Genomic DNA, 56,470 nt, shown 5'->3' with positions numbered 1-56,470 from the left:
CGCGTTCTTCGGCGGAAGATAAAATAAAAGGGCTCGATTACGGAGCCGACGATTACGTGGTTAAGCCGTTTAATTTAAAAGAATTGCTGCTTAGAATAGAAAGAATGCTGAGAAGAAAGTCGTGGTATAAAAATCTGGAAAAGACTGGCGAAACTTTTCGATTCGGCGACAGCAACGTCAATTTTATAAATCTCGAATGCACAGCCGGCAAAAAGACCTTCCGGCTTACTCCCAAAGAAGCGATGTTGTTAAAATACTTTGCAGAAAACAGCTCGAGAATAATTTCGAGAAAAGAGCTGCTCGAAAATGTCTGGAATCTCCATTCCGACGTCGAAACCCGCACGGTGGACATTTTCATTTCTCGTTTGAGAAAGTATTTCGAACCCGATCCCGAAAATCCGGTCTATTTTAAGAGCGTTCGCGGAGCCGGCTACATTTTCGAACCCGGCAATTAATCTTAATAATGTCAAAAAAAGAGCTCCGCAATTTACTGAATGAACAAAAATTTGTATCTTGCCGCAAAAATTATTCCAATATTATGAACAATCGTTTAATCGAAATAGACGACGTTATCGTAAACAAAGAGATAATCGAGACGAAATTTACGTGCGATTTGACAAAATGCAAAGGCGCGTGCTGTACGATGGAAAGCAAATACGGAGCGCCTCTTCTGGAAGAAGAAATTGAAATTATCGGCAAAAACCTCGAACTTATTAAAAAATTTCTCCCTCCCGAACATATCGAAGTTATAGACCGGGAAGGATTCTGGTTTCAGGAGTACGGCGAATTTATGACCAAAAGTTTAAACGACAGGGCTTGCGTGTTTGTGGTATACGAAAACGACATTGCCTTTTGCGGCATCGAAAGAGCATACAAAGCCGGGAAAATCGATTTTGTTAAACCGGTTTCGTGCCATCTGTTTCCGATCAGAATTTCGAATTTCGGAGGTCCCGTGCTTCGATACGAAAAGTACGAGGAATGTCTTCCCGCATTAGACAAAGGGAAAGAAACATCGACAACAATATTTGAGTTTTGCCGCGAAGCTCTCGCGCGAGTTTTCGGCAGCGATTGGTTAGCAAAATTTAAAAAAGTAACGGAGTAAGAAGACTATGTTATCGTTGCAACAAAAAATGGCATTGCAGCAGAAATTATCGCCTCAACAAATACAATATCAGAAACTGCTTCAATTGAATACGCTTGCGCTCGAGCAAAGAATCAAAACTGAGCTCGAACTGAATCCGATACTCGAAGAAACCCTTGAAGACGAAATGGAACTCGAGCAGATCGAAGAAGAGCCCGATAAAGAAAGTTCTTCGGACGACGAGGAAGAAGAGGAACAATTCGACAACTCTGAAGACGAGTTCGATCTGGAAGATTTTATGAACGATTCCGAGTACGAGCAGGAATTCGAGCGGCTCAACAAAAACAACGACGAAGAGAAAGTATATCCGGTGGCTATGCAGCGCAAGTCGATGCGCGACAGTTTAATCGACCAGCTTCATATGCTCGATCTGACGGAAGAAGAAATGATACTGGGCGAAAATATTATCGGCGCACTCGACAAAGACGGCTATTTCAAAGAAGACCTCGAAAAATTCGTAAACGATTTGAAACTCTTCGAAGGCATCGAAGTTAGCATGGAAGACGCCGAAAAAGTTTTGAAGAAAATACAAACTCTCGAACCTGTCGGAATAGCCGCGCGCAACCTTCAGGAATGCCTGCTGATACAAATCCGAAATTCGTCTTACGACCCGTATTATTCTTATATCGCGGAAAAAATTCTGAGCGAGCATTTCGACGATTTTATCAATAAGCGCTTCGAAAATATTCAGAAGAATTTGAATCTCTCAACCGAAACGCTTAAATCGGCGCTGGCTCTTATCCAAAAATTAAATCCCAAACCGGGCGAAGGAAATATCGACTCCGAACAAATCAATCAGATTACGCCCGATTTCATTATCGAAAAAGTAGACGACAATTATATAGTAACGCTCAACGACAGAGCCGTGCCTTCTGTTACTATCAGCAAAACATACCTCGAAATGCTCGAAAACAACAAGAGAAAGAGAAAAATACCGAAACGCGAAAAAGAAGCCCACAAGTTTCTTAGAGAGAAATTCGAATCCGCAAAATGGTTCATAGCTTCGTTGCAGCAGCGCAGACAAACCCTCATGAAAATTATGCAGGCAATTTTGGAAAAACAGTACGAGTTTTTCGAAAACGGTCCTAAGTATCTCAAACCGATGATCTATAAAGACATCGCCGATGAAATCGGAATGGACATTTCCACGATAAGCAGAGTGGTAAACGGAAAATACGTTCAAAGCCCTCAGGGAATTCACGAACTGAAATATTTCTTCAGCGAAGGACTCTCTACCGACGACGGCAACGAAATATCGAATAAACATATTAAAGAGTTGATCAAAGAAATTTGCGAAAACGAGCCGAAAGACAAACCGTACAGCGACGACAAAATAGCCGCCATTTTACAGGAAAAAGGAATTCACATCGCACGCAGAACCGTAGCAAAATACAGAGAACAATTAAAAATTCCTGTAGCGCGTCTTCGTAAAAAAATAATATGATTTTTTTCGACATTATCGTAATCGTCGCGCTCTTTGCGCTGTTTGCTCTAACGCACTCGCTGCTCGCATCGAAAAAAGTTAAACTCGCTTTAAAGGAAAAGCTCGGCGGTGCAATTGCATTCTATCGTCTTTTTTATAACGCTGCCTCCGTAATCTTTTTTCTCCTGTTTTATTTAACAGCTCCCAAACCGGACGTAACCGTTTACGACTTACATTATCCCTACGATATTATTACATTTGTGTTTCAGGTTCTTTCTTTTGTGGGAATTATTATATCGGCTAAGCCGATCGACCTGCTCGAATTTGCGGGCGTTCGCCAGATCCTAAGGTATCTGAACGGCGTTTACGACGAAAACGACCTGGACGAAAAGCAACCGTTAATTACCGGCGGCATCTACAAATACGTACGGCATCCGATTTATCTATTTACGATTCTGTTTCTCGGATTCCGGCCCGCAATGGATTTATTTTATCTTGTAACGTTCGTCTGCATTGTTGTTTATTTTTATATCGGTTCTGTTTTCGAAGAAGAAAGGCTGAAAGATAAGTACGGAAAAGATTACGAGGAATACATAAAAAATACGCCTCGAATTTTCCCGTTGAAAATTAAAAAAGGAAATTAAACGGAGTTTATATGAAAGTAAGATCAACTACAATACTCGGAGTAATCAAAGACGGCAAAGCCGCGCTCGGCGGCGACGGTCAGGTTACATTGGGCAATACCATTATGAAACACAATTCGAAAAAGATACGCAAACTTTTAGACGGAAAGGTCTTGTGCGGATTTGCCGGTTCAACAGCCGACGCTTTTACTCTCTTAAATCGGTTTGAAGAAAAGCTCGAAGCATACAGAGGAAATATCGAAAGAGCCGTTGTCGAATTGGCAAAAGACTGGAGAACCGACAAGTACTTAAGACGCCTCGAAGCTATGCTTGCAATCATATCAATCGACAAAGCGTTTATCGTTTCCGGAACCGGCGACGTTATAGAACCGGAAGACAACATAGTGGCAATCGGCAGCGGAGGAATGTACGCTCTCGCGGCGGCTAAAATGTTAAAAAAACACAGCAACTTATCGGCTAAAGAGATTGTTCAAGAAGCGTTAAATACGGCTGCGGAAATATGTATTTATACTAACGATAAAATTACTATTGAAGAAATAGATAAATGAGGTTTTAAATTATGAACAACAACATGCACCAACTTACTCCTTCTCAAATCGTAAAAGAACTCGATAAATTTATTATCGGACAGGACGACGCAAAACGCGCTGTCGCAATTGCGCTGCGCAACAGATGGCGCAGGCAGCAAGTCGAAGAAAAGATTCGAGAAGAAATTATGCCGAACAATATTATTCTGATCGGACCGACCGGCGTGGGCAAAACCGAAATAGCCAGACGACTTGCAAAACTTGCAAACGCGCCTTTCGTTAAAGTGGAAGCTTCCAAATTTACCGAAGTGGGTTATGTAGGCAGGGACGTCGAATCGATGATACGCGATTTGACCGAAATAGCAATCAATATGGTAAGAGCCGAAAAGACCGCAGAAGTGAGAGACAAAGCCGAAAAACTCGCCGAGGAAAGAATCCTCGATCAGTTAATTCCGCCTTTGAGACGCCCGGTCAAAACGGACGACGAAAGTTCGTCCGAAGAAATTCAAAACGAAAAAACACGCGAATGGATGCGCGAAAAATTGCGCAACGGCGAACTCGACGAAAGAATGATTGAATTTGACGTTACGGCTCCAGCTTTCGGAATGCAGGTGCTGGGACCAATGGGCATGGACGACGTAACTTCAAATCTGCAAGATATGCTCAGCAACATGATTCCGAAAAAGAAGAAGAAAAGGAAAACAACCATTAAAGAAGCCCGTAAAATTCTTGCCCAGGAAGAAGCGGAAAAGCTAATCGACATGGAAGCCGTTCAAAGAGAAGCCGTTCAGCGAGTGCAGGAATCCGGCATCGTGTTCATTGACGAAATAGACAAAATTGCCGGCGCAAAAAGTCAGCACGGCCCGGACGTATCCCGCGAAGGTGTTCAAAGAGATTTACTGCCTATCGTGGAAGGCTCTACGGTGAATACAAAATACGGACCCGTAAAAACCGACCATATTCTTTTTATTGCTTCGGGAGCTTTCCATGTGTCCAAACCTTCGGACTTAATACCCGAACTTCAGGGCAGATTCCCGATACGCGTCGAGCTCAAGAGTCTTACCGAAGACGATTTTATAAAAATTCTCACATTGCCCGAAAATGCATTACTCAAACAATATACGGCTTTATTGCAGACCGAAGGAGTAAACATTAAATTCAACGACGAGGCGATACGCGAAATTGCAAGAACCGCGGCTCTCGTAAACGAACAGGTCGAAAATATCGGGGCACGCAGACTCCACACAATTCTTACTACTTTACTTGAAGATATTTTGTTCGACGTGCCGGATAAAATGCCCGACAGCGCAATCGAAATCGACGGCGAAATGGTAAACAAAAAATTAGAAAAAATCGTAACCAACAGGGATTTGAGTAAATATATCTTATAACCGGAACCGGCTGAGCGTTCAGCCGGTATTCTTTTTATGAAATACGGACTTCTCCAAATATCGTTGATTGTTTTCTTTGTTGCATGCCAGCCCGATTTAATAAATCTCGACAAGGCTAAAAGAGCGGTGGCGGAATACTACGATTCCGGGAAGTACGATAACGACTGCAGAAAATTAATCGACGATGCAATTGAATTTATCGATACCGCCGAACCGCACGACAGCAACGCGGTCGTATTCGATATTGACGAAACGGCTTTAGACAATTACCATTATATCAAGTCGATCGGTTTCGGATATATACTCGACGAGTGGAATAAGTGGGTAAACCGCGCGGAAGCGCCGCCAAACAAAGGAGTAAAACGATTTTACGATTATCTCCGTTCGAAAAAAATTCGGATAATTTTTCTTTCGGGACGACACGAGGAAACTTATCAAGCGACGATTAAAAATTTACGCTCCGCAGGATATACCGAATACGATACATTAATCATTCGTAAAAACAGCGAACTTAATTTACCGGCTTCCGAATTCAAAAGCGCCGTCAGAAAAAAACTTACAGAAAAAGGATATCGCATTATTGCAAACGCAGGCGATCAGAAAAGCGATTTCGAAGGCGGTTATTCGGGTTATATAATCAAACTGCCGAATTATCTTTACGAAGTCGATTAATAAAGATCACCTTCCGGTAAAATTAAGTTCGATCTGGACGATTTCGGGAGCGCTCCCAGTTCTTACGGGCGGGCCCCATCCGCCTACGCCGCAGGAAACATAGTAATGAGTATTGCCCTTGATTTTATAACCCCACGGCAATTCGTAAATCTTCTTCAAAATATAATTCAAAGGCCAAAGCTGACCGTTGTGAGTATGCCCCGACAATTGCAAATCGACGCCGTTATTCATAGCCTCTTCCAGATTAAACGGCTGATGATCCATCATTATAACCGGCAGTTCTTTGTTCACGCCAGACATGATTTCTTCGAGACTCTTTCTTTTGTAATCTGAAAACCGGCTGCTTGCTCTGTCGTCTCGTCCTACTACGTAAAAACTGTCGTCGATCAACACATATGCGTCTCTTATCATTTTAATATTATGATTGTTCAGGTATTCTACGGCTTTGTTAACTCCGCCGATATATTCGTGATTTCCCGTTATGCCGAAGACGCCGTATTTTGCTTTTAATTTATTAAGCGCTTCGCCTACGTTGTCTCTTAAAACCGGCTCTATATCTTCGTCTATTATATCGCCTGCAAACAGGATGATATCGGGATTAAGTTTGTTGATTCTGTCGACCACTTTATAAGCGAATTTACTGCCGTTGATGGTTCCCAGATGCAAATCGGAAGCCATTGCAATCTTAAGCGATTTAAGATTGCCGGCTCTTTTGTCGATATTTAGCGCGTACTTTTTAATCTGAATCATACGCGTGGTAATATGTCCTCCGCCGACCATAACGATCACGAAAACAGACACAATCATTGCCACATATTGCCTTGTCTTCAATGGATTCTTAAAAAGCGCGTCTGGCAAAAACGGAACAGCCCAGTTTATTAGTCTTATAAGATCGACGACCAAAAGGGCAAGGAAAGAATAAAACATTATGGCAATCCAGAAAGAACCGACCCATACGAGAAAATCGCTAAGGTAAGAAATCCAGTAGTTTTCGAGTACTCTTCCGGCAAAATAAGAGAGGACAACGAACAACGATAAGACGAGAGCTATTCCTTTGTATTGCTCGGGAACTACCGAAAGCAGTCTTCTTATAATGTAGTAATTTAATAAGCCGTAAACGGCAAAAACGATTCCGAAGAATAAAATCATCTGTGTAAATTTCATGACAATATAAACCGAGTTAATGCGGTATTAGTTCAAACATTAGAATTGTTTTTAAGCGCTTTTTTATAAAGTTCAATATACTTTTCCGCGGAACGACGCCACGAGTAATCTTTGTTCATACCGTTGATTTGAATTTTCCGCCACACGTCCTTCAAATAATAATCGTGAATAGCGCGCTGAACCGAATGAAGCAGCGCATGTCCGTTGTAATCCCGGAAAGAATAACCCGTACCTGTTTCTTTGCCTTGCGCGAGATATTCGTTCCAATCCAACACAGTATCCGCCAGACCGCCGGTTTTTCTTACGACCGGAACCGTTCCGTATTTCATGGAATAGATTTGATTCAATCCGCACGGTTCGAATTTCGAAGGCATAAGGAATATGTCCGCCCCGGCTTCGATCAAATGAGCCAGCTCGTTATTATAGCCGATATAAACGGCAATCCTGTCGCGATATTTTCCCGCCAGGTAATAAAACATATCTTCGTATTTTTTTTCGCCGCTGCCGAGCACAATCCACCTGACGTCCAGATTCATCAGATCGTTAATAACATACGCCATTATATCGAAACCCTTTTGGTCGACCATGCGGGAAATCATTCCGATCAAAGGCTTGTCGTCCGCAGGCAAATTAAAATGTTCGAGAAGATATTCCTTGTTTTTCTTTTTGTCGTCCAGACTATCGATCGAATAATTATGCGGAATATACTTATCCGTTTCGGGATTCCAGACGTTATAATCGACGCCGTTTAATATACCGTAAAAGTCGTTTATTCTGTGGCTGAGATACTCGTGCATTCCCTCGCCGTATTCCGGAGTAAGGAGTTCGCGCGCGTAATTTTCGCTAACCGTATTGATTACATTAGCCGTATAAATTGCGGTCTTCAAAAAATTTACCCCGCCCTGGTATTCGCCGATACCGCCGTGCAAATAATATTCTTCTCTTATTTCGGCTTTGGCAAAGGAGGATTTAGGAAAGCGTCCCTGATACGCAATATTGTGAATTGTAAATACCGTCGCCGTATTATGAAACAATCTGTCCCAGCCGTAATTATCCTTTAACAGCAAAGGGATGAGCGCGGTTTGCCAATCGTTGCAATGGATTATATCCGGAGCCCACTGCAGTCTTTGCAGAATTTCGATAACTCCTTTCATAAAAAGGATAAAGCGTTCGTCCTCGTCCGCATCGTTTGTATAAAGACGGAAACGGTGAAAATATTGCGGGCAATCGACAAAGTAGACTTCCACATTCGATTCCTCGCCCGGATTGTTATTCGGCAGCATTGCGGTATGAACGTGAACCGGAACGACTCTGCCGGCAACGCGCACGGGAATTTCGCCGATATCCCATCTGTATTTCAAGCCGTGTTCGAGTTCCCCGAAAGTATTGTATTTCGGCATGAACACCTTAACTTCGTTCCCAAGGGACGACAATTCTGCAGGCAACGAACCCGACACGTCGGCTAAACCGCCCGTTTTTGCATACGGATAAACTTCGCTCGCAACGAAAGCAACTTTTAAAGGTCTGGATTCCCGCATTAAATACCCGAATCGATAAAAAATATAATTACAAAAATAAAGATTTATTATATCATTTCAGCGAAATAAAATAATTATTGATTTTAAAGAAGAAGCGCGCAGATTACACATCGGGCATAACCTGCGCGCATTTGAAAAAAGAAGGGAATTAACGATCCGCTTTTTGATTCAATCTCATTTGATGGGCAAGTTCTTTGATTTCCGAGAGGTCGCGCTGCATTTCGCTCCATCCGTACCAGAGAGAATAATCGGGATTATTATGGAATGCGCCCTGGAAAGTTCTCATTCTGTGCTCGAGGAACATAACGAACAATTTCTGTTCGATAACCGTGGGCGCGTCGTGGAACGTTAACAGCATCGGATATGCCGCAGGATAATTTTCCGGCTTTTTGATAATGCCGTCCTTATAAAGATCAGCCACTACATTGATTGCTTCTGCCATAAGGCGGTCGGCGTTTTTAATCATATCGTCGCCTTTCTTGAGTTCGGCTTTCGCGTAATTTTCCGAATGACATTTCGAGCAAACGTTAATCATTTTATCCCGCTCTCTTTGCCAATCTTCCTGCGTAAGTCTGGCTACGTCGGCGGCTTTAACCACGTCGAGCAGTTGAGTCGGTTTGCCGTCGGGATCGAGAACTCCGAGCGCCTTTAAAATAGTAACGCGGTCATCCGTCCATTGTTTGTCTTCGGGCATCGGGAGACGCACAGCCAGAAATCCCCACGCCGTTCTCACTTCGTGATTTCCTTCCGGCATATGACACGTCTGGCATGTGGGGGCGGAACTGTTTTCCGGCAGAACGCCGCTTTGTTTCAACAGATAACGTACGCCGTGTTTGGAACCGGAATACATTTCCCATTGAGGATGGTCGAAGCCCTGATGGCAGGTTTGACATGCCTGAGGCTGTTGCGCCTCTTTTTTACTGAACGTATGGCGCGTATGACAAACGTCGCACGAAGCATGTCCGAATACCGAACCGTCGGCTTTCAACTTTTTCATTTCGTCTTCGGATTTTACACCTACTTTATGACAGCCGCCGCATCCTTTTAGACCTTCCATCAGCGCCATCGGCTGCATGTGCGCGGTCGGCATTGCTTTCATTGCGGCCCATGCAATTGCGTGCTTGCCTTTTTTGAATTGACTCACCTGTGTGTCGTGACACATCGAACAGGTTTCCGGCGTCGGCAATTTTACTTTTGCGACGTCGTCCGCCGACATATGCCCGTCGCCGTGGCATACGGAACAGTCGATATCATTTTCGGCGTGTTTGCTGAGCTGCCAGTCGGAAACAATATTCGGAGTTTCCTTATAATGGCACTCGATACATTTGCTTTGCTGACCGTACGAATTAATTCCAGCAATAATCAGCAATCCGGAAAACAGTAAAAAATATTTTTTCATTTACGAACCTCCTGGTTGTGGGCTGTTTATTTATATGCGAATCGGATTATTGTTTACCGATGTATGTATTCCAGGTATTTTCGTTCAATTTTTCGCTGTAAGTTTTATATCCTTTTTCTTCCACTATTTTAATTAAAGGAGCGGGTAAGAACGGAGTTATCAACAAATAAATCTCGCCTTCTTTCAGATTCGTAATTTCTTTAGTCACTTTTGCGGCGGGATGCAGTCCGTTTTCAATGTCGAGCGAGGCGTCGTATTCGATGACAATTTTGCCTTTGTCGACCCACCCGGGCTTTATTGTCTTCCCCTCAGAATCCTGTTCAATCTGAATTTGTTCCATATTAACGGCTTCTCTCAATTTATTAATTAAAACTGCAACGGGCATACCCGCGATTTGAGCCGCTTGTTTCAAAGTGGCGACTTTTGCCACTGTTTTTCTGAGAACGGGATTTTTCAGTTTATTGAATACCGGAGCAATTTCAATCAGTTTATCTTCGAGCTCGGGATAATCCCGCAGCAAATCGCCCACAATCGTATTCGGAGTAATGTCGCATTTTTCAGTTGTCATATTGCAAAATTCTCCTTTCACCTTCAAGTTTTTTGTATTCGTTAATATCCTGAGTTACCTCGAGCGTGCCGAGATATTCGCCTTTGGAATTTCTTACGGCATAGTATGCGATATGAACATACATACCGTGGAAATTAATCCAGAACTTTGCGGAGTTTTGTTTTCCCGATTTGAAATCCTCGAGTATTTGGTTAACGATATGCACGCTGGAGGGCGGATGACAATACTGAACCTGACGTCCCAGCACCGCTTTGGGCCGTTGAAAAATGCGATTGCCCCCGTGCGAGAAAAATTTAACCTTGTCGTCTTTATCGACAAACGTAATATCGACTGGAATCGTATTTAGAATTCCTTCGAGTTCTTCCTGGCTGAGAGATCCGTTTTCGAATTTCACTTTATCGTTTTGCGCGTTTTTTGCGTTATTAATTTCGAATCCGGGCTCCCATTTCCCATCCGGGGAATAGAGGCAGTAACCGATTTCGTCGAACTGCGAGGAGATTTCGTACCATTCGATTTCATTAAGCAAATCGACGCACATCGGGAAAAGAATATTCTCTTCTTTATAAATCATTTCTTCGATGGATTTAATTGTCGGCTCGAACATCAAATCGATAAATCCGGTTACAACTTCGGCGGTCGCTTCTTTCTCGTTTTCAAAAAGGGGAAAGCACGATTTTAAGAAAGACCTGACTTCATCGTGTTTTCCCCACATAACCATCGGAGGACCTGTCACTTCGTGTTTTTCCATATAGGGAAAGAGAAGGTTTTCTTTTTTAAGATAATGTTTTTCGATATCCATCAACAGGTTGAATTCTTCGTGCAACGCCTTCAACAGATCGCCGGCATTTTCACTTTTATCTCTTTTACGCGCTTCGTAAAACAGGCGTCTTATCCTTTCGATAACTTTCTCTATTTCTCTGTTTTCATTAATGAAAATATCTACCGGATGATATTCCGGAATCGGCTTCGAAAACTCAGCCCTGAGATTGCCTTTAAGAGCTTCGGTATGGAGATCGCAAAATTTCAAAATTTCTTCGCGTTCCATGCCTTCGTCGATAAGCTCTTCTTCCGCCTGGACAACCTCTCCGTAGGGCACGGTTCCGAGTTTTTCGATTAACTTCTTTTTTGTTTCTTCGACCGAATTTCCCTTATGTATTTCTCTGATAAGATTTTTAAGTTCTTCTACTCTGCTTCTGCTGTTGTTTATCAACTCGCTCATATTGTTTCCCTTTCGATTACGTTTATTTCTTTCAAAATTCTACCGTCCGTACTTATAACTGCGGCATTAACTGGAATGCGTCTGCTCGAAAATTCGACCGCCTGCTGAGCAATTTTCAATAAACCGCCGCAGCACGGAACTTCCATAATCAAAACCGTTATCGATTTTATTTTAGCTTGTTCAATCATTGCAATCAGTTTTTCGAGATAAACCTGTTTGTTCGAATCGAGTTTTGGACATGCGATTGCAAGGCTTCTCTTTTTCAGAAAGCGGCTGTGAAAATCCCCGAGCGCAAAACCGCAGCAATCGGCTGAAAGCAACAGGTCTGAATTAACGAAATAGGGCGCAAGCGGCGATACGAGATGCATTTGTATCGGCCATTGCTTCAAGACGGAGGTTTCAATTTTCTCTCCTTTAAAATCTTCGGAATGCGCGCTGATATTCGGAATTTCAATTCCCATTTCGTTGAGATATGCCACGGCTTCGCTTAGATAGTCGTATTGACCGTGTTCTTTGAGATGAACAAGATGCGCTTTGATTACCTCCGAACCGCCGCGAACAATATAGTCCATAACCTTGCGTTCGTCGTACGGTTCGGCTTCTCTTTTTTCGATAGTAAGCGCGCCGGTGGGGCAATGCCCGATGCACGCGCCCAGTCCGTCGCAAAAAAGATCGCTTATAAGCCGCGCTTTGCCGTTGATTATCTGCAGAGCTCCTTCCCGGCATTCCGGCACGCAATTGCCGCAACCGTCGCAGAGCTCTTCGTCTATTTTTATTATTTCTCTTATCATAATTAAAAACAGATTATTTATTCCGATTATAAATTAACGAAAATTTATTTTTCTCTGCAAATGAAAAATCGTATTCTTTTAAAAATCTTTTTTTATGAATCTTTTCAATCCCAGAAGGAAGGGAAAAAGCGACCAGGCAATCATATCCGCCAGCGCCACAATCAAACCCAAAGCTGATCCGAAGAATTTATTGAAAACCGCTCCGGTATAACCCATTAAAGCTGAAACATCAAGCTGCATCATAAGAGTCAATCTGCCAATATCTATCGGATTGAGGAGCGATAAAAACGCCGACGGTTTTTCCATCGGATAATCTCTAAAGACAAACAAAAGAGTCATAAGAACGCCGTCGAATAATATTGCAAAAGCTAACCATAAAAAGATAGAGACGCCCAGCCCGAGCAGCCGATTTTCTATGAACGTCGAAATCAAAAAAGCCAATGAAGTAAAAATGAGTATATTGAAGATTCCGAGCGAAATCATTACCTGCAAATTGTCCATCGCCTCTTTAAGCGACGAATAGTAAAAGACAAGCGGCAATGCGACGCCTGCCGTCAAGCTGACAACCTGAGCGAGCGCGACTCCCAAATATAATCCCAAAAACAAAGTATGTCTTTTGATGGGTTGAGAAAGCATAAAAATTATATACTCTCTGCTAGTGTACATATAGATTGCGCCGTATACAATCGAAATAAAAGGCACAATAAAAAGGAATATATTTCCGACGCTCAACACAAATTTATGTCCGGTTCCGCTAAAATACAGCAATCCGTAAGTGGAAGACATAAAAAACAACGTATAAATTATCAGCCACTTGCTTCTGAGTATATCGTTAAACTGATATTTGACCACTTTGATTGTCAGCATACAGATTGTCCTTCATAATGCTAATAATTTTTTCTTCAAGATCGACGCCGTTGTTCGAAATAATGTCGTTGATATTACCCGAAAGGACGATTTTCCCGTTTACGAGGAGCGCTATTTCCCGCGCCAATTCCTGCAGATCTTTGAGAATATGCGAGGTAAAAATAATTGTCTTTCCCCGTTTGTTTTCCTTTAAAATCTTGTTTTTGAGAACGGAGCTTGCATACGGATCGAGACCGGCTGTCGGTTCGTCAAGGATTAAGATATCCGGGTTGAACGCAAAGGCTATGGCGGCGTTCACTTTTTGTTTTGTTCCGCCTGAAAGATGCTTCAGTTTTTTGTCGAATTCTTTATAAAGGTTATACGTTTCAATTAACTCGTTATCGATAAAAGATTTGACGGACCTAATTTCCGCTATCATATCAAATATCTCTTTTATGCTGAGATTATCGGGAAAATTAGCGGTTTGAGGCATATAACCGATCGAATTCCGGTAATCGGAATCTCCGTTTAGCTTTGTTCCGTTAACGAGAACTCGGCCGCATGAAGGTTTTACCAATCCCAGTATAATCTTAATAAGAGTGGACTTGCCCGACGCGTTAGGACCTACTAGATAAGTCATGCTTCCTTTTTCAACCTTCAGGCAAACGTTATCAAGCGCTTTTAAATTACCGAAATTTTTTGAAACCGAATCAATCAATATCATAATATTTTTTCATCCTCGGCGTTTTATCTTGTAGTTCAGCCGGCGTTAAAGCCGGAAATATTTTTTCGGATAAATCGAGCAGTTTAACAAACAGACTGTGTAATAAAATCAATGTTGTTGGGTTTTTAACTACAATGTATGAAAAAAGATTTACAGGCCTGTAAGGAACGTCCCCGTAACCGTCTTTATTCAAGTCGTACCCTTCGTACTTACTCCAATAATTAGATTCGAAATGATTATAATTGCGAACGCTGTTTGTCGATACATCGAAAGTATTGTTGACAAAATTATTTGATACGAAGCTGTTATCCATCGAATTTGCCATCAATTTTATCGCCCAACCGTTCTTAGAAAATAAATTCTTTGTAGCTTTTACTCTGGCGCACGATTCGTAATAGACGCCGCACGTATTGCCGATAAATTTATTATACTTTATCTCGCTGTCGTATATTTCCTTAAGCAGCAAACCATAGGACGCCGCGCCCCAATTATCGACAAATTCATTTTTTTCCATAGTAACGCTCCGCGTGAACATTACCGCCACTCCGGCTCTGTTGTTCATAAATTTATTTTTTGCGTAAAGGCAACTGTCGGAAAACATGAAGTGGAGACCGTACCTCAAGTTATTTTTGCTAATATTATTTACCACGCGGCTATTGCGCACGAATTCAAAATAAATCCCGTCCCGGTGTCCTTGAATAAAATTATTTTCAATTACTATATCTTTACAATACCAGAGATGAATGCCGTTGGCGGAGTGGGTTTGGCTTTTGTTCGAAGAGACAATAACATTATTAATAATTTTACAATTGCTCGAGCGCGCCAGATATACTGCGAAAAAATTGTCGGTAAATCTATTGTTCTCAATCACGCAATTAGATACGCTGTCGAGACGAAGTGCCGCGTTGTCGTGAATAAAACTTACTCCTGCATTTCTGAATTCCAGATTTCTCACTATTACGCCAGATGCACTTATCTTCATGATTTCGTATTGATCTTCGCCGGAGAGAACGGGATAATCCTTGCCCAGAAGAGTAATTTTTTTGTCGATGGTTATCGAGCCTTCCTTATAAACGCCTTTTGTTACGACTACTGTGTCGTAATTGTTTGCGTATTTCAAGGCGTCGGAAATTTTTTTGAATTTTTCGTTACTCCCCACCGTCAATACTTTTCCGGAGGATTGACCCAAAGACGCCAATACAATCAACAATAAAATTATAATATTAAAGCCATTCATCTTTGACGTATTTTTTTACACTTTCCCATTTGACTAACTTGCCGGAGCTATAACCGGAGTTATTTACAGCTCCGCTGTCAAAAGCTGCAATGCCGAGCCCCATAGGACTTTTTATGCCGGCGTCTATTATGAAAAGTGCTTCGTTTACTTCTATAAGATTTCCCGGTTTGTTATAATCGGCAACCCAGGCGGAATGATATTCCGCGTCATTGGAAATTATATAAGCAGCCAGGCATTCCGACGAGTCGAAAAAATATTTTTTCCCGGCGTGTGTAATAAGCTCCGCCCCGAATTTCGGGTCGGAAATTGTCATTTGACAATAAGCGCAATCGATATTTCCATAATCAATCGGTTCGGGAGATTTGCCGCATCCTCCGATCAATAATAATAGCGATAGAATTAATTTAACCGCTAAATCTTTTTTCATATATCAAAACTCCTATAAAACCCGAGATTGACAATCCTATTATATAACTTCCCATATCAGGAAGAGAGGTTGTTCTCATATTAAGAAGTTGTTTTGTTCCGATTAACGGGGGTTGATAAGTCATACCGGGAACTTTAATTGGCGCATCCGGATTAAGATTATGCCCGTAATCGTATTCCCATTTATAAAAATCGTATAAACCGAACAAAAGGACAGCCGCCATCAAAAAAACGTAGAGATAAATCATAATTCTTCTGCGCATAATAAAAGCAATTAGTCCGAGCGCGATAAAAAACGCCACTATAAAAGGCATAATTTTCAACTCGGGAATAGAATCCGGTTCGATAATTTTCATGCCGATGTAATGATTTAATTTATTGATGTTATCGAGGTCATAATCATTTAATCCCGTAATTTTGTCGAGCCATATTCTCAATCCGATTCCTTCGGGGTACTGAGGAGCGCTCAAATCAATTTTCCATATCGGCACAAAATATGTCGCAATCAACAACAATGTTGATATTAATAATATGTATTGTGATTTTTTTGATATCATCTTACCACCGTTTAAAAAATCCGGGCTGACGCATCAGAGCCAGCCCGGCTAAAAAAATTAATTATAGCTTAACTTAGCGCCGCTGCCCGCGCCCGACACTCTAATATATCCCTGCATTTCCTGGTGAAGCGCCGAACAAAAATCGGTGCAATAAAAAGGATATACTCCTGCCTGCTTTGGATTCCATACTATCGTCTTTGTTTGACCGGGCATAATCAGAAGTTCGGAATTATTCAGTCCTTTTACGGCGAAACCGTGCGGTATATCCCAATCCTGCTCTAAATTGGTAATGTGAAAATAAACTTTATCGCCGACTTTTACTCCTTCGATATTATCCGGCTTAAAATGAGTTCTGGTTGCGGTCATATAAATATGAACTTCATTTCCTTTTCTTTCCACTCTGGCTTCTTTTTCGCTCGCCGTTTTAGCCGGATGCGAATTTTTTTCAAGTTCATAAATTTTTTTGTTTCTTTTAATCAAGATATCAGCGGGGATTGCCTGAGCATAATGCGGCTCGCCTACGGTCGGGAAATCGAGCAGTAACTCCATTTTATCGCCCGAGATGTCGATTAATTGTGCGGACTGGCACAATTCGGGACCGGTTGGCAAGTATCTGTCTTTTGTAATTTTGTTCAAAGCAACGACGTATTTACCCCACGGCTTCTTGCTGTCGCCCCCGGGAATCATAAGATGACCGATCGAATAATAAGTCGGAATTCTATCGACTACTTCCCATGTTCCGAGTTTCCACTTTACAATTTCAGAGGAAATAAACGCGGAAGTATAAGCGTAGCCTTTGCCGTCGAATTCCGTATGAAGCGGTCCCAATCCCGGATTTTCAACTTCGCCGGCTATAACTGATTCGTATTTAAGAATCGGGATGCCGTCTATTTCGCCTTCGAATTCTTTATTTTCTATAGCTTTAAGCATTTTCGAAAACGAATGAACCGGAATAACGGTTGCAAGTTTGCCGCCCGCGACTATATATTCGCCGCTCGGGTCAACATCGACTCCGTGCGGAGATTTGGGCGTCGGCAAGTAATAAATAAGGCCGGGACAATCTTTTGGATTAAGAATATAAACGCTCGATCTTTTCTCCGAAATAGCTTGATGTTTCTCTTCGTCGAAATAGTTGCGATAGTATTCCGTATTTACTTTTTTTGCTTTCCCTTCCGCCAGATATTTCTCGGCAAGTTTCCAGTTTACGGCGGCAATAAAGTCTTTATCGTTTTGCGAGGCGTTGATCTCTAAAAGCGTATTTGCCTGTTCGCTATTATACGAAGTGAAAAAAGCCCATCCGTGAGAAGGTCCTTTCCCCGCATGCGCCAAATCATAATCGAATCCCGGAACGAGTATCTGGAAAGCGATATCCATATTGCCTTTTTCCGGATCAACTTTTATGAAAGAAAGCGTGCCTTTGAAGTTCTCTTTATAGGAATCGATTGATACGTCCCTGTTGGGTATGGGAACGCTAAATCGGGTGGAAGCTATAACATATTCGGTGTTTTCGGTTACAAACGGCGAACCGTGATTCCCGGCTGAATTCGGAATCTCAAGTATTTCGGCGGTTTCGAAAGAAGACAGGTCGATTCTTGCCACACGAGTGGTATTGTTGGCATTGATGAAAATCCATCTGCCGTCGGGAACGCCGTCTGTTTGCGACAGTTCCGGATGGTGCGCATCGTCCCACGGAACGAAACCGTAAGAAGTCATCAACATCGGTTTTGTTTCCTCCGAATAACCGTATCCGGTTTCGGGATTTTGAGCAAATACGCTTATTATTTTGAATAACCTTCCCGATGGTAATCCGTAAACAGAAAGCTGTCCGTTAAAACCGCCCGACATAAACGCATAGAATTCGTCGTATTGTCCGGGCGCAACATAAACTTTTGAAGCGGCTTTAGAGAAATCTCCTTCTTGCTTGTTTCCTGTGCAATTGACAAGCGCAAGGGAAACCGCCAGCAATAATATTATTTTACTTAATGTTTTCATAGCTTCTCCAATTAATTAATTTATTAATTAGCTACCGAGCGAAGGTATTCCAAAATCTTACGCGCATCTTCTTTGGTTACATTTTGAAAAGTCATCTGAGTAGCGTAGAGCCCCAGTAATTTTCTGGCTTCGGGGTGTTTTTGCGTCATTTCAGCGGGATTTAGAATCATGTTCATTATATACTCGGGAGTTCTTCTCTTGGTCACATCTCCCAATGCGGGACCCGTGTATCTTTCGTTCAATTTATGGCATTGAGTGCATTTTGCTTCGAAAATTTCCTTGCCGCTCCTGGCCATTATCTGATCGATAGTTTCGGGCACGTTAATTTTTTCTTTTACAGGGCCTATGCCGTTTTCATATTCGAAAACAGTAAGTCCGAATTTTGCGGCTAATTTTTCTTTTGCCGTATCGCTCGGCTGATTTTTGTCTTCCGATCCGCAGGCATTTAAGACCAGAACGGCTAACAGTAAAACGACAGAAATATTTTTCATTTTTTATCTCCTGTTAATTAATTGATTTTCCAGTTCGACCGATTTGGGAAACAAGATGTTATTTTCCAAATGGATATGAAGATGAAGATCATACTCGAATTCTTTCAGGCATTCGTAAAGAAGCGAAAATGTTGTGCAGGCGTCTGCCGGCAGTTTATAATTATCCGTGATCTTTTTAAATACAGAAAGTCTCTCTGCAGCCAGGTCATGTTCTCTGACCATTTGAGCAACTGGATTATTGATGGTGCCATAACCTCTTGTTTTCGGTTTTTCGCCCAACTTTTTGGTTTCTACAAGATATTTTATCAAAGGAAAAAGAACTCGCTCTTCTTTTGCCATATGACCGTTTAACTCCTCCGACAAAAGTCGGAACTCTTTTTTCAATTCATTCAGATATCCGTATTTCTCGCCGTGTGCGTTAACTACTTTACGAATAAGTTCATTTATAACAGGAAGTTTTTCATACAGATAACCGTGATGCTTATCCACTATATAAACGCAAAGTTTATCCGGCTCCATACCAAGGAAGTCTATCGTCTCTTTTTTCTATTTAACCTTATCTTCAACAAAAGGCATTAATTGATTTATAAAATTTTCAGGTTCAATCCCTTTTTCCTCCAGCGCCTCGGCTAATAATTGATTCCCACCGCAACAGTAATCAATCGAATATTTTTCGAATAATTTCGCCGATTCGATATTTTCTTTTACGAACTCGGCGACGGGCTTATTCAAATCTTCAACCGTCATGCCGCCTCCTTTATATCGGTATATTATGTCCGATTTTGATGTAAAAAATTTTATGTTATTCTTTCGCCTGTAATTGAATAATTCTTGATAGTATTATTAAAATCCGCTATAAAACTCTTCCACTCTGTACAGAACGGGCATGAATTTCTATTACACGATTCTTTCATATCGAAAATACACTCGCTTATATGTTCGTCGTATCCGAGCGCTTTGAAGACCTTTTCGAAACTGACATCCGAAGGGTCGGCGGCAAGATAGAAACCTCCGCCTTTTCCTTTTTTTGAATTTAATATCCCTTCGTACGACAGTATTTGCATAATCTTGGAAATAAATTCCTTGGGCAATCGTAACTGTCTGGAAATTTCCGCGGCGGTAAATACCTCGTCCCGCCCGATTTCCATCAGATAAAAAAGGACTCTTATACCGTACCTTATTTTACTATTAAGCAGCATCATAATCAGAATTTTTATTCTGTTTCAAATTAGGAACTTTTTATTCTTTTGTCAAGGATATTTTATCTTTTTAATTTTTTTATTGACATTGAAAGAAACGGAGTATAAATTTAATATCGGAATTTAAAGTCTGTTTATATAATGAAAGGACTGTCATGAGGGAAAAGAAAAAAATAATACGAAACGCCGAGGAGGCGGTTCAAAAATATAGATTTGCCGTTCAGGTACTTTTCGCACTGCTCTGCATCTGGATTGGCGTTGAATTTACTGTGTTCGTCAAATCCCTGGAAGCGGGAAATCCCGAGATGGTATCTTCGCGTCCCGCGGGAGTGGAAGGGTTTTTGCCGATAAGCGCATTGATGAGCGTTTACTACTTTTTCGCTACAGGCGAAATTCATCCGGCGCACCCGGCAGGATTCTTTATTTTTCTGGCTATCGTCGGCGTATCTTTCGTCGTGGGAAAATCTTTTTGCAGCTGGCTTTGTCCCATCGGCTTTCTCTCCGAAACAATCGGAGACTTCGGCGAAAAAATTTGGTATAAATTATTTAAAAAAAGAATCAAACTGCCGCGGTTTATCGACTACCCGTTGCGTTCCCTTAAATATCTTCTGCTCGGTTTCTTTGTGTATGCCATTTTCTTTTCGATGACAATAACCGCGCTCAAGGCTTTCCTCGACGGACCATATAATATCGTAGCCGATATTAAAATGTATTATTTCTTTGCCAATATCAGCAGATTTTCGTTAACCGTAATTGCAGTATTGTTTATCCTGTCGATTTTCATCAGGAATTTCTGGTGCCGGTATCTTTGTCCCTACGGAGCTCTGCTCGGCATAATTTCTTTTCTGAGCCCTTTAAAAATAAAAAGGGAGGCAAAAAGCTGCATCGATTGCGGTCTTTGCGCCAAAGCCTGCCCTTCATTCATAAAAGTGGATAAAGTAGAAACGGTGCGCTCCGACGAATGCTCAATGTGCCTGAGCTGTGTGGACGCCTGCCCCGTGGCAGATACGCTCTATGTCCAGACAAAAGCAACGAACAAAAAAATTTCAAAAAAAATTGTGGTATTAGCCGTTATAACTACATATATTGCAATAACAGGAATCGGCATTCTCACAGGGCATTGGAAAAATAATATTTCCGGAAAGGAATACATTATTTTACACGAACAAATCGACAATTTGGGTCATCCGACTAGCACCGCGGACATTGAGAAATTAAACAAAGAATCAGAAACCGGAGTTAATAAATGAACAACGGAAAAAAGTCTATTTTCAAAAAACTTCTCGAATTTCTGACTCCGCCGGACAACTGGAAATTTCCGGTTATTCTCATGCTCGGCATATTTACCGGGCTCGGATTTCATATCCTCTATGTTTCCAACGCAGTATCATATCTGTCCGACGATCCGGAGGTTTGCGTAAACTGCCACGTTATGAATCCCGAATACGCAACCTGGCAGAGGGGTAGTCACGGCAAAGTAACCACATGCAACGACTGCCACGTGCCGCAAAACAACATAATCGAAAAGCTCTGGTTCAAAGCTAACGACGGTTTAAGACACGCTACAATTTTCACTCTAAGAATGGAGCCCCAGGTTATTCAGATTAAAGAGGCGGGCAAAAAAGCCGTTCAGGAAAATTGCATAAGATGCCATACAAATCAAATACATCCGATTGCTTTGAGAGCAATCAACAACCGCAGCGTAGCAGACCAGACGGAAAGATACTGTTGGGAATGCCACCGCGAAACTCCGCACGGCAAAGTCCACAGCCTTTCTTCCACTCCATATGCGCGAACTCCGAAATTAAAACCGATTGCCGAGTGGATTTTAGAAGACAAAGAAATTATCAAATAAAAAAACGGGGAAAATATGAGACCAATTCAAGAGATAATCAAAGCGAAACCGTGGGTTGCATGGCTAATATTTTTTGCAACCGTTGTTGTTGTATTTCTTATCGGGCTTTTTGCTTCTTCGATAGTCGAAAGAAGAAGCGAGTCGTTTACTCTTCAGACGGTAAAACCGATTGCCGATTGGGAACCCCGCAACGAAGTGTGGGGCGAAAATTACCCGCGCGAATACGAAACTTATTTGAAAACTCTCGACACAAACTTTGCAAGCAAGTATGCCGGTTCCGTAACGCGCGACTATCTCGAACAAGCTCCCGAACTGGTTATAATGTGGGCGGGATACGGATTTTCGAAAGATTACGAAACGCCGAGAGGACATGCTTATGCTATCAAAGATATCCGAAACACTCTAAGAACAGGAGGCAATAAAGTAAGTCCCATGCCTTCAACCTGCTGGACGTGCAAAAGCACCGACGTCCCGCGCGTTATGGCAAGAGACGGAGTCGCCGAATTTTACAAAGGGAAATGGATCGACAAAGGACATGAATTCGTTAATCCTATCGGATGCCAGGACTGTCACGACCCGAAGACAATGGATTTGAGAATTACGCGCCCGGCGCTTATCGAAGCTTTTCAACGTCAGGGTAAAGACATCGAAAGTTTCAGCCACAACGAAATGCGTTCGCTCGTTTGCGCTCAGTGCCACGTGGAATATTATTTCGACAAAACAAAAGTGGAAGGCTCGCAGTATCTTACGTTTCCGTGGGACAAAGGATTCAGCGTCGACGACATGGAAAAATATTACGACGAAATCGAGTTTTCCGATTGGACTCATGCATTGAGCAAAGCCCCGATGTTAAAAGCTCAACATCCCGACTACGAACTTTTCATGACAGGCATACACGCTGAAAGGGGCGTATCGTGCGCAGATTGTCATATGCCGTATAAAACCGAAGGCGGAGTTAAATTCACGGATCACCACATTCAGAGCCCGTTGAACAATGTGGAAAACTCTTGCCAGGTCTGTCACAGAGAAAAGACCGAGAGTTTAATCAAGAATGTTTATGACCGTCAGGACAGAATTCACGAATTAAGAAGATACGCCGAGAAAGCTCTGGCTGCCGCGCATATCGAAGCCAAGATTGCATGGGATAACGGAGCAACCGAAGCCGAAATGAAAAACGCTCTCAAATTAATACGGCACGCTCAGTGGAGATGGGATTGGGCTGCCGCGGCAAACGGAATGGGATTTCATTCTCCGGTTGAAGCTCTGAGAGTTCTGGGCACCGCAATTCAAAAAGCCGAGGAAGCTCGCAGGGAAATTGCAGCCGTTCTTATCAAACACGGAGTCAACTATCCGGTTGCGCTGCCAGACATTTCAACAAAAGAGAAAGCCCAGAAATATATCGGTCTCGACATGAAAGCCCTCGAAGCCGACAAAGAAGAATTTCTGAAAACTACCGCTGTGGAGTGGGATAAAATTGCCAAAGAACGCCAGGGCACATTGAAAAAATATTAACAGGTTACAAGGAGCGGAGCAATCCGCTCCTTTTAATTAAACCGACAATTTTATTTAAACCGAGGAGCAATAAAAATGAAAAAACTGTTATTTATTTTGATCGCGCTTCCCTTTATTCTAAACGCGCAAAGTATTTACAAATTCGACCTTCAGATTAGACCCCGCTTTGAAATCGACAACAAAGATTTCAACTCGTCTACGAATCCGAATACGTTTACCGCATTGAGGTCTAGGCTCGGATTGAGTCTTAAAGCCTCCGACGACGTAAGCGCTTACGTTCAACTTCAGGATTCCAGGATATTCGGCGAAGAAGCATCGACGCTCAGCAATTCAAAAAACCTCGACGTCCATCAAATCTTTTTCAAAATAAACAACCTGTTCGACCTGCCCGTAGACGTTAAAGTGGGAAGGATGGAATTGAAATACGGCTCGGAAAGATTTTTAGGACCGGTAGGCTGGCATAATGTCGGACGCTCGTTCGACGGCGGCGTATTGACTTTCAAAAGCTGCCTCTTTAACGCCGACTTAATTGCCGCAAGAGAATACGAACGCTTCAACCCCGCCGATTCGCTAGATCAAAACATTTATGCATTGATGGGAGATTTGTTCCTTTTCAAAAAATACAAGATACAACCTTTTGTTATATGGCAGCGAGTTAATCCGACAAATTACCTCGACAGAGCGACTTTAGGATTTTATATAAGCGGAAACCTGAAGAATTTAAAACACGAAATCGACTTCGGATATCAAACGGGTTCCGCATTGATTAACGGCAGAGAACAGGACGTCAGCGCAATGACATTTTCATTCAACGCAAATTATACTTTTTCCCATTCACTAAAACCGTTTATCGGCATCCAGTACGATTACGCCAGCGGGGATAACAACCCGCTCGACAACGATTACAAAGCTTATGTTTCGCTCTATCCTACGGGACATAAATTTTTCGGCTACATGGATTATTTTATTAATTTGAACAACGACGCTTACAATCTCGGCATATCCGACATCGTTCTTAAATGCGGCATAGCCCCGGTAAAAGACTTAAATGTTTCCCTTAATTATCACATTTTCCGTTCGGTCGAGGAATATGTTTATACGGGCGGTTCTTCTTACGATTTCGGGACAGAGGCGGATTTGACGGTTAAATATAATTACAACGAATACGTAGACATACAAGCAGGAGCTTCTTTGTTTGCCCCGGGCGCAATCTTCAAGAAAATGCGGGGCGAGGATACATCGTCTTGGTTCTATTTAATGACTACCGTAAATCTCTGATAATTTATTAAATCCGTCGGAGCGTTTATTTCGCTCCGGCGGTTTGTTTAATCCAATCTCCAATCATTTCGAGCGCGGGCGTATAAATTGTTTCTTCGATTGATCCGTATTCCGACGGCAGACCCGTATTGCACTTTTGTAATAGATGATTCAATTGTTCACAGACGACAGTTTTAACCCGCTTGTTGCCGGCGCTTTCAAGCGATTTTTTCAATGCAGGCATGTTTTCTTTCGGAGGCGCCTGCAAATCTTTACCGCCCCACAATGCCAGCACAGGAATTTTTACGTTTTCGAGCGCCCAGGAAGGATTGTATTTAAGGAAAAACCGAAACCACGGACTCAAATACGTTTTTGCTTTTCTTTCAAATGCTTCAATACCGTTTTCCGGTTTATTCTTTTCTTCTTCGGACAAATCGGCGATTTCGTTTTTATAGAGTTCTTCTAATTTTTTATAAGCCGTAAGACTGTCGGAAGAATTGGCAATGATTTCGAATACTGTTTTCAACTGAGTAACAGTACGCGAAATTGTCGAACTGTCGACTCCCTGAGTTTTCATTATCAATTCGGTTTGAAGCGGGATCAAATCTTTTCCGGGAATTCCCGGCGGCGCAAGGAGAACAAGATATTTAACGTCGTCCGACGAAGCCGCCGCCATCGGAGCAATCAATCCGCCCTCGCTGTGTCCGATCAATCCGATTTTATCGCCGTCGATCTCTTTCCTTGTCTTAAGATACTCGACGGCAGCAAGAGCGTCTTTCATAAAATCTTCCGTAGTGGCTGAAGAAAAAACGCCTTCGGATTTACCGACTCCGCGATCGTCGTATCTCAATACCGCGATCCCGTTGCGGGTCAGATAGTCGGATATAATCAAAAACGGTTTGTGGTTGAAAATCGTTTCGTCTCTGTCCTGGGGACCGGATCCCGAAATCAAAACAACGGCGGGAAATTTTCCGTTACTTTCCGGCAACGTTAACGTTCCTGCAAGTTTTATTTTATCGAACTTATTTTCAAAAACAACTTCTTCTTCGATATAAGGAAAAGGTCTTTTCGGATTTTGCGGTCTTCTTACTTCGACCGCCTTTTCCGTTTTCTCCAATTGAAGAGGAAGATTGTAGCCCGCCTGCTTGAAAACCCCGGTTATTTTTTCTCCGCCTTTTTCAAAAGCACCTTTGTACGAAGCTCCGATTGACGCGACGGAAAACATAAGGCTGTCGTCCGTAATATTTATTTCTGTCACAGGAATATTAACCGCTCCCTGGTCGGGACTGTCCAAATGAGCGGAAAGATTACCATCTTCGGTTTTGAAAATTTTCAAAACAACTTTAAGAGACGTTTGCCCGAATTTCAAATTGCCCTGCCAAAACGAATCGTATTTAACGCTTTCGTTTTGTGCGTTCAGTCCGCAAAAGCTCAACAAAATCAGCGCGCATATTATTTTCTTCATTCTTCCCTCTTATTCTTCGGTTTTCATACTGTTAGTCGTTTCGTCGCCGCCGTTTGTTTCCCGGAGACGATTATTTTTTTTGAGGGCTTCTTTAAGAAGATATTCAATTTGAGCGTTAATGCTCCTCAAATCGTCGGCAGCCCATTTTTCCAGAGCCGCATAAATTTTATCGTCTATCCGAAGCAGAAATTTTTTTTTGTCGGCCATATCTTATAAATTATTTCTAGACGCCTGAATCAAATATACCGGAAAAGCGGCGACCCAGGGATTTTTGTTTAATTTGTCGTTCTCTTTTTCAATAATAATTTCAAGTTTCTTTTTCTTAATGCTACTCTTTTGTTTATACAAAATCAATCTTTCGTTGCCGTAAAGGAGTTCGTGATATTTTTTGAAAGGATGCAATTGAATATAAAAATGAAGACCCCTTGGCAATTTAAGAGTTCCGCCGCAGTTAAAAAATTCTTTTTGAAAAAACGCCGTCGGCAGTTCGTATCCGCAGGGGCGAATCGAAATTTCGCTTTTCAAGACGCTTTCTCTGTAAAATTCCCACTCGCCCCATTCGCCTTCGAGCAAAACGTCGTTCTTGAAAAGATTAATAGCTTTTAAGATCGCAACCGTCTCATCCGAGCGTTTGATTTCCAGATAATTCCTGATAAGCGACGGTTGACTGATCGTGAACTGCATTCCTTTTTCGAATTTATATTCCTTTTTCATGGTAACGTTTTTATTGATACAACGTGCCGGTATTAATAACGGGCTGAGCCTGAACTTCGGATACAAGAGCCACCATTAAATTGTTGACCATAGTGGCTTTTTTGTCTTCGTCGAGCTGGACAATATGTTGTTCGCTCAGAGTTTTCAGCGCCATATCGACCATTCCGACGGCGCCTTCGACAATTTTTTGACGCGCCGCAACTACCGCTTGCGCCTGTTGACGCCGCAGCATTGCTTGCGCAATTTCGGGCGCGTACGCCAGATGACTTATTCGCGCTTCGAGTATCTCGACTCCCGCTATATCGAGCCGCTGTTGAATGTGGGTTTTTAATCGTTCCGAAATCTCGTTTTGACTTGTGCGCAGGGACATCGTATTGTCGTCTCCGCTGTCGTAGGAATATTCCGTGGCAAGAGCTCTAATTGCCGTCTCGCTTTGAATTGCCACAAATTGTTCGTAATTCTGAACGTCGAAAATGGCGCGCGCGGAATCGATTACGCGCCATACTATTACCGCGGCAATTTCGATCGGATTTCCGTCGAGGTCGTTTACTTTAATAACGTCGCTGTTAAAATTGTGAATTCGCAACGATACTTTCTTCTTGGCGGTCAACGGATTTACCCACCAGAAACCCGAGTTCTTTACCGTACCGGTATACTTACCGAACAATATCAGCACTTTCGATTCGTTCGGTTGAATAATTATGAATCCAAGCGGGTAAATTGCAACTATGGCTACCAGGATAATGAACGCAAGAAGTTTTTCGCCTTCGGGATGTTTGGTGTAACTACCGAATAAGTAGAGAGTAAGAAGAAACAAAACAAGATAAACGACAGCCATCAAATAGCCGTTTAATTTAATGGCGTTTTTTTCCGCTACTTTTTCCATGGTCCCTCCCAATGTGATATTGCAATGATATCACTTTAATATCTTGAAGTCAAGAGAAATTTTGCTATATTTAAACTAACGAACGTTCGTATTATGAAAACACGCGAAAAAATAGTTTCTTCGGCTTTAAATTTATTTGCGGAGCGGGGATATGCAGCAACTTCGATAAGGCAAATCGCCGCAGAAGCTGGCATACGGGAGAGTTCCATCTATAACCACTTCCGCTCAAAAGAGGAAATTTTAATTCATCTTATTAAAGATTATTCGCGCCTGAATTCAGAAAGAGAAATACTCGGCGAAAAATTGCTCGATAAACTTTCCGAGCCGGTCGATTTTTTTGTCGGGCTGGCTGAAGAGTTAATAAAAAGATGGTCTTCGCCCGAAGAAGTAAAATTCATGCGGATTATACTTTCCGAACGGTCGAGGAATATCGGCGGCTTTAAGATTTCCTCGTCGATCCTTTTCGAAGAGACGAGAAAAATAGTTAAATTAATCCTGACCGAAATGAAGAAGAACAAATTAATCGAGGGGGACGTCGATTTTCTTACGGAAGAATATCTGTCGCCATTGTTTTTTATCCGGCTCGAAAAATTGAATACGCCGCCGTTTGACAAATCGGTTTTCGATTCAGCGCGTAAACACGCGCGTTTTTTCTGGCAAAACATAAAACGGAGATAAAAGTGCTAACGGGCATACCATCAAAAGAAGATATTCTCGCAGCCGCAGGTATAATCAAAGAGAAAGCCCACAGAACACCGCTCCTTTCTTCGTCGGCAATTAATTCGATGTTCGGCTGTACGATTTTATTCAAATGCGAAAACTTCCAAAAGGCGGGCGCATTTAAATTCAGAGGAGCTTATTACAGTTTGCGATCGTTATCGAAAGCGGAATTGGAAAAAGGAGTAACCACTCATTCTTCGGGCAATCACGCCGCCGCATTGGCGCTATCGGCGAAATTATTAAACGCAAAAGCGTATATTGTGATGCCCGAGACCGCGCCCAAAATCAAGAAAGACGCCGTTCATACCTACGGCGCCGAAATCTTTTTTTGTCAGCCGAATTTGAAATCGAGAATCGAAAAAGTTGAGGAGGTAATTGCAAAGACCGGGGCGACGCTAATCCATCCTTACGACAATTATTCGATCATCGCTGGGCAGGCTACCTGCGCGCTCGAGATATTCGAAGAAGTTAAAGACGCCGATTATATTATAGCTCCCGTAGGCGGCGGAGGATTGCTGAGCGGAACATGCCTTTCGGCAAAGTATTTTTCGCCTTCGGTAAAAGTAATAGGAGCCGAACCGAAAGGCGCCGACGACGCTTACCGCTCGATTCGCGACGGTTATATTCATCCTTCGGTCAATCCCAAAACAATTTGCGACGGCTTGTTAACGCAACTGTGCGACAAGACATTCCAAATCATCAAAGACAACGCGGAAAGAATTATTACCTGCAGCGACGAATCGGTAATCGAGTCGATGAGATTGATCTGGGAAAGGATGAAAATTATAGTGGAACCTTCAGCCGCTATAACTCTGGCTGCAATCCGGGAAAATCAAATCTTCTTCGAGGGGAAAAAAGTGGTTTGTATATTATCGGGAGGCAATGCGGACTTGAATCGCCTCCCGTGGAATTCATAACCGTAAATTTACCGGCTGCTCATAAAATCGATTATCGCCTTGCAAAACACCGGCAGGTCGTCCGGTCTTCTGCTCGATATCATGTGTCTGTCGACAACAACGGGTTCGTCAATCCATACCGCTCCGGCATTCTCGATGTCGTCTTTAATGCCCGGCGTTGAAGTGCACCTGAAACCTTTCATTATTTTTGCCGAAATCGGAATCCATCCGGCGTGGCAAATGTGCGCCACAAGCTTGCCGTTTTCGTGAAACCGTCTCGTTAAATCGAGCACTTTTTCGACGCGTCTCAATTTATCGGGCGCAAAGCCGCCGGGAATTATCAATCCGTCGAAATCCTTTTCTTCAACGTCGTTGTACGATACGTCGGCTTTACACGGATACCCGTTTTTTCCGCGATATATTTTTCCGGATTCCGGTCCCGCCACAGTCACCCGGGCGCCTTCTTCAATCATTCTGAGTTTTGGATACCACAATTCGAGGTCTTCGTATACATCGTCTACGAACATTAAAATCTTTTTACCGTCGAGCATAATTCTTTCCTTTCAAATAATTATTAATAATCATTCATATAAATCAGCCGCGTCGCAGAAAAGTTCATTTCAGTACATTGTCGGTATAAAATCCGATTACCTTTTTGATATGTTCTTCGCACACTTTGCAGAACGGTTTTGTTCCTTTGGAAAACATCAGACAGTCGAGCATCGGTCTGTACATTCCTTTAGACGAATATCCCGCGCCTTCGAAAGCGCCGACTTTGTTCCAATACTTTGAATTGCGCAGGTATTTGTCGACTTCGGCGCTGTGTTCTTTGTCCTTCCTGTTATATTCTTCCTGCAATTTAATTATTTCTTCCGCGGGAGCTTTAATTTTTTTCAACCGGGCAATTTGTTTGTTTAGCTCGGCGCGTTCCTTCTGCCATTGTAAATCCATCTTGTCGAATTCTTCTTTTTCCCACGGCGTCGGCAGTTCGATTCCCGGACTCAAAAGCGATTTCCATTTAAGATTATCTTTATCGAGCAGCCGGGTTATATTCGGCTCTACCGGTTCAATTCCTTTCGGATAGAATTCGTTGTAAGCTACCGAGCTGGTATAATATTCGTCGGCGAGTCCGCCGAAGGAGTGTCCGAATTCATGCAAAAAGATATAATCGCTGAATTGATTGTCGGAAGTAAAAGTGCAGTAAAAATTATAGATGCCTCCGCCTCCGTATCTTTCGGTATTGCACATAATATAAATTGCGTCGTAGGGTACAAGAGCCGCCAGGTCTCTCATTGCTTTATTGTCTTCGGTCAAAACGTAGCGCTCCGAACCGAGCGAATAGAAAGTGGTTCCGAGCAGATTATTCTTAAATATTCCGGCTCCCGGCTCGTCGATTCCGCTTTCTTCGGAAGCTTTATAAATTCCGGTTATATTGATTTTGTCCTTGAATTGATTGTAAGGCGGAAAATTCATCATTAATTCGGTATAATGGTTCAGGTCTTTCCGGAATTTTTCTTCTTCTTTAATTGAGTATCCGTCACCCAGAATCAAAACATCCAGACATTCATGCGGTCCGCCGGCTACGTGCGATTTGATTATTTTCGCCCCGCTGTCGGCAAATTCCTTTTTGACAACAGTAACGTCTTCCGGATCGATTACGGTCGAATAAATTTCGTTGAGCCGGTTCGAGCGGTCGCGTTTTTCGAGAACGAATTTAATTTTCTTTTTTGGAGCGGGTATAATTGCGCTTTCGTGATACGTTCTCAAAATTCCCGAAGCGGCTTCTTCCGTGGTTTGATATTCCTTAAAATAACTGTCGAATCCTTTCGAATAGATCAGCTTGTCTTCTTCGGCGTCGTAAATTTTGTAATAATAGGCGCCGTTGTCGAAGCGGTCAATCAGATTAACCATTCCGCCTGCCCAGACGCCGTAAACATAAATTCTGTCTAAGCTCACAAATTCCCTTTCCGAATCGCCTGTATGGTGGTAGTCGATCCGCATAGTTTTGTCTTCAAAGTATTTTTCGAATTCGGTTTGCGCGTTAATCGACACCACGCAAAAAACAACAAAATATAAAACGCTTAATAATTTTCTCATGATTTTATTCCCGCAATTTTTTAAAAATAAAGTTTATAATCAGTCGTAAAAATTAATCAAATCAAAACGAAAATTCCCTGCAAAATAAAATCTGCAATTTGCAGTTTAAAAATCTCTATAAGAAAAAAAATAAATTTTTTATTGAAATTAAGCATTAATCTATTTAAGTTGCTCGCATAAGAGGGGAGCAGAACAGAAAAAGACAGATTACCGTATTACGTCATCCGTTTCTCCAAGACTATTCTCGTCTGTAAATAATAAGGTAATTTACAATGCGTAAACTTATGATTATCATTTGCATTATTGGGGGATTAATAAGTTGTAACGATTCTACTACAGATTCAAATCCACCTTTCAAGCATCCAAAAGAGATGACATGGACGACCGACACTCTCCCCGTACCCGAATACGCTATACAAGTTCTACCGGAAGATTTAACTGTTATCGCTCCCGATAATATCTGGTTGGCTACCTGGGTAGGGCACGCTCAATTTATGCATTTCGACGGCGACAAATGGTCTTTAGCTCATGAAATTGCCGGCGGTATTTTCTCCCTTACATACGATAACTACAACAGATTATGGGCCGGCGGTTATTCAAACAATATTTATATCGGCTACTTTGACGGATTTAATTGGAACAGAGTTGACGATATGGGCGTCACAGGAGCTATACTTGATATGACGACAGACGAAGAAGGGAACATTTGGGCTTGCGGCAGAAACGGCGTCGTCCTTAAATATTCACAGTCTTCAGAAACCTGGTCTGTCGATACTATTAAAATTTTCTTCCCCTATTCCGTAAGTTATTTCCTAAAAAGCATTCAAGAGTATAACAACAAAATTTTTATTCTTGCCACTTCTACTAACCAAAACACTCTTATTGAAAAGTACTTCTTTATTTCCGGAAATATTGATAATTGGGCTATAGAAGATTCTATGACTCTCGATTCACCTTCATCTGTTATTAAATGGGGATATAGAGGTTTGTATGCAAGCGATTTTAATAAACTTTATTCCTTCGGGTTGGGAGGAATTTGGGAATATCAGAATGGTACATCTATAAAAATAAAAGACGTTAACGGCGCTATTAATGATGTATATGGCATAAATGAAGATTATTTGTTTGCCGTAGGCGATTACAAAAAGGTTTTATTTTACGACGGCGCATTATGGATAAATCTAAGCCAATTTTTAATTACAGATGATCCCACATTTACTTATTGGCGCGTCTGGACGAACGGCTACCAAACCGTCATTGCAGGATATGGAAACGTAGACGGCATTACAAAAACAATAGTATGGCGCGGCAGGTAAATCCTTCATATCTCCTTTGTAATCAATATACTTTTTTGTGATATATGCGAGAAGACCGCTCGCTTTAATTAATTAAACCCTCCCGGCAACAGATCATCAACTTGAATTTCTTTCCTCAAACTCGTTAAAATTCTAATACGGAAACCGATTGGTCTATATATTAACTCAATAAATATTTATTTTAGAAATCAAATAAAAATCGATTGTTATGCGAAAAACGGCAATTCTTATGTTTCTTCTTGTCGCAGTCTGTTCGGCGCAGGAACTGAAAATCGGAAGATTAAAATACAACGGCGGCGGCGACTGGTACAACGATCCCTCGGCAGAAGTAAATTTACTTAAATTCATCGGAGAAAATACTTTTATCGAAACCCAACCGGTTTATGAATTTGTCGACTTGTCGAGCGGAAATATTTTCGCTTATCCGATTCTTTTTATGACCGGGCACGGCAATGTCGTCTTTTCTGAAAACGACGCGCGAAAGCTCAGAACTTATCTTACGAACGGCGGATTTCTTTATGTGGACGACGACTACGGACTCGATAAAGGCTTCCGTCGCGAAATTAAAAAAGTTTTTCCCGATAAGGAACTAGTCGAAATTCCGTTTGATTACGGTTTGTATCATTGCGTTTTCGATTTCAACGGACCGCCCAAAACGCACGAGCACGACAATAAACCGCCGCGGGGCTTCGGAATTTTCGCAGAAGGCAGACTCTGCCTCTATTACACTTACGAATCGAATCCGAGCGACGGATGGGCAGACCCCGAAGTTCATAACGATCCGCCGGCTAAAAGAGAAGAAGCGCTGAAATTCGGCGTCAATATTATTACATGGGCTCTGATCAATTGAGATGAACGAAAAGATAACTCACATAAAAAGCAAACTGAAAAAGTTTCTCGTTCGCGAAACCCTCGTAGAATTGTCGGCGGGACTATGCGCTCTTCTTTCGTCGCTAGTTCTTTTGATAATTCTTCTCGCTGTTTCGGAAAATCTTTTCCGGTTTTCATCTCATTCAAGAACAATCCTCTTTTATTTGTTTATTGCCGTCGCAATAATCTCGTCCGTATACTTCTTTTTTCTTCCGGCAATAAAAAAAATTATTTCGTATTTAAATCCCGATTACGATTCGCTGGCAAGAAATGTCGGCGTTTTTTTCCCTTCCGTAAAGGACGAGCTTGTAAACGCTCTCGAATTGATCGAAGAAAAAAATCCGTCATACTCCGGTCAACTGATAGCCGCCGCATTCGACAAAACTTACGATAAAGTAAAAGACCTCGATTTCAATTCCGTTATCGATGCCCGTTTATTAAAAAAGCGTTTTCGGGTTTTGCTGATATTGTCGATTGCTTCGGTTTTATTGTTTTCCGCCTCGAATGATATGAGAGCGTCTTTTGCGCGCTTGATTAATTACGGCGTAGAATATAAAGAGCCGTTGAAATTCCGGTTTGCAATCGAGCCGGGAAATTATAAAGCCGTCAAAGGAGAAGAAATCAATATATCGATTAAAACGACCGGCGAAAGTCCCGGAGGTATTAATCTTTACATAAAGACCGACGCCGACGCTGAATTTGCCGGATACCGCCTGCAGCCGGATGCAGACGGGGTTTTTAATTACCGGATAAAATCGATTCTTCGCTCCGCAATTTATTATGCCGAAGCCGAAGGAATCGAAAGCGAAGTTTATCAAATCGAAGTGGTCGACCCTCCGTTTATAACCGCGCTCGATTTAACAATAATTCCGCCGGCTTATACAAAACTTTCGCCCGAATATCGAAACAACGACGGCAACATAACCGCATTGCCCGGCAGCCGTATAAAATTGAAAATCACGTCTTCAAAACCGCTTGCCCGTGCGGAATTAAAATTTGCTTCCGGCAAAAAAATCGACCTAAAGCATTCAGGCAATTTTGCAGCCGGCGGTTTTTCCGTAACGAACAACGACAGTTATGTGATCGGAATAAAAGACGATGAGGATAATTTCAACAAAGACCCGATTACTTATTTCGTTAAGACAATTAAAGACGAACCGCCGTCGATCGAAATGGCGGCGCCGGACGAAGACGTCAAATTAAACAACAATCCGGTCGTACCGTTAATTGTTCGTATAAAAGACGATTACGGATTTTCCCGTCTGGCGCTTAAATACCGGCTCGTCGCTTCCAAATACCGCGCTGCGGAAGAATCTTTCAACATTAAGGAATTGAAAACAGGCGGCGGAAAAGAAGAAGAAATCTATCACGCCTGGGATTTGTCGCCGCTCGTTCTGGCAGAGGGCGAGAGCGTTTCTTATTATCTCGAAGTATTCGACAACGACAATATCAACGGTCCCAAATCCGCCCGCACTAAAAGTTATCTTATAACCGTTCCGTCGCTCGACGATTTATTCAAAGATATAAACGAAACTCAAGCCGAATCGATCGAAGAGCTGGAAGAAACTTTGAAAGAAGCCGAAACTCTCGGCAGGGAATTGCAGCGGATTAGCGACGACCTGAAAAAGAATCAAAAGGAAATTTCGTGGCAGGAAAAGGAAAGAATCGAATCCGCGGCAGAACGTTACAAAAACCTGCTCGAAAAAGCCGAAAAAATAGCCGATAAAATTTCCGAAATGAAAAACGAAATGATGAAAGAAAATCTCCTTTCGGAAGAAACTCTAAAAAAATACGAAGAGCTGCAAAATTTAATGGAAGACATGAACAGCGAAGAGATGAAAGAAGCTCTGCGCAAACTGCAGGAGTCGCTCCGGAGCCTTATGAGAGACAAAACGCAAACGTCCGCCGACGATCTGAAATTGAACGAAGAATATTTCAAGAAAAGTCTTGAACGCACGATTAATCTGCTCAAGCGGATTCAAGTTGAACAAAAAATCGACGAGCTAATCAAAAGAACGGAAAACATAGTCGAAAAGTTAGAAGAACTGAAGAACGCAACCGAAGAAAGCGAATTGTCGAATTCAAAGCAGAGAGAAAATTTAACACAGCGGCAAAACGACATTTCGCAGGAACTCGAAAATCTGAGAAAAACGATGGAAGACCTGGACGAAAAAATGGAAGGACTCAATAACGTTCCGAAAGAAGAACTCGAACGAGCTATTGAAGAATACTCAAAACAATCGAACGAAAAACTTTCCGAAGAAGCTCTCGAAAAACTCCGACAAATGATGAAATCCGAAGCATTGAAAAATCAACGCCGGCTTTCGTCGAATATGGAAAACATGCTCAAGGAATTTCAAAACCTTCAGAACTCAATGCAGCGGATGAATCAGGTGAAGACTTTTTTCGATATGATGAAACTCCTTGACGATTTGCTGACTCTTTCGAAAGAACAGGAAAAATTGAAAAACGAAACCGAAGAACTAAATTACTCTTCGCCGGAATTCAACGAGAAGGCGAACAATCAAAACAATTTGCAAAACGGTTTGAAAAAAATTCTTCAAAAGATGACAAAAATGTCGCAGGAAACATTTGCAATTACTCCGGAAATGGGCAAATCGATCGGCAAAGCGTTTGCAGAAATGCAAAATTCCACTTCGGCTTTGATGTCGCGCAATTCCGGCAGAGCGGTTCAATCGCAAACCGCAGCGATGGCAAGTCTGAACGAAGCCGCCTCGATGATTAAAACCGGGATGGATCAAATGATGAATGGCGGGCAGGGCGGAGGCATGATGAGCCTGTTCCAGCAATTGCAACAATTGTCTCAACAACAAATGAATTTGAATCAATTGACGCAAAAGCTTCAGCAGGGCGGGCTTTCGCAGGAAATGATGTCTCAATTGAAACGGCTTGCTCAGGAACAGGAACTGGTAAGAAAGTCGCTGGAACAGTTGAACCGGGAAGCGAAAGCTTCGGGACAGTCGAAACGGCTTGCGTCGAATCTCGAAAAGATTCTGGAAGAAATGAAAGAAGTCGTCGCCGATATGCAAACCGAAAAACTCAACGACGATTTGATTCAAAAGCAGGAGAGAATACTTTCCAGACTACTCGACGCCCAACGCTCGATAAACGAACGCGACTTCGAAAAGAACAGGACATCGCAGACGGGAAAAAATATCGAACAGGAATCGCCCGGGCCATTGAATCTTTCCGACGAAGAAACGAAAAACCGCCTTCGCGACGAATTAATGAAAGCCGTCAACGAAGGCTATAAAAAAGACTACCGGGAATTGATAAAAAAATATTTCGAACTGCTCGAAAAATCGGGTTCGGTTAAATAGTCCTTAGTCTGAAATCTGCAACGTATAAATTATTGTCGATATCCGCAGCTAAAGGATTAATATCGAATTCGGCAACCGCGGGATTTTCAATCATCATAATCGCGCAGTTTCGGATAATTTCAACGAGCGAATCGATATCGACTCCGGATTCGCCTCGCACTCCTTTGATTATTTTTCCGATTTTAGTCTCCGAAATCATTTCGTAAATATCGTTTCTGCTCAAGCAGCACGATCTGATCGACGTGTCGTTCAGTATTTCAACGTACTTGCCGCCGGAGCCGAACATTATCACGGGCCCGAACGATCCGTCGCGAAAGCCGCCGATCAGAAGTTCGTGTTTGATATTCAAATATTTTTGCACCAGAAAACTTTCCGCTTTCAACCCGTTTTTTTCAAAACCTTTTTCAATCTCTTTTGCTTTTTCGATCAATTCCTTTTTATCCTTAATGTCCAATCGAACGGCGTTCAACTCGCTTTTATGGATTACGTTTTCGGCAATGCCTTTAATAACCGCCGGGAAAAAATCATCGCTGACCTCCGCAAGTTCATCATATTTCAATATTGCGCTTTCGACCAAAGGCAAATTATATTTTTTTGCCGCTTCGTTCAGCTCGGTTTGAGTCAGGTATTTTCCCTCGGGTTTAATTACGTTTATTTGTTTTCTGTTAAGGAGTTCGAGATATTCGCTTCGGTCGGTTTCAATTTTACTGAAGCGCTCCCGATAAAACCAAATATTAGACAGAATTTCAGGCGCGTCTTCGGGATTTCTGAATACAGGAAGATTTCTTTTCGAATTCGATTTATAATAACTCCAGAATTCAGGCAACGGCATAGTTGTATGAATAACGGGCTTTTGCGATTGTTCGCCGTTGAAATTGTTATAAACAGCCTCGGCAATTTCAAAAGGTTTAACCATAACCGGCTCGACGAAAATCGTAATAACCGCGTCGACGTTATCGTCTTCGAGCAATAACGCCGTAACGTTTTTATACGTTTCGCCGTCGCCCGAAGGCAGCAGATCGACCGGATTTTCGGCGCTCCCTTCGGGATGAATAATCGCTTTGATTTTTTCTTTTGTCGATTCATTCAGGCGCGCAAGTTTAAGACCTCTCTCTTCGAGCTTGTCGACACACAGGATTCCGGGTCCGCCCGCATTCGTTACAACCGCAATGTTATTTCCTTTAATTGCCGGAAAGTTTTCAAAGCCTTTTGCCGTATTGAACAATTCGTTCAATGTTTTAACTCTTATTACGCCGAACTGCTTTAAGAGCGCGTTTGCAATTTTATCGCTGCCGCTCAGCGCTCCGGTATGCGACGATGCGGCTTTCATTCCGCTTTCCGTTCGACCGGCTTTCAAAACAATAACCGGTTTATCGACTTTGCCCTTGATGAACGGCAGTAAAAATTTAAAACCGTCGTCGAAACTTTCGAGATAATATGTCAGTATGCGTATGTTGTCGTCTTTCTGCCAGAAACCGAGTAAATCGTTTTCGTTGACGTCGGCTTTGTTTCCGATACTGATAAAATGAGCGAATCGAACGTCGGACTCGCGGATTGTATTGAGCACCGCGGCGCCGAGAGCTCCGCTTTGAGAGAAGAACGCGATAGAGCCGGTTTCTGGTTTTTCCGCCACAAATGTCGCGTTTAATTTATTGTCAGGAAGCGTATTGATAACGCCCATGCAATTCGGACCTACAAGTCGACCGCCCGCATTCTTAATTTTGTTTGCAATTTCGTTTTCCAGCCGCGCGCCTTCTTCGCCCAGTTCCTTAAATCCGGCGGTAATCAATATTATCGCTTTTACGTTTTTCTTTATAAGCTCGTCAATCGAAGCGCTTACGAGTTTCTTCGGAAGCGTGATGATTGCAAGATCAATTTCACCGGCTATCGATTCAATCGAAGAATAACATTTTAATCCGAGTATTTCTTCCGAGTTCGGATTGACGGGGAAAATTTTTCCGGTATATCCGTAATCCCTGATATTCTTGAGAATTTCATGACCGATACTCTTCGGTTTGGAAGAAGCTCCAACAAGACAAACCGACTCCGGATAAAAGAATTTCCGTAATTCATCCATTGATTTTTTCCTTTTTCGTCTAAAATAAGAAAGTGAATCGTGAAATTTTATTTTTTATTGACTAATTGCCAAAATTTTTTATTCCAATTTGCCAGGATTTATTATTGGCAAAAATGTAAAGATTACCGTATGATAAACTGCCGTCAATAAATTAATCCGGTCTAAAGGAAACCGTTTCCGACAGTAATCCCGATTTCCAAAAATATTCTTATTTTTGCGTTTAATTTATCGTTTAAGAGGTCAAAAAAAACGGGGAATAAAAGATGAGCAAGAAAGTAGTAACCTTCGGGGAGATTATGCTTCGTCTGTCGACGCCGGGATATACGAGATTTGTCCAGGCTCAAAATTTCGACGTTACATTCGGCGGCGGCGAAGCAAACGTAGCCGTTTCATTGTCGAACTACGGCTTTGAATCGTACTTCGTTACAAAACTGCCTAAACACGAAATCGGTCAAAGCGCAGTCAATCACCTCCGCCGTTTCGGCGTTAAAGACGATTATATTGTGCGCGGAGGGGATCGTATCGGAATTTATTTTCTGGAGACAGGCGCCAGTCAGAGAGCCTCGAAAGTAATTTACGACAGGGCAAATTCGGCCGTAGCCCTGATGAAAAAAGGCGAGGTCGACTGGAAAAAAGTATTCGAAAACGCCGCATGGTTTCATTGGACAGGAATAACGCCGGCGCTCGGCAAAAACGCTCAAGAACTTTTGAACGAAGCGTGCGAAACAGCCAAATCGATGGGCGTAACGGTAAGCTGCGATCTGAATTTCCGCGCTAAAATGTGGACTACCGAAGAAGCTCAGGCTGTAATGAAACCGTTAATGAAATACGTCGACGTCTGCATTGCCAACGAAGAAGACGCCGAAAAGAGTCTGGGTCTAAAAGCCGAAAAGACGAACGTAGAGGCGGGCAAACTTGACGAAGAAGGATATTTCAACGTTGCCAGAAAGTTAAAAGAGACATACGGTTTCAAAGCCGTTGCAATAACGCTTAGGGAAAGTTATTCGGCGTCGCGTAACGGATGGAGCGCATTGTTGTTAGACGATAAAGATTGTAAAGAACCGTATCGTTCGAGAAAATATGAAATCGATATAGTCGACAGAGTGGGCGGAGGAGATTCGTTTGCCAGCGGTTTGATTTACGGTTTGCTTACAAAAGAAAATACAAAGGAGGCTCTCGAATTTGCAGTTGCCGCCTCTTGTTTGAAACATACTATTCCGGGCGATTTCAATCTGGTAAGCGTCGACGAAGTTGAAAAACTGATCAAGAGCGGCGGCTCGGGCAGAGTGGAAAGATAAAATTAAATGCGGGGAAACTGCCCCGCATTTTTTACTTAAACACCGTTAAAACTTACCCGTTCAATCTTTTCATTATCGTTTCGTAATCGTTGCGGTTGTTCATATTAAAAAAGAGTTCGTCGCTGTAAAATTCCAGTCCGGTCGGATCGACAATTGTCGTATCGGCAACGTCAAGAAGGCGATGCAGGGATTTATGATTTCCGCCTCCGTTTTTTTCCAGGATATTTTCAATTAACGGCAGCAGTCTTTTTCTGTAAAGACCGACCAGCGGTTGCAAATATCCGGCTGCTCTTGCAATCAGCACATCGCTTTCGACTTCGTAATTCAAAAAATATTCGATCATTTCCGCGCTCATCAACGGCACGTCGCAGGAAATGATAAAATTATTTTCGGTTTCGGATTCTTTCAAAGCGGCATGAATTCCTGCAAGCGGTCCGCCGTCGGCATATATATCTTCCACGCTTTTCAATCCGAGAAATTCATACTCTTCCGGCTCGTTTGTACTGAGTATTATTTCTTCGAAAAACGGCTCGATCAATCGTAAAATTATTTCTATTGTCGTAATCCCTTTTATTTTCATCAAAGACTTATTCTCGCCCATACGCGAGCTTTTGCCGCCCGACAGAATTACGCCCGTTATATTTTTTCTTTTTTTCATCGGCTCGTTATATTTTTATACATTTTACGATGTCGCCTTTTTGCGGATTGCGGATTTCCTCCGGTAAAACAATGAGGCAATCGGAGGCGCTCATTTCGACCAGGTTTCCCGACGATTGAGAAAACTCGGAAGTAACTTTCCACACGCCGTTTTCTTCGAATAAAATTCCCCTGGCAAAATGCCTTTTTCCGTCCCGCTTTTTCAAATTATTTTGCAAAACAGCGGTAATCATTTCCGTCTCTTTTTGTTTGAACAGATAATCGATTGCCGGTTCGATAAACACTTTAAAGTTCACCAGAGACGACACCGGATTGCCGGGTAATCCGAATATTAATATTTTTTTTCCGTTCTTTTCAAAAACTCCGAAATAGATCGGTTTGCCCGGTTTGATATTTACCTTCCAAAATTTTCTTCGAACGCCGAGTTCTTCGAAAACTTCTTTCAGGAAATCGTATTTTCCCACCGATACTCCGCCGGTTGTAATCAAAAAATCGATATTCGATTCCAGCGCGCTGTGTATCTTTTCTTTAATTACATTTTTGTCGTCTTTTACAAAACCGAGATTCAATACTGTATGATTCATTTCCTTAACAGCCGCGGATAAAGAATAGATATTCGACACTCTTATTTTGTCGTTTTCCGGTTTTTCGCGGACGGGAATCAATTCGTCGCCTGTGGCAAGAACGGCAAATCTCAATTTTGAAAACACTTTTACTTTATCTCTTCCGCAGCTTGCAATAGCGGCGACGGTTTTGGGTTTGATTTTAGTAAACGCAGGCACGGCAATTTTGTCGATCTCCAGGTCGCTCCCTTTACGGCGTATGTTTAATCCTTTTTTGAAAAAAGCGCCGGGTTTCAGACTTAATTTTCCGTTATCAACCTCCACATCTTCTATCGGAATAACAGTGTCTGCATTGACCGGAAGCTTACTGCCGGTTGTAATCAAAACCGCTTCGTCTTCGGTTATTGAAACCGGCGAATAATTCCCCGCAGAGACTTCGCTTTTTATAGTCCACTCGTTTCTTTCGGAAAATACAAGCGCGTATCCGTCAACGGCGGAATTGTCAAACGGCGGCAAATCGACATCGGCAATTACATCTTCCGCAAGAATCCGATTGTATGACTCGAATATATCCGCTTCTTCCGTTTTCAGAGTTAAATTTTGTATTTCGCTTTTTATTATTTCCAATGCTTCATTGTAGTTTAGCATCTATTACTCCACTTTTTACAGAACGCTGATTTACTTGACTGTACTTATGTTCGCTGATTATTAAATCTGTTCAACCCGACCGGCGTGCGGGTCTGCGTCATCCGCGTTTTATTGATAATCTCTAATTATCTCAATAATATCGCCGACAAAAATCTCTCCGCCACGGATTACTTTTGCGAAGATTCCTTCACGTGGCATTACGCAATCACCCACTTTTACAAAGATGGCGCATTTGCTGTGGCATTCTTTTCCTATTTGGGTAATTTCCAGTTGAACTTCATTGCCGATTTTAATTCTTGTTCCTATTTGCAACTCCGGCAGCTCAAGAAATTCCGTAGTAATATTTTCTGCAAATGCGCCGGGACGAAGACTCGGCAATCCTTTTTTTCTCATTTTATCTATGCTCTCGAGCGCCAGAAAACTTACCTGGCGATGCCAGTTGCCAGCGTGTATATCTCCTTCAATTCCATACTCTTCAATCAGTTTTGCAGATTTAACATTTGTTTTTGGTATTCCTTTTTTCTTGCTTATCGAAATGGCGACAACTTTACCGCGCGGATCTATAGAACGCAAGCTCGCCTGATTGGGCTGATTTTCGCTGATTTTTGGATCCGGATTAATCTGATCAACCTGTCCGACTGACGGGCGGGTCTGAGTTTTATTTGCCTCTAAAAAAGTTTCCACTTTTACCTCCGGTTTTACTCAATAATTTAATTTCGCCTATGACCGTAGATTTGTCGATCGCTTTACACATATCGTATACCGTAAGCGCCGCAATTGACACAGCAGTTAAAGCTTCCATTTCAATTCCGGTTTGAGCGTTTGTTTTTGCAAACGAAGTAATCTCAACAGAATTTTTGTCGGAATTTAATTTCAGATTTACGTCTATTTTAGAAATAAAAATATTGTGGCAAAGCGGGATTAATTCGCTTGTCTTTTTAGCAGCCTGTATGCCTGCGAATTTTGCAATCGAAAGAACGTCGCCTTTTGATATTTCGTTATTTTTAACGGCATTAAAAACCTCGTTCGACAACTTTACTTCTGCATACGCTTCGGCAGTTCTAACTGTAATTTCCTTGCCGGTAACGTCAACCATATTAGCTTTGCCTTTGCCGTCAACGTGCGATAATTTCTTTTTCATCCGCCTATGCTCATCATATTGTTTTGATTTAATTTTGTCAATTCGTTCGCGCCCGGATGTTTCATCCTTTTCGAGTTCAACGAATTAAGAATGAAATTAATGATTGTTTCGTCGCTTGTCGATTCGCCGGATAGCAAAGATTTCAAACTTAATTCCGAGGGATTTGCGAACAGACAATTTTTAATTTTTCCCGTAGCGGTTATTCGCAAACGGTTACAGCTGTCGCAGAAATGATCCGAGATTGAACTAATGAATCCGAGTTTTAAGTTTTCTCCTTCCACCAAAAAATCTTTGGATACTTTACCGTCGCTTTCAATTTCATTAAGGACAAATTTTTCTTCTATTCGCGCCTTCATTTCTTTCCAGCTTAAGAATTTCGAATCGTCCCATTGATTCCCAGTAAACGGCATATATTCAATAAAACGAAGTTCGACGGGATAAGATTTGAAGTATTCAACAAAGTCAGTCAGTTCTTCATCGTTAATATTTTTAACGACAACCATATTCACCTTAACGGCTTTGAAATTTAGCGCGACAGCTTTTTCGATTGCCGTAACAGTCCGGTAAAATAAATCTTTCCCCGTGATCGCTATAAATTTTCGACTGTTTAGAGTATCGAGACTGATGTTTAGTTTATCAACGCCCAGGGATTTGAGCGATTCGATTTTATCGGTAAGTTGAGCCCCGTTGGTTGTAATTCCGATTTCAAATCCGTATTGTTTTTTTAGAGGATAAATCATTTCAAAAAATTTAATTACATCTTTTCTAATGAGCGGTTCGCCGCCCGTAAAACGAATTTTTTTAACTCCGAGGTCTTTTACAAAAATGCTAATTAAACGATACAACTCTTCATAAGAAAGAATCGAGCTGTTTGCTTCGTAACGAACGAGTGAATTTGAGGGATTGCAATAAATACAATTGAGATTGCATTTATCGATCAGAGATATGCGCACGTAATCGTGTACTCTTCCGAATTTATCCGTAAGTTTCATCATGTTATATTATTATTATCAAATTGTGCATTTCATAACAACATTATTCCAATAACCGCGGCAATAACCACAACATATGCCGGGTGCAGTTTGAAAAAAAGAACAAGCCCCGCGCCGACGGCGAGAAGCAAATATTCCTGCCAGGTTCCTCCGTTTTTGACTGCGTATTGATACATAATTGCGGCGATCATTCCGATTACGGCATATTTAATTCCGTTAAACGCTTTTGTAACAAGAATGTTTTTTTCGTAAATCGAATAAATGTATGTGAACAAGAGTATCAATACGGCGGGAGTAAGAATATTGCCAAGATTTGCGGCTACGGCGCCCGCTATTCCCGCAGTTTTGTATCCCGTATATGTAGCAAATTTAATCGAAATTGCGCCCGGGAAAATTTCAACCATACCGAGCACTTTAATGAATTCGTCGCGACTCAGCCAGTGATGATTCTCGACCACTTCTTTTTCGATCAAGGGAATAAGCGAATACGCTCCGCCGAAAGAGAAAGAGCCTACCTTTACGAACGACCAGAAAAGATCAAAAACGCTTTGAATCATTTTTTACTCTCGAGTATATCGTCTATCCAGCTCAATGCAGCCATCATCGAAGGCAAACCGATTGTCGGCAGTGAGAGCATTGCAACGTGTCTCATTTCCTCCGCGGTGCATCCTGCTTTCAAAGCTTTGCGTGCGTGTGAGTGAACTGCGCCTTCCAATCGCGCGCCGGTTGATATTGCAAGCTTTATTAAAGCTCTCGTTTTTTCGTCAAGCGGACCGGCGGCGTGAACCGCCTCTCCAAGTTGTTCGTATGCTTTTGCTACATCCGGATAATCTTCCGTGAATTTCCTATATCGTTTTGGTATTTGCGACATAATTCTAATCTCCTTTATAAATGTTTTATGTAGTAAATGCATAAATAATATTTCTGCAATAATTGCATATATCTTGATTCCCGTTTACACGGGAATGACAATTTCATCTTTCACTGTCATACCCGCGAAAGCGGGATCCATTCTAACCATTTCTGCCATTCTATTCCTGTTTCTGGATTCCCTCTTGCACGGGAATGACATTACAATAACAAAAAACCCCGCTTTGCAGTGCGGGGTTTCAAAATCATAGACTTAACCTGATTAATTAGTCAATCTATTTTTTAATTCTCCTTTGCAAAGCGTTCTGCCGAACAGAATCGGCGAACCGGCAGGCTAATCCGTTTCCGGACCAACCCTATCGGTTGCATCTCATAGAGTACAACTCCTTAGAGGATGCAACTCGGAGAAAAGAATTTAAAGAACCATCTCAATCTAAAATATTAATAGAAATCCGCCAAATATCCTCGTAATTTTTAAAAATCCCCTTGAAATTAACGCCCGTCCTGGTTACATTTCGGTAATTAACGAAATGAGTTTTTATGAAAAATCAATCGGTACAAATTTTCAAGGCGCTTTCCGATTTAAACAGATTGCGCACATTAAAAATACTCCAAAGCCGTCCCCTTTGCGTTTGCGAGATCACCGAGATACTTGGACTGGCGACTTCAACCGTATCCCAACATCTTAAAATACTAAAAGAAGCAGGGTTTATTGTAGAAGAAAAGGAAGGCAAATGGGTCAACTATATGATAAACCCGCGTCCGTCGGACCCCAGAATAAGTTCTATTCTCAGCTCGCTCGATTTCTGGATAGCAGACGAAAAAATCATTATCAAGGACAAAGAAAAAGTAATGAACATAAATCGCCATACAATATGTTTTTAATTACATTTCGCTATTTAACGAAATATTTGAGATAATTTATGAACTGGAAAGAAGAATACAAATCATTTCTGTGGATTACGGCATTTTTCATCTTCGCTTACTTTATGCCGATCGAAACCGAAACGTTCCGTAACGCGATAGTAGATGCATTTGCGCTTGCCAAATGGTACGCTCAGGAACACGTTCTTCTCTGTTTGGTTCCGGCATTTTTTATTGCCGGCGTGATCGCCGTATTTATAAGTCAAGCCTCGGTTGTAAAACATTTCGGAGCAAATGCAAAAAAATGGAAAGCCTATTTAATCGCTTCGGTTTCCGGCACAATCTTAGCCGTTTGCTCCTGCACGGTGCTTCCTCTTTTTTCGAGCATTCATAAAAGAGGAGCCGGACTGGGACCTGCAATAGCTTTTCTTTATTCGGGACCTGCAATCAATATTCTGGCAATAATTCTTACCGCCAGAATTCTCGGGTTCGAACTCGGCGCAGCGAGAGTCATTGGAGCGGTATTGTTCAGCGTGGTTATCGGATTGATAATGGCGTTTATATATCGAAAAGAAGAAAAAGAAAAAGCTGAAGCTCAACTTGCAATGCCGGAGATTCAGGACGACAGACCATTGTGGCAGACAACGATTCATTTTTTCATTCTTGTGGCTATACTTGTTTTCGTCAATTGGGGCAAACCCGACGAAACCGACGGATTCTGGTATTTTATGTACGCAAACAAATGGTACATAACCTCGCTCTTCGGAATAGGACTTGCATTATCGCTTATTTATATCGTAAAGGTGAAAGCGCAATACGTACTGGCAGGCGCAGCCGCTGTGATTATATCCGCCTTGATTTTCAATAACAATCCTACTATTCCTTTTGTAATTGCAATAATTGCAACCGGATTGGCGCTTACATTCACTGAGGGAGAAGCGAATCAGTGGCTCGGAGAAACTTGGGGCTTTACAAAACAGATTATGCCTTTGCTGGGCGCCGGCGTTCTGGCAGCTGGGTTTTTACTCGGTTCGGCAGAAGGTAACGGCGGTATTATTCCGAAAGAGTGGATTTATACGCTGGTTGGAGGGAATTCCCTCTTTTCGAATTTCTTTGCTTCGATAACCGGAGCGTTTATGTATTTTGCCACTTTAACCGAAATTCCAATACTTCAAGGATTGATAAATAACGGAATGGGAAAAGGCCCCGCGCTCGCTCTTTTATTGGCAGGTCCCGCTTTGTCTTTACCGAACATGCTCGTTATCCGCGGAGTCGTCGGCACACAAAAAACCGTCGTTTATGTATCCCTTGTCGTAATTATGGCTACAATCAGCGGATTGATATACGGAGCCTTGTTTTAGTTGGTTAATACTATCATAATAAGAAAAATAATTTGAAAGGAATAAAATGAAAAAAAGAATATTAATACTTTGCACCGGCAATTCCTGCCGCAGTCAAATGGCGGAAGGTTTTCTTAAATCGTTCGATCCCGAGCTGGAAGTTTATTCCGCCGGTACAAATCCCTCATCGCAAGTGCATCCGAATGCAGTAAAAGTAATGAAAGAAGCCGGCATCGATTTGTCACATAACTATCCGAAAAACGTAGACGAATTCATTAATCAATCATTCGATTATGTCATAACCGTCTGCGACAATGCAAAGGAAACATGTCCGGTCTTCATGGGCAAAGTAAAACATCAACTCCATATCGGTTTCGAAGATCCTGCCGAAGCCACCGGAACGGAAGAAGAAATATTGAATACTTTCCGCAGAATACGCGACGAAATCAAGCGTGATTTTTATCAATTTTATATAAACGAAAAACAAAAGGAGGAACAGTAATGCTCGATATTAAAGTACTCGGACCGGGATGCGCCAATTGCATCAAACTCGAAAACCTGGTTAAAGAAGTCGTAGAAGAAAATAACATTCCCGCCAACATCGAAAAGATAACAGACCCGATGAAATTCGCCGATTACGGCATTATGATTACTCCCGGGCTGGTGGTTAACGGGAAAGTGCTTTCGAGCGGTAAATTACCCACCAAATCGACGCTCGAACACTGGCTGAAAGAAAATTTATAATAACCGATTGCACAATTCAATAATCAAGGTTGCTCTATGGAAAAAGCCATTTCAAAAAAACTTTCTTTTTTCGACAGGTATCTGACACTCTGGATATTCATAACAATGTTCGCGGGAGTCGCGCTTGGTTCGGTTTTTCCCGGAATCGCCGATTTCTGGGATTCGCTAAGCAGCGGAACAACAAACATTCCGATTGCAGTCGGACTTATATTAATGATGTACCCGCCGCTTGCAAAAGTAAAATACGAAGAGTTGCCTGTCGTATTCAAAAACACAAAACTTCTCGCAATCTCATTAATTCAAAATTGGATTGTAGGACCGTTGGTAATGTTTCTGCTGGCAATTTTGTTTTTGCCGGACAAGCCGGAAATGATGATCGGAGTGATACTGGTCGGACTTGCGCGTTGCATAGCAATGGTACTGGTATGGAACGACCTTGCCCAGGGCGATTCCGAACTTGCCGCGGGACTGGTTGCGTTCAACGCTATCTTTCAAGTTCTGTTTTATTCCGTTTATGCGTATATCTTTATAACATTGCTTCCTCCGATATTCGGAATGCAAGGCGCTTTGGTTGAGGTATCGATATCCGAAATTGCAGTAACCGTCTTAATTTATCTGGGAATTCCTTTTGCCGCCGGCTTTATCAGCCGTTTTGCTCTAGCCAGAATAAAAGGAGAAGATTGGTATAAAGCCAAGTTCATCCCCACTGTTTCGTTAATGACGCCGATAGCGTTGCTATTTACTATCTTTGTTATGTTCTCTTTAAAAGGCGATAAAATAGTCGAACTTCCGCTTGACGTTATAAGGGTAGCAATACCATACACGTTCTACTTTACGATAATGTTTTTTGCAACATTCTTCTTTGTTAAAAGGCAGGGAATCTCTTACGAAAAAACAACTACGGTAGCATTTACGGCCGGCAGCAACGATTTCGAACTTGCCATAGCCGTTGCGGTAGCGGTTTTCGGAATCAATTCGCATGCGGCTTTTTCAACGGTTATCGGTCCTCTTGTTGAAGTGCCGGTATTAATCGGACTCGTAAACGTGGCGCTGATGTTAAAGAAAAAATTCGGATGATTTGATTTGTACAATAATTCGTCTATATTGCTCATAAAAAAAGCGGGACGATGACGATGGAAAAGATTAAAATAGAGTTTCAATATTTCGAGAACTGTCCGAACCACAAAACCATGCGCCAAAATCTCATCGAGGCAATTAAAGGGATAGAAGATAAAATCGAGTTGACTGAGGTAAAAGTAGAAGACGAAGAAGCGGCAAGGAGAGTCTCTTTCAGAGGCTCTCCCACTGTATTAATTAACGGCAGAGATTTAATCGATATGCCGGCGCCTGAAAACCCGCAATTAGCCTGCCGATTCTATCCGGGCGGCATACCTTCGCCCGAAGAAATAAGGAAGAAGATTGCGGGCTAACCGGTTGCTTCGATACGTCCTTCGGACTACTCAGCAACCTTGTTTCTATTGAAATTTATGCTCGCACAAAACTACTTAGCAGCTTTGCATTTTAATCGAGCGTTGAGTAGCCCGATTTATCGGGCGTATCGAAACGCGAAACGCGGGGGTATTAAAAATTATCTCTTCTTTCTAAACACTTTTTTGGCAAGTTGAGGCAGCAATTCGGGGCAGCCGTTAATTAGAGCTTCTTTCTTTTGTCTTCGCCAGCCCTGAACTTGCTTCTCGCGATAATATGCCTTGTCAATTCTGTCATACTCCTCGTAATAGATTAATTCAACGGGTTGCCTGCTCTTTGTATACTTTGCTCCAATTTGATGTTGATGTTCCCAAAGTCTGCGTTCGATATCTTTTGTACTTCCCGTATAATAACTACCGTCAGAGCATTTTAATATGTACATATACCCTTTTGACATCTCATCAAAAGATGTGTAACTCTTAATTGAGCGTATTTACTTCAACAATATCATCTTACGCGTCAATCTATAAGCGCCCGATTGTATCGTATAATAATATATTCCGCTGGGCAAGCCGCTTCCGTCAAATTCTATTTCATAACTTCCCGCCGCCTGCTCTTTGTTTATTAATTCTGAGACTTCTTCCCCAAGCGAATTATACACTGTTAATTTTACATGACTTCTTTCCGGCAATTCATATTTTATTTTCGTTACGGGATTGAACGGATTGGGATAATTTTGTTTCAATTCGTATTTGGTCGGCAAAGAAGCTTCGGTTTCTAAATTAGTTATTCCCTCAAAATCGAATCGAATACTATACGGCAATGTTGATATTCCGTTTCCGCTATGAAGTCTTATGTAATAAGCGCCTGCAGAAGGAATTTCCACATTTAGGGTATAAGGATTTTTGTACATCATACGACCGATATACGGATCGGAACCGCTCGCGCCGACCGGATTGCCATTTAAATCATATAAATATAACCGATCGAAATCCGTAACCCAGCTTACAGTTGCTTCCCAATTTTTAATTGTAATAGTAAGAGTTCCTGAATCCGGGATTGTAATTTTATAATAATCTTCGTCATTATACACATTTGTATTCATACCAATAGATTTCCATTGATATGCGAATAACTCTTTCCCCAACTCCACCTCGGCGGCTGTAGAAATGTCATCATTCGGCTCATATATGTCGTTAACTGGAGTAAATTCCGTTTTGATTTTGTAAGGAGTTGTACTATACCCTGCGCCGCTGTGAAATCTAAGATAATAAGTACCGCCGCTTGTAAAATTAAGACTGTCTTCTTCGGGATTGCTCAGCATCCAGCTCCAATACGGATCATTGTCATTGCCGCTACGGGAACCGATTGCTTCAAAGCTTTGATTATATACATAAATCCGGTCGTAGTCCAATCCCCAGTTATACGTTGCGCTCCAATCAACAACTTCAAGTTTCAGTCTGCCCGGCGAGGGCAAATCTATTTTATAATAATCTTCGTCGTTATATACATAACTGTTATCTATATACCGCCACTGGTAAGCAATTAAATCGTTGCCGATTGATAGGCGGGTCGCCGTAGAAAATTCGTCGTTAGGCTCATGTTGGTCTTGAGCATAAATTGCTTCGATTATAAGTGTAAAACTCTGGGTTGTCTGTCCTTGCGGCCAATTCCAAATTTCACCCGAATGAATGTCAATATAATATGTGCCGGCTTTGCCAACGCGAGTTATATAAACCGAATCGGTTTCCATCATATGGAAAATATAGGGATCCTCTTCTCCAGTAAAATTTCCTTCAATTCCAATAGGCTCCAAAGAAGAATTATAAACATACAGTCGATCAAAATCCAATCCCCAATTATACGTCGACACCCAGTTTTGGAATTTAAATCTTAATTCGCACGGGGCGGAAACATCCAGCTGATATCTGACTGTGCTCTTAGGATCCTGGGTGAGATTGTACGCGACGCCTATCGACAGTTGCTGTTGCGCATAAATACTATAAGAGATCAATAACATTATAACCGAAAGGATTGTTTTGGTTTTCATAACTCCTCCTTGCTTGTGGAGTATTATTTTATCTATTTAGTTTACTGCAATCCTTCCGCTTAAAGCCCTCTTTTCAACAATTAAATCTTAGATAAAGAATATCCTTTAAATTGTTTGATTTCATCATTGCTAATAATACAAATAAAATCTTCTATATGAAATTTGCAAGTTATTTTTTCAGTTCTGGTTTGTAAAATTGATTTTGCTCACATACTCCCGGTTGCTTCGATACGTCCTTCGGACTACTCAGCAACCTTGCTTCTTTTGATATCGACGCTCATTCAAATTACTAAGCAGCCATGCATTTAAACCGAGCGTTGAGTAGTCCGATTTATCGGGCGTATCGTAATGCGTAAAGAATGAATTAGATATAATTATGAGGGATTAGACTTAGAATCTTCATTCATTCAGAAGTAATTTAAACCGGCTTGATTTCCATTCTTCGCTTCGCTCAAAACTACTCAGCAACCTTGTTTCTATTGAAATTTATGCTCGCACAAAACTACTCGGCAGCTTTGCATTTTAATCGAGCGTTGAGTAGCCCGATTTATCGGGCGTATCGAAACGCGAAACGGGGGATGCCCCCCCAACGCAAACTTGCAATCGTCGACCTATTTACTTTATCAACAATAATTTTCTTGTGGCTATAAAATTATTTGCCGACATTTTACAAAGATAAACGCCGCTGGAAAGATTTCCTCCGTCGAATTCTATTGTATATTCACCCGGATATTTTATATCATCAACCAAAGTAGATAACTCGTTGCCGAGTATATCGTATATTTTTATTGTAACAAGAGCTTTCTCGTAAACAGAATAAATAATTTTCGTAACGGGATTGAACGGATTGGGAAAGTTCTGGTATAAATTAAATTTTGTTATTATTTCGTCGTCCTCTACGGAAGTAATTACTCCCCATCTATTACCGTTTATTACAGCACCTTGTAATGCGGTAACATAATAACCGATTTCACTCGCAGTTTGTAAATAAATCCCTAAGTTTTTTCTGAATTCGGTATGTGTTGTAACCAGATAATCCATATCTAAGACAATTAAAGCCGAATCCACACCGTAAGTTGTATCGTCATAAGTAATAAAGCACGGCGCTACATCGCATTGTTTCCAAACTATTACAGAATCCCGATTATAAACAAGTTTGTATTTTGTGTCGTCTATTCCGCCGCAGCCGCCGTTCTGATAATATTTAATTTCGTTTGTTAATGTATCGTATCTTTCGTAGTGAATCCTGTTATCTTCTTTTACGATAAAGTATTTTATACCGTTGGGCATTAAAGTATCGCCGACTACTTCTTTTATTATGTAAGAAGTGTCGGGTATCGTTCCCGCTTCGTACGACAAATGAATATACTTCCATTTGTTTCCGATATGCAGCGGATAAAAGTCGCTATTGTTTTGCGCCGACAAACAGCCGCACAAAATCATTATGATAATAAATACATGCTTATTCATTATTTGCCCTCCGTTACTGTTAAAACGCCCTGTTTACTTGCTCTGTATATCAATAATTGTTGCGGATCTTAGCGTGTATTACCGCTCAACTCTCAACCGGAAAATTTAATAAAAAAAATAAACCTGTTATTAAAATTGTTTTAATTTGTTACGTATTTAGCGGGAACTTTTCCTGACGTTTCTATATTCAATGAATCGATAATAGGGATATTTAAACAAACAAAAAATTTTATTATAATTACTTTGTATTAAAAATGAGGGAGACTAACCATGAAAATCAAAGCTGCGGAAAACGGACCTTATTTAATCGACGTAAACGAAGCGAAGATTGTTAAAGACGGAAACGAAGAAAAGATAACTCAAAAAACTATAACTCTTTGCCGTTGCGGCGGATCGTCAAAAAAACCGTTTTGCGACGGTTCGCATAAGAAAATCGATTTCAAAGGAGAAGCTCTCGAAATAGAACTGACTTGACATACGCCTCTCCTTTTAATTTAGCGGAGGTGTAAAATGGCAATTAAAAAAGAATATTCGAAAGACAAAACAGTCTGCCGGGTTACTTTTACCCTGCCGGAAGAAATAGGCCAGCAATTCAAAACCATTGCGTTAATGGGCGATTTCAACAATTGGGCTCCGAAAGCAAATCACTTTACTACCGGAAAGGACGGATCTCTTTCGGTTTCGGTCGAGCTTGTTCCGGGAAACGAATATCAGTTCCGATATTTATGCGACGGCGAAACATGGCTAAACGATCCGGAAGCCGACAAATTCGTTCAATCGCCTTACGGCTCGGAAAATTGCGTTATTGCGGTTTGATTTTATAACCGGAAAGGTAATTTACGAAGACGTTTTCCCGTGGCGGCAAATATAGCGTTGCCTACCGCAGGAGCGCACGGACCGACGGCGACTTCGCCCAATCCTCCCACGCGGTAAGTGTTTTGCATTATATGCGTTTCGACAACGGGCATTTCGGAAAATTGAAGCAGCGGAAAATCGTCGAAATTACTTTCCACAACGCCGCCGTCTCGAATTGTAATTTCGCCCTTCAAAGCGGCGGTTAATGCAAACGCTATTCCGCTGTCGATTTGTTGTTCTACTATATCGGGATTGATTACAATGCCGCAATCGACGGCGCATACAATTTTATCTACTTTGATTTCATTGTTTTCCGTTACTGTAACTTCGGCTACCTGAGCGCTGTAACTGTCGTACCCTGCAAATGCCGCTATCCCCATTCCTTTTCCCGGAGGCAGCTTTTTGCCCCAGCCGGCTTTATCAGCCGCAGTTTTCAAAACAGTTTTCAATCGCGAATCGTCGGGCAGCAATTCCATTCTGAATTCGTACGGGTCGCGTCCGGCTGCATGCGCCAACTCGTCAAGGAAACATTCGGCTGCAAACGGATTTTGCGAATGATACACCGAACGCCAGTACCAAATTGGAACCGGAATATCGACTATGGTTCCGCTCAGTCGGTAGTTTTTAATTAAGTAATCTTTTTCGATAGCGCCGCCCATTGTGTCGTAGCGCTCCGGTTTCAATTGAGCGCCCCAATTCTGCGCGGCAATCGAAGGAGCGATTACATGGTGAGTAAAAGAATAGAGCTTATTGTTTTTATCTACGGCGCCTTTTAAATGATGCATGCTTACGGGACGGTATCTGTCGTGTTTAATATCGTCTTCGCGAGTCCAGGTAACCTTAACCGGTTTGCCTGTAATTTTAGATAATTCGGCAGCTTCTACGGCAAAGTCCGAATGCGTACGTCTGCCGAATCCACCGCCCATAAAAGTAACGTAAACTGTCACGTCTTCTTCTTTCAAACCGAGAGCGTTTGCCACCGATCTGCGCGCGTCCTGCGGATTTTGTGTCGGCGCCCACACTTCAACGCGATTGTTTTCAAAACGCGCCGTACAATTCATCGGCTCCATCGGCGCATGAGCCTGAAAAGGCGCTTCGTAAACCGCTTCGATTGTTTTATAGTTTATGTTGTCCGGCGGATCGGGATTTCCCTTTTCTTCGACCTTGTTTCCGCCCGAAGCGATTTGCTCTTTTAATTTATTTGAGATTGTTTCCGAGTCGAGATTTGCGTAAGGCGAAGGAGTCCATTCTACCGAAAGATTTTCGACGCCTTTAAAAGCCTGCCACGTCGATTTTGCGAAAACAGCAACCCCGTTCGAAACCTGTCGTACATCAATTATGCCGTTCAACGATTTTGTTTTGTCGGCGTTGAAACTTTTAACTTTCGAACCGAAAGCCGGACTCCTTTTTACTGCGGCGTAAACGAGTCCAGGTAATACTACGTCGATACCGAAGACGGCTTTTCCGGCGACTTTGTCGGGCGAATCGGTGCGATGAAGTCGTTTGCCGATAATTTTATAATCTTTCGGGTCTTTAAGTTTTACGTTTTGAGGTACGGGGAGTTTAGATGCCTCCTCCACTAAATCCCCGTACCCGACTTTTTTATTGTTCAGTTTATTAATGACGTATCCGTTTTCAGCTTTACAATCTGATGGTTTAACGTTCCATCTGGCGGCAGCGGCGGCAATCAACATTTCGCGAGCCGTAGCACCGGCAATTCTGAGCGGATCCCACGATTTTCTAACGCTTGTGCTTCCACCGGTAACCTGGTCTCCGTATTTCGGGTCGCCTTCCGCCTGTTCGATTTTAATTTTACGCCAGTCGACTTCCAATTCTTCTGCAACAATCATCGGCAAAGCGGTTCTCACGCCCTGCCCCATTTCCGAACGATGAACGATAACGGTAATATTTCCTTCGGAATCGATTTTAAGATAAACGCTCGGCGAAAAGATTTTCGGTTCTTCGCCGAATGCAAACAAATCTTTCACCGGTACGAACGAAGCCAGGCAAAGAGCCGAACCGCTCATACTGAAGACCTTTATAAATTCGCGCCGTGTCTGTTTACCGCTCATTTTTCAGCTATTACTTTTTTAATGGCTTTTTTTATACGATTATACGTGCCGCATCTGCATAAAACTTCGTTCATCGCTTCTTCGATTTCTTTGTCGGACGGATTCGGGTTTTCGTTCAGAAGAGAAGCGGCTGCAAGAATTTGTCCCGGCTGACAATAGCCGCATTGCGAAACTTCAACTTCGAGCCAGGCTTTAACGAGCTTATTGTATTTGTCGGAAGCTAATCCTTCTATCGTTGTAATCGATTTGCCTTCTGCCTCCTCTATCGAAACGGAACACGATTTTTCCGCTTTGCCGTCGATTAAAACCGTACACGAACCGCAAATACCAATGCCGCAACTGAATTTTGTTCCTTTTAGATTCAACTCGTCGCGCAAAACCCACAGCAACGGCGTGCCGGCGTCGACGTCTACTCTCTTTTTTTGTCCGTTTACAAGGATTGAAAACTCAGGCATTTTTAACCGCTCATTTAACCCTTTGTTAATCTAAAACTTTTGTAATAGAAGGTCAACTGAAAAAGGAA

At 42.0% G+C, this 56,470-nt stretch carries 60 protein-coding genes and 1 riboswitch (1 of these 61 cut by a window edge); of the genes, 25 read left to right on the top strand and 35 right to left on the bottom strand.

Annotated features, from left to right (window positions below):
* The 7 genes from ACSSWA_RS09455 to ACSSWA_RS09425 form a co-directional block, all read left to right on the top strand.
* Positions 1–455 carry the 3' portion of a response regulator transcription factor gene (locus ACSSWA_RS09455; protein ID WP_437356324.1) on the top strand. The gene continues 265 nt to the left of window position 1, outside the view, so 455 of the gene's 720 nt are visible here — the last part of the coding sequence; the start codon falls outside the window, past its left edge; it ends in the stop codon at positions 453–455.
* Positions 456–538: 83 nt separating this feature from the next.
* A complete protein-coding gene (locus ACSSWA_RS09450; RefSeq protein WP_437356323.1) occupies positions 539–1,102 on the top strand; it encodes a DUF3109 family protein in 564 nt (187 codons plus the stop codon).
* A gap of 7 nt (positions 1,103–1,109) precedes the next feature.
* Positions 1,110–2,585: an RNA polymerase factor sigma-54 gene (gene rpoN, locus ACSSWA_RS09445; RefSeq protein WP_437356322.1), complete on the top strand. Its 1,476-nt coding sequence runs from the start codon at positions 1,110–1,112 to the stop codon at positions 2,583–2,585.
* Entirely contained in the window at positions 2,582–3,208 is a 627-nt protein-coding gene (locus ACSSWA_RS09440) for a methyltransferase family protein (protein ID WP_437356321.1), read from the top strand. The genes rpoN and ACSSWA_RS09440 overlap by 4 nt, the downstream gene beginning before the upstream one ends.
* An 11-nt stretch (positions 3,209–3,219) precedes the next feature.
* On the top strand, positions 3,220–3,756 hold the full coding sequence (hslV, locus tag ACSSWA_RS09435; protein ID WP_437356320.1) for an ATP-dependent protease subunit HslV: 537 nt from the start codon (positions 3,220–3,222) through the stop codon (positions 3,754–3,756).
* Between the two features lie 11 nt (positions 3,757–3,767).
* Positions 3,768–5,126 carry an ATP-dependent protease ATPase subunit HslU gene (hslU, locus tag ACSSWA_RS09430; RefSeq protein WP_437356319.1) on the top strand — a complete coding sequence of 453 codons (1,359 nt, stop codon included), beginning with the start codon at positions 3,768–3,770 and terminating at the stop codon, positions 5,124–5,126.
* 36 nt (positions 5,127–5,162) lie between these two features.
* On the top strand, positions 5,163–5,798 hold the full coding sequence (locus tag ACSSWA_RS09425) for an HAD family acid phosphatase (RefSeq protein WP_437356318.1): 636 nt from the start codon (positions 5,163–5,165) through the stop codon (positions 5,796–5,798).
* 6 nt (positions 5,799–5,804) lie between these two features.
* Here the strand turns inward: ACSSWA_RS09425 and ACSSWA_RS09420 are convergent, their stop codons facing one another.
* The 16 genes from ACSSWA_RS09420 to ACSSWA_RS09345 form a co-directional block, all read right to left on the bottom strand.
* Positions 5,805–6,962, bottom strand: a complete 1,158-nt coding sequence (locus tag ACSSWA_RS09420) for a metallophosphoesterase (protein ID WP_437356317.1) — start codon at positions 6,960–6,962, stop codon at positions 5,805–5,807.
* 32 nt (positions 6,963–6,994) lie between these two features.
* Entirely contained in the window at positions 6,995–8,500 is a 1,506-nt protein-coding gene (gene glgA, locus ACSSWA_RS09415) for a glycogen synthase GlgA (RefSeq protein WP_437356316.1), read from the bottom strand.
* 148 nt (positions 8,501–8,648) lie between these two features.
* Positions 8,649–9,899: a multiheme c-type cytochrome gene (locus tag ACSSWA_RS09410; protein ID WP_437356315.1), complete on the bottom strand. Its 1,251-nt coding sequence runs from the start codon at positions 9,897–9,899 to the stop codon at positions 8,649–8,651.
* Between the two features lie 46 nt (positions 9,900–9,945).
* Positions 9,946–10,467 carry a DUF1858 domain-containing protein gene (locus ACSSWA_RS09405; protein ID WP_437356314.1) on the bottom strand — a complete coding sequence of 174 codons (522 nt, stop codon included), beginning with the start codon at positions 10,465–10,467 and terminating at the stop codon, positions 9,946–9,948.
* Complete coding sequence (locus ACSSWA_RS09400) at positions 10,457–11,686, bottom strand: DUF438 domain-containing protein (RefSeq protein ID WP_437356313.1); 1,230 nt, start codon at positions 11,684–11,686, stop codon at positions 10,457–10,459. Before ACSSWA_RS09400 ends, ACSSWA_RS09405 begins: the two co-directional genes overlap by 11 nt.
* Positions 11,683–12,477 (bottom strand): ATP-binding protein, encoded by a 795-nt coding sequence (locus ACSSWA_RS09395; RefSeq protein ID WP_437356312.1) that lies wholly within the window; start codon positions 12,475–12,477, stop codon positions 11,683–11,685. Before ACSSWA_RS09395 ends, ACSSWA_RS09400 begins: the two co-directional genes overlap by 4 nt.
* Before the next feature lie 78 nt (positions 12,478–12,555).
* Positions 12,556–13,344 carry an ABC transporter permease gene (locus ACSSWA_RS09390; RefSeq protein WP_437356311.1) on the bottom strand — a complete coding sequence of 263 codons (789 nt, stop codon included), beginning with the start codon at positions 13,342–13,344 and terminating at the stop codon, positions 12,556–12,558.
* The gene (locus tag ACSSWA_RS09385) at positions 13,310–14,047 is read right to left on the bottom strand and encodes an ABC transporter ATP-binding protein (RefSeq protein ID WP_437356310.1); all 738 of its coding nucleotides are present in this window, start codon (positions 14,045–14,047) and stop codon (positions 13,310–13,312) included. Before ACSSWA_RS09385 ends, ACSSWA_RS09390 begins: the two co-directional genes overlap by 35 nt.
* On the bottom strand, positions 14,034–15,284 hold the full coding sequence (locus ACSSWA_RS09380; protein WP_437356309.1) for a nitrous oxide reductase family maturation protein NosD: 1,251 nt from the start codon (positions 15,282–15,284) through the stop codon (positions 14,034–14,036). Before ACSSWA_RS09380 ends, ACSSWA_RS09385 begins: the two co-directional genes overlap by 14 nt.
* Entirely contained in the window at positions 15,271–15,711 is a 441-nt protein-coding gene (locus ACSSWA_RS09375) for a nitrous oxide reductase accessory protein NosL (protein WP_437356308.1), read from the bottom strand. Before ACSSWA_RS09375 ends, ACSSWA_RS09380 begins: the two co-directional genes overlap by 14 nt.
* Positions 15,689–16,267, bottom strand: a complete 579-nt coding sequence (locus ACSSWA_RS09370; protein ID WP_437356307.1) for a hypothetical protein — start codon at positions 16,265–16,267, stop codon at positions 15,689–15,691. The genes ACSSWA_RS09375 and ACSSWA_RS09370 overlap by 23 nt, the downstream gene beginning before the upstream one ends.
* 57 nt (positions 16,268–16,324) lie before the next feature.
* Positions 16,325–18,259 (bottom strand): Sec-dependent nitrous-oxide reductase, encoded by a 1,935-nt coding sequence (nosZ, locus tag ACSSWA_RS09365; protein ID WP_437356306.1) that lies wholly within the window; start codon positions 18,257–18,259, stop codon positions 16,325–16,327.
* Positions 18,260–18,282: 23 nt separating this feature from the next.
* Positions 18,283–18,750: a c-type cytochrome gene (locus ACSSWA_RS09360; protein ID WP_437356305.1), complete on the bottom strand. Its 468-nt coding sequence runs from the start codon at positions 18,748–18,750 to the stop codon at positions 18,283–18,285.
* 3 nt (positions 18,751–18,753) lie between these two features.
* Positions 18,754–19,269, bottom strand: a complete 516-nt coding sequence (locus ACSSWA_RS09355; RefSeq protein ID WP_437356304.1) for a hemerythrin domain-containing protein — start codon at positions 19,267–19,269, stop codon at positions 18,754–18,756.
* 27 nt (positions 19,270–19,296) lie between these two features.
* Positions 19,297–19,497 (bottom strand): DUF542 domain-containing protein, encoded by a 201-nt coding sequence (locus ACSSWA_RS09350; RefSeq protein WP_437356303.1) that lies wholly within the window; start codon positions 19,495–19,497, stop codon positions 19,297–19,299.
* 50 nt (positions 19,498–19,547) lie between these two features.
* Positions 19,548–19,952: an RrF2 family transcriptional regulator gene (locus tag ACSSWA_RS09345; RefSeq protein WP_437356302.1), complete on the bottom strand. Its 405-nt coding sequence runs from the start codon at positions 19,950–19,952 to the stop codon at positions 19,548–19,550.
* A gap of 152 nt (positions 19,953–20,104) precedes the next feature.
* On the opposite strand from ACSSWA_RS09345, the gene ACSSWA_RS09340 reads away from it, so the two are divergent.
* The 4 genes from ACSSWA_RS09340 (at position 20,105) to ACSSWA_RS09325 (ending at position 24,594) form a co-directional block, all read left to right on the top strand.
* Positions 20,105–21,199, top strand: coding sequence for a 4Fe-4S binding protein (locus ACSSWA_RS09340; protein ID WP_437356301.1), 1,095 nt, complete (start codon positions 20,105–20,107; stop codon positions 21,197–21,199).
* Positions 21,196–21,804 carry a cytochrome c nitrite reductase small subunit gene (gene nrfH / locus ACSSWA_RS09335; protein WP_437356300.1) on the top strand — a complete coding sequence of 203 codons (609 nt, stop codon included), beginning with the start codon at positions 21,196–21,198 and terminating at the stop codon, positions 21,802–21,804. The genes ACSSWA_RS09340 and nrfH overlap by 4 nt, the downstream gene beginning before the upstream one ends.
* A gap of 15 nt (positions 21,805–21,819) precedes the next feature.
* On the top strand, positions 21,820–23,316 hold the full coding sequence (nrfA, locus tag ACSSWA_RS09330; RefSeq protein ID WP_437356299.1) for an ammonia-forming cytochrome c nitrite reductase: 1,497 nt from the start codon (positions 21,820–21,822) through the stop codon (positions 23,314–23,316).
* A 75-nt stretch (positions 23,317–23,391) separates the two neighbouring features.
* Entirely contained in the window at positions 23,392–24,594 is a 1,203-nt protein-coding gene (locus ACSSWA_RS09325) for an alginate export family protein (protein ID WP_437356298.1), read from the top strand.
* Positions 24,595–24,619: 25 nt separating this feature from the next.
* Here the strand turns inward: ACSSWA_RS09325 and ACSSWA_RS09320 are convergent, their stop codons facing one another.
* From ACSSWA_RS09320 to ACSSWA_RS09305, 4 genes are read right to left on the bottom strand one after another with little or no spacing between them, the layout of a single operon-like run.
* Complete coding sequence (locus tag ACSSWA_RS09320) at positions 24,620–26,038, bottom strand: alpha/beta hydrolase family protein (RefSeq protein WP_437356297.1); 1,419 nt, start codon at positions 26,036–26,038, stop codon at positions 24,620–24,622.
* 9 nt (positions 26,039–26,047) lie between these two features.
* A complete protein-coding gene (locus tag ACSSWA_RS09315; protein WP_437356296.1) occupies positions 26,048–26,245 on the bottom strand; it encodes a hypothetical protein in 198 nt (65 codons plus the stop codon).
* Between the two features lie 3 nt (positions 26,246–26,248).
* Positions 26,249–26,752, bottom strand: a complete 504-nt coding sequence (locus ACSSWA_RS09310) for a hypothetical protein (protein ID WP_437356295.1) — start codon at positions 26,750–26,752, stop codon at positions 26,249–26,251.
* 10 nt (positions 26,753–26,762) lie between these two features.
* Positions 26,763–27,638, bottom strand: a complete 876-nt coding sequence (locus ACSSWA_RS09305) for an SPFH domain-containing protein (RefSeq protein ID WP_437356294.1) — start codon at positions 27,636–27,638, stop codon at positions 26,763–26,765.
* Between the two features lie 93 nt (positions 27,639–27,731).
* Between ACSSWA_RS09305 and ACSSWA_RS09300 the strand changes: the two genes are divergently transcribed.
* Entirely contained in the window at positions 27,732–28,316 is a 585-nt protein-coding gene (locus tag ACSSWA_RS09300) for a TetR/AcrR family transcriptional regulator (protein ID WP_437356293.1), read from the top strand.
* A 2-nt stretch (positions 28,317–28,318) separates the two neighbouring features.
* Positions 28,319–29,275, top strand: coding sequence for a threonine ammonia-lyase (locus tag ACSSWA_RS09295; protein ID WP_437356292.1), 957 nt, complete (start codon positions 28,319–28,321; stop codon positions 29,273–29,275).
* A gap of 8 nt (positions 29,276–29,283) precedes the next feature.
* Here the strand turns inward: ACSSWA_RS09295 and ACSSWA_RS09290 are convergent, their stop codons facing one another.
* Together ACSSWA_RS09290 and ACSSWA_RS09285 are read right to left on the bottom strand one after the other, a co-directional pair.
* Positions 29,284–29,805, bottom strand: a complete 522-nt coding sequence (locus tag ACSSWA_RS09290; protein WP_437356291.1) for a type 1 glutamine amidotransferase domain-containing protein — start codon at positions 29,803–29,805, stop codon at positions 29,284–29,286.
* 64 nt (positions 29,806–29,869) lie between these two features.
* Entirely contained in the window at positions 29,870–31,351 is a 1,482-nt protein-coding gene (locus ACSSWA_RS09285; protein ID WP_437356290.1) for a M64 family metallopeptidase, read from the bottom strand.
* A 272-nt stretch (positions 31,352–31,623) separates the two neighbouring features.
* On the opposite strand from ACSSWA_RS09285, the gene ACSSWA_RS09280 reads away from it, so the two are divergent.
* The 3 genes from ACSSWA_RS09280 (at position 31,624) to ACSSWA_RS09270 (ending at position 36,878) form a co-directional block, all read left to right on the top strand.
* The gene (locus tag ACSSWA_RS09280) at positions 31,624–32,667 is read left to right on the top strand and encodes a hypothetical protein (RefSeq protein WP_437356289.1); all 1,044 of its coding nucleotides are present in this window, start codon (positions 31,624–31,626) and stop codon (positions 32,665–32,667) included.
* 208 nt (positions 32,668–32,875) lie between these two features.
* Positions 32,876–33,517, top strand: coding sequence for a DUF4159 domain-containing protein (locus tag ACSSWA_RS09275; protein WP_437356288.1), 642 nt, complete (start codon positions 32,876–32,878; stop codon positions 33,515–33,517).
* A 1-nt stretch (position 33,518) separates the two neighbouring features.
* Positions 33,519–36,878, top strand: a complete 3,360-nt coding sequence (locus ACSSWA_RS09270) for a DUF4175 family protein (protein ID WP_437356287.1) — start codon at positions 33,519–33,521, stop codon at positions 36,876–36,878.
* Here ACSSWA_RS09270 and ACSSWA_RS09265 read toward each other — a convergent pair.
* Entirely contained in the window at positions 36,871–38,955 is a 2,085-nt protein-coding gene (locus tag ACSSWA_RS09265; protein WP_437356286.1) for an acetate--CoA ligase family protein, read from the bottom strand. The genes ACSSWA_RS09270 and ACSSWA_RS09265 overlap by 8 nt on opposite strands.
* Before the next feature lie 263 nt (positions 38,956–39,218).
* On the opposite strand from ACSSWA_RS09265, the gene ACSSWA_RS09260 reads away from it, so the two are divergent.
* Positions 39,219–40,253, top strand: a complete 1,035-nt coding sequence (locus ACSSWA_RS09260) for a PfkB family carbohydrate kinase (RefSeq protein WP_437356285.1) — start codon at positions 39,219–39,221, stop codon at positions 40,251–40,253.
* A gap of 52 nt (positions 40,254–40,305) precedes the next feature.
* Here ACSSWA_RS09260 and mobA read toward each other — a convergent pair whose 3' ends face one another.
* The 7 genes from mobA to ACSSWA_RS09225 form a co-directional block, all read right to left on the bottom strand.
* Entirely contained in the window at positions 40,306–40,911 is a 606-nt protein-coding gene (gene mobA / locus ACSSWA_RS09255; RefSeq protein ID WP_437356284.1) for a molybdenum cofactor guanylyltransferase, read from the bottom strand.
* Between the two features lie 7 nt (positions 40,912–40,918).
* Complete coding sequence (locus tag ACSSWA_RS09250) at positions 40,919–42,121, bottom strand: molybdopterin molybdotransferase MoeA (RefSeq protein ID WP_437356283.1); 1,203 nt, start codon at positions 42,119–42,121, stop codon at positions 40,919–40,921.
* A 108-nt stretch (positions 42,122–42,229) separates the two neighbouring features.
* A complete protein-coding gene (locus ACSSWA_RS09245) occupies positions 42,230–42,685 on the bottom strand; it encodes an MOSC domain-containing protein (protein ID WP_437356405.1) in 456 nt (151 codons plus the stop codon).
* A gap of 94 nt (positions 42,686–42,779) precedes the next feature.
* Complete coding sequence (gene moaC / locus ACSSWA_RS09240; RefSeq protein WP_437356282.1) at positions 42,780–43,262, bottom strand: cyclic pyranopterin monophosphate synthase MoaC; 483 nt, start codon at positions 43,260–43,262, stop codon at positions 42,780–42,782.
* Positions 43,259–44,257, bottom strand: coding sequence for a GTP 3',8-cyclase MoaA (moaA, locus tag ACSSWA_RS09235; protein ID WP_437356281.1), 999 nt, complete (start codon positions 44,255–44,257; stop codon positions 43,259–43,261). Before moaA ends, moaC begins: the two co-directional genes overlap by 4 nt.
* Before the next feature lie 29 nt (positions 44,258–44,286).
* Complete coding sequence (locus tag ACSSWA_RS09230) at positions 44,287–44,811, bottom strand: chromate transporter (protein WP_437356280.1); 525 nt, start codon at positions 44,809–44,811, stop codon at positions 44,287–44,289.
* Positions 44,808–45,125: a carboxymuconolactone decarboxylase family protein gene (locus ACSSWA_RS09225; protein ID WP_437356279.1), complete on the bottom strand. Its 318-nt coding sequence runs from the start codon at positions 45,123–45,125 to the stop codon at positions 44,808–44,810. The genes ACSSWA_RS09230 and ACSSWA_RS09225 overlap by 4 nt, the downstream gene beginning before the upstream one ends.
* A gap of 271 nt (positions 45,126–45,396) precedes the next feature.
* Positions 45,397–45,543: riboswitch (molybdenum cofactor riboswitch) on the bottom strand.
* Positions 45,544–45,664: 121 nt separating this feature from the next.
* Between ACSSWA_RS09225 and ACSSWA_RS09220 the strand changes: the two genes are divergently transcribed.
* From ACSSWA_RS09220 to ACSSWA_RS09195, 6 genes are read left to right on the top strand one after another with little or no spacing between them, the layout of a single operon-like run.
* A complete protein-coding gene (locus ACSSWA_RS09220; RefSeq protein ID WP_437356278.1) occupies positions 45,665–46,009 on the top strand; it encodes an ArsR/SmtB family transcription factor in 345 nt (114 codons plus the stop codon).
* Positions 46,010–46,047: 38 nt separating this feature from the next.
* Complete coding sequence (locus ACSSWA_RS09215; protein WP_437356277.1) at positions 46,048–47,349, top strand: permease; 1,302 nt, start codon at positions 46,048–46,050, stop codon at positions 47,347–47,349.
* Positions 47,350–47,395: 46 nt separating this feature from the next.
* Positions 47,396–47,830 (top strand): arsenate reductase ArsC, encoded by a 435-nt coding sequence (locus ACSSWA_RS09210; RefSeq protein ID WP_437356276.1) that lies wholly within the window; start codon positions 47,396–47,398, stop codon positions 47,828–47,830.
* A complete protein-coding gene (locus ACSSWA_RS09205) occupies positions 47,830–48,072 on the top strand; it encodes a thioredoxin family protein (RefSeq protein ID WP_437356275.1) in 243 nt (80 codons plus the stop codon). Before ACSSWA_RS09210 ends, ACSSWA_RS09205 begins: the two co-directional genes overlap by 1 nt.
* A 36-nt stretch (positions 48,073–48,108) precedes the next feature.
* Positions 48,109–49,149: an ACR3 family arsenite efflux transporter gene (gene arsB, locus ACSSWA_RS09200; protein ID WP_437356274.1), complete on the top strand. Its 1,041-nt coding sequence runs from the start codon at positions 48,109–48,111 to the stop codon at positions 49,147–49,149.
* Positions 49,150–49,205: 56 nt separating this feature from the next.
* Positions 49,206–49,502: a DUF2703 domain-containing protein gene (locus tag ACSSWA_RS09195; RefSeq protein ID WP_437356273.1), complete on the top strand. Its 297-nt coding sequence runs from the start codon at positions 49,206–49,208 to the stop codon at positions 49,500–49,502.
* 158 nt (positions 49,503–49,660) lie between these two features.
* Here ACSSWA_RS09195 and ACSSWA_RS09190 read toward each other — a convergent pair whose 3' ends face one another.
* From ACSSWA_RS09190 to ACSSWA_RS09180, 3 genes are all read right to left on the bottom strand, one after another.
* Positions 49,661–49,942 (bottom strand): GIY-YIG nuclease family protein, encoded by a 282-nt coding sequence (locus ACSSWA_RS09190; protein WP_437356272.1) that lies wholly within the window; start codon positions 49,940–49,942, stop codon positions 49,661–49,663.
* A 51-nt stretch (positions 49,943–49,993) separates the two neighbouring features.
* Positions 49,994–51,550 (bottom strand): T9SS type A sorting domain-containing protein, encoded by a 1,557-nt coding sequence (locus ACSSWA_RS09185; RefSeq protein ID WP_437356271.1) that lies wholly within the window; start codon positions 51,548–51,550, stop codon positions 49,994–49,996.
* A 615-nt stretch (positions 51,551–52,165) separates the two neighbouring features.
* Positions 52,166–53,020, bottom strand: coding sequence for a T9SS type A sorting domain-containing protein (locus ACSSWA_RS09180; protein ID WP_437356270.1), 855 nt, complete (start codon positions 53,018–53,020; stop codon positions 52,166–52,168).
* A gap of 270 nt (positions 53,021–53,290) precedes the next feature.
* Here ACSSWA_RS09180 and ACSSWA_RS09175 point away from each other — a divergent pair, with 270 nt between their 5' ends.
* Entirely contained in the window at positions 53,291–53,494 is a 204-nt protein-coding gene (locus ACSSWA_RS09175; protein ID WP_437356269.1) for a CDGSH iron-sulfur domain-containing protein, read from the top strand.
* A gap of 36 nt (positions 53,495–53,530) precedes the next feature.
* A complete protein-coding gene (locus tag ACSSWA_RS09170; RefSeq protein WP_437356268.1) occupies positions 53,531–53,836 on the top strand; it encodes an isoamylase early set domain-containing protein in 306 nt (101 codons plus the stop codon).
* A gap of 2 nt (positions 53,837–53,838) precedes the next feature.
* On the opposite strand, the gene ACSSWA_RS09165 is transcribed toward ACSSWA_RS09170, so the two are convergent.
* Positions 53,839–55,902 (bottom strand): molybdopterin cofactor-binding domain-containing protein, encoded by a 2,064-nt coding sequence (locus ACSSWA_RS09165; protein WP_437356267.1) that lies wholly within the window; start codon positions 55,900–55,902, stop codon positions 53,839–53,841.
* A 41-nt stretch (positions 55,903–55,943) separates the two neighbouring features.
* A complete protein-coding gene (locus ACSSWA_RS09160; protein ID WP_437356266.1) occupies positions 55,944–56,402 on the bottom strand; it encodes a (2Fe-2S)-binding protein in 459 nt (152 codons plus the stop codon).
* Positions 56,403–56,470 lie beyond the last annotated feature (68 nt).

It is taken from the genome of Melioribacter sp. Ez-97 (assembly GCF_051488665.1).
GTDB lineage: Bacteria > Bacteroidota > Ignavibacteria > Ignavibacteriales > Melioribacteraceae > Melioribacter.
This window is presented reverse-complemented; position numbering and strand designations above follow the sequence as displayed.

Bases quoted from the DNA above. Each gene is read 5' to 3' on its own strand.
- ACSSWA_RS09450 (WP_437356323.1), top strand. From the start codon at position 539: ATGAACAATCGTTTAATCGAAATAGACGACGTTATCGTAAACAAAGAG.
- rpoN (WP_437356322.1), top strand. From the start codon at position 1,110: ATGTTATCGTTGCAACAAAAAATGGCATTGCAGCAGAAATTATCGCCT.
- ACSSWA_RS09440 (WP_437356321.1), top strand. From the start codon at position 2,582: ATGATTTTTTTCGACATTATCGTAATCGTCGCGCTCTTTGCGCTGTTT.
- hslV (WP_437356320.1), top strand. From the start codon at position 3,220: ATGAAAGTAAGATCAACTACAATACTCGGAGTAATCAAAGACGGCAAA.
- hslU (WP_437356319.1), top strand. From the start codon at position 3,768: ATGAACAACAACATGCACCAACTTACTCCTTCTCAAATCGTAAAAGAA.
- ACSSWA_RS09425 (WP_437356318.1), top strand. From the start codon at position 5,163: ATGAAATACGGACTTCTCCAAATATCGTTGATTGTTTTCTTTGTTGCA.
- ACSSWA_RS09420 (WP_437356317.1), bottom strand. From the start codon at position 6,962: ATGAAATTTACACAGATGATTTTATTCTTCGGAATCGTTTTTGCCGTT.
- glgA (WP_437356316.1), bottom strand. From the start codon at position 8,500: ATGCGGGAATCCAGACCTTTAAAAGTTGCTTTCGTTGCGAGCGAAGTT.
- ACSSWA_RS09410 (WP_437356315.1), bottom strand. From the start codon at position 9,899: ATGAAAAAATATTTTTTACTGTTTTCCGGATTGCTGATTATTGCTGGA.
- ACSSWA_RS09405 (WP_437356314.1), bottom strand. From the start codon at position 10,467: ATGACAACTGAAAAATGCGACATTACTCCGAATACGATTGTGGGCGAT.
- ACSSWA_RS09400 (WP_437356313.1), bottom strand. From the start codon at position 11,686: ATGAGCGAGTTGATAAACAACAGCAGAAGCAGAGTAGAAGAACTTAAA.
- ACSSWA_RS09395 (WP_437356312.1), bottom strand. From the start codon at position 12,477: ATGATAAGAGAAATAATAAAAATAGACGAAGAGCTCTGCGACGGTTGC.
- ACSSWA_RS09390 (WP_437356311.1), bottom strand. From the start codon at position 13,344: ATGCTGACAATCAAAGTGGTCAAATATCAGTTTAACGATATACTCAGA.
- ACSSWA_RS09385 (WP_437356310.1), bottom strand. From the start codon at position 14,047: ATGATATTGATTGATTCGGTTTCAAAAAATTTCGGTAATTTAAAAGCG.
- ACSSWA_RS09380 (WP_437356309.1), bottom strand. From the start codon at position 15,284: ATGAATGGCTTTAATATTATAATTTTATTGTTGATTGTATTGGCGTCT.
- ACSSWA_RS09375 (WP_437356308.1), bottom strand. From the start codon at position 15,711: ATGAAAAAAGATTTAGCGGTTAAATTAATTCTATCGCTATTATTATTG.
- ACSSWA_RS09370 (WP_437356307.1), bottom strand. From the start codon at position 16,267: ATGATATCAAAAAAATCACAATACATATTATTAATATCAACATTGTTG.
- nosZ (WP_437356306.1), bottom strand. From the start codon at position 18,259: ATGAAAACATTAAGTAAAATAATATTATTGCTGGCGGTTTCCCTTGCG.
- ACSSWA_RS09360 (WP_437356305.1), bottom strand. From the start codon at position 18,750: ATGAAAAATATTTCTGTCGTTTTACTGTTAGCCGTTCTGGTCTTAAAT.
- ACSSWA_RS09355 (WP_437356304.1), bottom strand. From the start codon at position 19,269: ATGGAGCCGGATAAACTTTGCGTTTATATAGTGGATAAGCATCACGGT.
- ACSSWA_RS09350 (WP_437356303.1), bottom strand. From the start codon at position 19,497: ATGACGGTTGAAGATTTGAATAAGCCCGTCGCCGAGTTCGTAAAAGAA.
- ACSSWA_RS09345 (WP_437356302.1), bottom strand. From the start codon at position 19,952: ATGATGCTGCTTAATAGTAAAATAAGGTACGGTATAAGAGTCCTTTTT.
- ACSSWA_RS09340 (WP_437356301.1), top strand. From the start codon at position 20,105: ATGAGGGAAAAGAAAAAAATAATACGAAACGCCGAGGAGGCGGTTCAA.
- nrfH (WP_437356300.1), top strand. From the start codon at position 21,196: ATGAACAACGGAAAAAAGTCTATTTTCAAAAAACTTCTCGAATTTCTG.
- nrfA (WP_437356299.1), top strand. From the start codon at position 21,820: ATGAGACCAATTCAAGAGATAATCAAAGCGAAACCGTGGGTTGCATGG.
- ACSSWA_RS09325 (WP_437356298.1), top strand. From the start codon at position 23,392: ATGAAAAAACTGTTATTTATTTTGATCGCGCTTCCCTTTATTCTAAAC.
- ACSSWA_RS09320 (WP_437356297.1), bottom strand. From the start codon at position 26,038: ATGAAGAAAATAATATGCGCGCTGATTTTGTTGAGCTTTTGCGGACTG.
- ACSSWA_RS09315 (WP_437356296.1), bottom strand. From the start codon at position 26,245: ATGGCCGACAAAAAAAAATTTCTGCTTCGGATAGACGATAAAATTTAT.
- ACSSWA_RS09310 (WP_437356295.1), bottom strand. From the start codon at position 26,752: ATGAAAAAGGAATATAAATTCGAAAAAGGAATGCAGTTCACGATCAGT.
- ACSSWA_RS09305 (WP_437356294.1), bottom strand. From the start codon at position 27,638: ATGGAAAAAGTAGCGGAAAAAAACGCCATTAAATTAAACGGCTATTTG.
- ACSSWA_RS09300 (WP_437356293.1), top strand. From the start codon at position 27,732: ATGAAAACACGCGAAAAAATAGTTTCTTCGGCTTTAAATTTATTTGCG.
- ACSSWA_RS09290 (WP_437356291.1), bottom strand. From the start codon at position 29,805: ATGCTCGACGGTAAAAAGATTTTAATGTTCGTAGACGATGTATACGAA.
- ACSSWA_RS09285 (WP_437356290.1), bottom strand. From the start codon at position 31,351: ATGAGAAAATTATTAAGCGTTTTATATTTTGTTGTTTTTTGCGTGGTG.
- ACSSWA_RS09280 (WP_437356289.1), top strand. From the start codon at position 31,624: ATGCGTAAACTTATGATTATCATTTGCATTATTGGGGGATTAATAAGT.
- ACSSWA_RS09275 (WP_437356288.1), top strand. From the start codon at position 32,876: ATGCGAAAAACGGCAATTCTTATGTTTCTTCTTGTCGCAGTCTGTTCG.
- ACSSWA_RS09270 (WP_437356287.1), top strand. From the start codon at position 33,519: ATGAACGAAAAGATAACTCACATAAAAAGCAAACTGAAAAAGTTTCTC.
- ACSSWA_RS09265 (WP_437356286.1), bottom strand. From the start codon at position 38,955: ATGGATGAATTACGGAAATTCTTTTATCCGGAGTCGGTTTGTCTTGTT.
- ACSSWA_RS09260 (WP_437356285.1), top strand. From the start codon at position 39,219: ATGAGCAAGAAAGTAGTAACCTTCGGGGAGATTATGCTTCGTCTGTCG.
- mobA (WP_437356284.1), bottom strand. From the start codon at position 40,911: ATGAAAAAAAGAAAAAATATAACGGGCGTAATTCTGTCGGGCGGCAAA.
- ACSSWA_RS09250 (WP_437356283.1), bottom strand. From the start codon at position 42,121: ATGCTAAACTACAATGAAGCATTGGAAATAATAAAAAGCGAAATACAA.
- moaC (WP_437356282.1), bottom strand. From the start codon at position 43,262: ATGAAAAAGAAATTATCGCACGTTGACGGCAAAGGCAAAGCTAATATG.
- moaA (WP_437356281.1), bottom strand. From the start codon at position 44,257: ATGATGAAACTTACGGATAAATTCGGAAGAGTACACGATTACGTGCGC.
- ACSSWA_RS09230 (WP_437356280.1), bottom strand. From the start codon at position 44,811: ATGATTCAAAGCGTTTTTGATCTTTTCTGGTCGTTCGTAAAGGTAGGC.
- ACSSWA_RS09225 (WP_437356279.1), bottom strand. From the start codon at position 45,125: ATGTCGCAAATACCAAAACGATATAGGAAATTCACGGAAGATTATCCG.
- ACSSWA_RS09220 (WP_437356278.1), top strand. From the start codon at position 45,665: ATGAAAAATCAATCGGTACAAATTTTCAAGGCGCTTTCCGATTTAAAC.
- ACSSWA_RS09215 (WP_437356277.1), top strand. From the start codon at position 46,048: ATGAACTGGAAAGAAGAATACAAATCATTTCTGTGGATTACGGCATTT.
- ACSSWA_RS09210 (WP_437356276.1), top strand. From the start codon at position 47,396: ATGAAAAAAAGAATATTAATACTTTGCACCGGCAATTCCTGCCGCAGT.
- ACSSWA_RS09205 (WP_437356275.1), top strand. From the start codon at position 47,830: ATGCTCGATATTAAAGTACTCGGACCGGGATGCGCCAATTGCATCAAA.
- arsB (WP_437356274.1), top strand. From the start codon at position 48,109: ATGGAAAAAGCCATTTCAAAAAAACTTTCTTTTTTCGACAGGTATCTG.
- ACSSWA_RS09195 (WP_437356273.1), top strand. From the start codon at position 49,206: ATGGAAAAGATTAAAATAGAGTTTCAATATTTCGAGAACTGTCCGAAC.
- ACSSWA_RS09190 (WP_437356272.1), bottom strand. From the start codon at position 49,942: ATGTACATATTAAAATGCTCTGACGGTAGTTATTATACGGGAAGTACA.
- ACSSWA_RS09185 (WP_437356271.1), bottom strand. From the start codon at position 51,550: ATGAAAACCAAAACAATCCTTTCGGTTATAATGTTATTGATCTCTTAT.
- ACSSWA_RS09180 (WP_437356270.1), bottom strand. From the start codon at position 53,020: ATGAATAAGCATGTATTTATTATCATAATGATTTTGTGCGGCTGTTTG.
- ACSSWA_RS09175 (WP_437356269.1), top strand. From the start codon at position 53,291: ATGAAAATCAAAGCTGCGGAAAACGGACCTTATTTAATCGACGTAAAC.
- ACSSWA_RS09170 (WP_437356268.1), top strand. From the start codon at position 53,531: ATGGCAATTAAAAAAGAATATTCGAAAGACAAAACAGTCTGCCGGGTT.
- ACSSWA_RS09165 (WP_437356267.1), bottom strand. From the start codon at position 55,902: ATGAGCGGTTCGGCTCTTTGCCTGGCTTCGTTCGTACCGGTGAAAGAT.
- ACSSWA_RS09160 (WP_437356266.1), bottom strand. From the start codon at position 56,402: ATGCCTGAGTTTTCAATCCTTGTAAACGGACAAAAAAAGAGAGTAGAC.